Source organism: Pseudomonas gingeri (assembly GCF_013386165.1).
GTDB lineage: Bacteria > Pseudomonadota > Gammaproteobacteria > Pseudomonadales > Pseudomonadaceae > Aquipseudomonas > Aquipseudomonas gingeri_C.
Genome location: NZ_JACAOS010000019.1, coordinates 57672 through 102186 on the forward strand (window position 1 = coordinate 57672; position 44515 = coordinate 102186).

The window sequence follows — 44515 nt, forward strand, 5'->3', positions numbered from 1 at the left end:
CCGTTCGAGACAAGTTGAACGTCAGGCTCGGTACAGCATTAAAGTTTGAAACCTGGGCTTGCGCCGGAACGCTGGCATATTGATGTTCCGTAGTTGCTGCTACGCCGTCTTCCGCCTCGTCGACCGAATGCCCGTCTTGCCCGGACTGCCACGCCACCACCTGCTGTTCGAGTGCGGAAACTTGCTCCTGCGTGCTCAAGTCATCGAAACCATGGACCTCTATCAATGAGTTGTTTTTTCGGTAAAACAGCGTATATCGCGAGGAACCGGAGATACCAAACAACGCGGCGACCTGGCTCTTCGACTGCGCATTCTCATTGTCCATTTTCAGCAAAATGGGCATTTGCTCGGCAAACAGCTGACCGACCTTGGCCTGAGCGTTTTCATCCTGCATAACGGCCGCGATATCCAGATAAGCCAAGGCAATATGTGTTCGTTGCCGCTCTATCTCCTCGGGCTCCAGGGCATCCGCCATCAGGCGTGACCAGGCGTCAAAAGTCTCCGGAAGCGCTTGTGCGGATGGAGGGCCGAACATCAGCAGTTTTTGCGAAGCGATAAGACTTGGGGTATCCGACGAACCCGTCGAACTATAACTGGCGGTTGCGGCATGATGAATCGATAGGGCAAGCAAGCCCACAACCATGGTCTTGAGTGGTTTCAATGCGATCACCTTATTTATTGTTTCCAAACTTATCGGAAACACGGAAATTCCGTGTCAAACAAATAAAACGACTAAGGCCATCCATTGCTTTCCGGCTAAATACTCAATTCACAAATTTCAACCAAGAAACTTGCAACACCCGAAGCCAACAACACCTTCGGGAGCCGGATTAGTTAAAAGCCTACTTGAACAAAAACAACAAGTCTCGGGAAAAGCCGATTCAAAATATGAATGCCCGAGAGCCTGATTGGATCCAGGCAACATAGAAAACCCTGAACTTAAAATTAACGAAACCTCCTACGCAACACACTAAAACCGATGTAATCCGGTTGATGATTGTTAATTGGAAAACTGCCAGCCAGCAGCACCATCGCGCTATACCCACGTTCGACGCGACGACCACCACTGATCGAGATATGCCCAAATTGAAGGTAGAATGCGAAATAAATGCTAAGACGTCCTATACGGACAAGCTAAAATGCGCGCCCGGCTAACCGCTGACCTTTTTCCATTGCGCCCCACAAGGTTCGCTACGTGATCGAGTTTCATAACGTCCATAAAACCTACCGGGTCGCCGGTAAGGATATTCCCGCCCTGCACCCCACCAACCTGCGGGTTGAGAACGGCCAGGTGTTTGGCCTGATCGGCCATTCCGGTGCGGGAAAAAGTACCCTGCTGCGTCTGATCAATCGCCTGGAAGCCCCCAGCGGCGGCCAGATCATCGTCGACGGCGAAGAGGTCACGGCGCTCGACGCCAATGGCCTGCGGCGTTTCCGCCAACAGGTCGGGATGATCTTCCAGCACTTCAACCTGCTGGCATCCAAGACCGTCGCCGACAACGTCGCGCTGCCGCTGACCCTGGCCGGCGAGCTGTCGCGTCGCGAGATCGACCAACGCGTCGCCGAACTCTTGCAGCGCGTCGGCCTGTCCGACCACGCGAAGAAGTACCCGGCCCAGCTGTCCGGTGGGCAAAAGCAGCGCGTCGGCATCGCCCGCGCCCTGGCGACCAAGCCCAAGATCCTGCTGTGCGACGAAGCCACCAGCGCCCTCGACCCGCAAACCACTGCGTCGGTCCTGCAACTGCTGGCCGAGATCAATCGCGAGCTGAAGCTGACCATCGTGCTGATCACCCATGAAATGGACGTGATCCGCCGGGTCTGCGACGTGGTCGGGGTGATGGATGCCGGCGTGATCGTCGAGCAGGGTCCGGTGGCGCAGGTGTTCCTGCACCCCAAGCACCCGACCACCCGCCGCTTCGTCCAGGAAGACGAGCAGGTCAACGAGAGCGAGCAACGCGACGACTTCGCCCATGTACCGGGCCGCATCGTGCGCCTGACCTTCCAGGGCGACGCCACCTACGCGCCGCTGCTGGGCACCGTCGCCCGTGAAACCGGCGTCGACTACAGCATCCTGGCCGGTCGCATCGACCGCATCAAGGACACCCCTTATGGGCAACTGACGCTCGCCATCACCGGCGGCGACATGGACGCGGCCTTCGCGCGCTTCAGCGCCGCGGACGTCCATATGGAGGTACTGCGCTGATGGACCTGTTTCTGAGTTTCTTCGCCAACATCGACTGGTCGGATATCTGGGAAGCCACCGGCGACACCATGCTGATGCTCGGCACCTCGCTGGTGTTCACCATCCTGCTCGGCCTGCCGCTGGGGATCCTGTTGTTCCTCTGCAGCCCGCGCCAGTTGCTGGAGCAGAAGGCGACCTACGCGATCCTGGCCTTCGTGGTGAACGTGGTGCGCTCGCTGCCGTTCATCATCCTGCTGATCGTGATGATTCCGTTCACCGTGCTCCTCACCGGCACCTCCCTGGGCGTCGCCGGGGCCATTCCGCCACTGGTCATCGGCGCCGCGCCGTTCTTTGCGCGGCTGGTGGAAACCGCACTGCGCGAGGTCGACCGGGGCATTATCGAAGCCACCCAGGCGATGGGCGCAACCACCCGCCAGATCATTCTCAATGCGCTGCTGCCGGAAGCCCGCCCGGGTATTCTCGCGGCGGTTACCGTGACCGCGATTACCCTGGTGAGCTATACCGCCATGGCCGGCGTGGTCGGCGCCGGCGGTCTCGGCGACCTGGCGATCCGCTATGGTTACCAGCGCTTCCAGACCGATGTGATGGTGGTCACGGTGATCATGCTGATCGTCCTGGTACAAGTGCTGCAGACCATCGGCGACCGGCTGGTGGTGCATTTTTCCCGCAAGTAAAATCCGCTTTTGCAACTGAATCAGCCGGCCCCAGGCCGGCAGGCGCCGGAATCGGCGCCCTTCACATGGAGTCGTTCGATGAAAAAACTGATCGCTGCCTTTGCCGCCGTTGCGGCCTTCTCGGCCCACGCCGCAGAAACCCTGACCGTGGCCGCTACGCCGGTTCCCCACGCGGAAATCCTCGAGTTCGTCAAACCGGTCCTGGCCAAAGAAGGCGTGGACCTGAAGGTCAAGGTCTTCACCGACTACGTGCAACCGAACGTGCAAGTCTCCGAGAAGCACCTGGACGCCAACTTTTTCCAGCACCAGCCGTACCTGGATGAGTTCAACAAGGCCAAGGGCACTCACCTGGTCGGCGTTGCCGGCGTGCACATCGAACCGCTGGGCGCCTACTCCAGCAAGTACAAGAAACTCGCCGACCTGCCGGGCGGCGCCAACGTGGTGATCCCGAACGACGCCACCAACGGCGGCCGTGCCCTGTTGCTGCTGCAGAAAGCCGGTCTGATCAAGTTGAAGGATGCCACTAACATCCTCTCGACGCCGAAAGACATCGTCGAGAACACCAAGGACCTGAAGATCCGCGAACTGGAAGCCGCCACCCTGCCGCGCGTGCTGACCCAGGTCGACCTGGCCCTGATCAACACCAACTACGCCCTGGAAGCCAAGCTGGACCCGGCCAAGGACGCGTTGATCATCGAAGGCAGCGATTCGCCGTACGTGAACATCCTGGTGGCCCGTCCGGACAACAAGGACTCGGACGCCATGCAGAAGCTGGTTGCGGCGCTGCACAGCCCTGAAGTGAAAGCCTTCATCCTCGAGAAGTACAAGGGCGCGATCGTTCCGGCGTTCTAAGCCACGGGGCGTTACCCGTCAGCGAAGGAAGTTTCAACTTGTGGCGAGCGGGCTTGCCCGCGCTGGGGTGCGAAGCGCCCCTAAAACCGGCGAACGCGGTGTGTCAGGTAGAACACGGTGATCGGTTTTACGACTGCTGCGCAGTCGAACGCGGGCAAGCCCGCTCGCCACAAGACCGCGCTCGGCTTTAAATTTCCTGACTGACTGGCGCTACAGCGGTTGGCGCAAGCACTCCAGCAAACAATCCAGCGCCGGCTGCCGCTGGGCACGCCGCAACACCGCGATCAACTGCCGTTCAAAGGTCAGTTCACCCAACTCGATCACCCGCAACTGATCCGCCCGCTGCAACCACAGTCCCGCCCGGGGCAACAGCGACACCCCCAGCCCGCACTCCACCATCCGCGCAATGGCTTCGAGCTCATCCAGCTCCAACGCATCGCGTACCTGTATCCGTTGCTCGCGCAGAAACTGACTGACCAGGCGCCCACCGAACGACGTCCGGTCATAACGCACGAACGGCTGCTCGGCGAGCAATTGCAGCGGGTCATCCCCCGGCAAATTCAGCGGCGCAATCAGCACGAAGGGCTCGCTGGCCAGGGGAATCTCCAGCAACTCCTTGGGCAGCTCGAACGGCGGCTTGATCAACAGCGCCAGGTCCAGCTCACCGGCGTCCACCTGGCCCAACAGATTTAGGGAGACGCCCGGTACCAGCTTCAACTCCACCCGTGGCGCCGCCTGGCGAAAACGTGGCAAGGCCTGGGGCAACAAGCCGGTCTGCACCGTGGCAATCGCGCCGATACGCAACTCACCCTGCCACTCGGCGGCCGTCGTCGACAGGGCCATCTGCCCGTATAACGCGAGGATCTGCTCAGCCAGGGGCAATGCATGGCGACCCGCCGCATTCAGCACCGCGGCCCGCCCGCTACGGTCGAACAGGCGCACCCCGAGGTTCTGCTCCAGCACGCGCATTTGCGCACTGACCGCCGACTGGGTCAGCCCCACCTGCTGGCCGGCGGCGACAAAGGTGCCTTCGCGGGCAACCCGGATAAAGGTCTTGAGTTCACGGAGCATCAGGCTTATCCAGCAAAAATAGTCGGGCTCGAGAGCAAGAATATGCGCTTTTCAACAAAATAATCATCGCTAAACTGAAAGCACTTTCCCCCAGCCTGGTATCCGACATGGCGCTTTCACCGTTTCACTTGGCAATCCCGGTCCATGACCTGGCTGCGGCCCGACATTTCTATGGTGATGTTTTTGCCTGCCCGGAAGGACGCAGCAGCGATCACTGGGTGGACTTCGACTTTTTCGGTCACCAGTTGGTTATTCACTACCAGGCCAGGACGGCGGCCCAGGAACAGGCGCTGAGCAACCCGGTGGACGGCCACGACGTGCCGGTGCCGCATTTCGGCGTGGTGCTGGAATGGGACACCTGGGAAGCGCTGGCGGAACGCTTGAAGGCGAAGGGCACCGCGTTCGTGATCGAACCCTACGTGCGCTTCAAGGGCCAGGTGGGCGAACAGGCCACCATGTTCCTGTTCGACCCCTGCGGCAATGCCCTGGAGTTCAAGGCATTCAAGGACATCGGGCAGATGTTTGCCAAGTAGCCGCTACTTGCGCTTGAGCAAATCCGGCAACTGCGCCACCAGCTTCTGATTGTTCAACGGCGCACGGATAAAACCGCGCTGGGTGCCGTCCGGCCCGACTATCGCCAGGTTGCCGCTATGGTCGACCGTGTAGTTGGGCTTGCTGGTGTCAGCAGGAATAAACGGAATGCTCAGGGCATTGGCGACCTTCTGCAGATCCTCGATCGAACCCGCCGTCAGCCCGCGGAAATCCGGATCGAAATACCCCAGGTACTGTTTGAGCTGCTGCGGCGTATCGCGGTTCGGGTCGACGCTGACCAGGATCACCTGCATCTGGCCCACCACGTCCTTGGGCAATTCACTCTTGATCTGACGCAACTGGGCGAGGGTGGTCGGGCAGATGTCCGGGCAGAAGGTGTAGCCGAAGAACAGCAGGCTCCACTTGCCCTTGAGCTCGTCGACCTGCACCGGCTGGCCGTTCTGGTCGGTCATCTTCACCCCGGGCAACGAACGGCTCTGGGGCAGCAGGATAATCCCCGCATCGATCATCGCCGTCGGCTCGCCCTGGCGCTGGTTGTTCAACACTTTATTGACCGTCAAGCCCAGGACCAGGGCCACCACGGCGACGAGAATAAAAACGGTTTTCTGAACTCGAGTCATAGATTCAACAATAGGTAGTGATCGACAAGCAGCGCGATAAACAGCAGGAACAAGTAGTAGATAGAGTACTTGAAGGTGTTGATCGCCGCATGCGGCTGACTGCCACGGTACAGCACCCACGCCCAGTGCAGGAAGCGCGCGCCCAGTAACGTGGCACAGACCAGATAGAGTGGCCCACTCATGTGGATCACGAACGGCAGCAGGCTGACCGCCAGCAGGACACAGGTGTAGAGCAGGATATGCACCTTGGTGTAATGCTCGCCATGGGTCACCGGCAGCATCGGGATATCCGCCTTGGCGTACTCTTCCTTGCGATGGATGGCCAAAGCCCAGAAGTGCGGCGGGGTCCAGGCAAAGATGATCAGCACCAGCAACAGCGGTTCGGCGCTGACATGGCCGGTGGCCGCGACCCAGCCGAGCAAGGGCGGTGCCGCCCCGGCCAGCCCGCCAATGACGATGTTCTGCGGCGTCGCGCGCTTGAGAAAGCCGGTGTAGATCACCGCGTAACCGAGCAGCGAGGCCAGGGTCAGCCAGGCCGTCAGCGGGTTGGTGAAGCCCAGCAGCAAGGCCTGCCCGAGCAGCGCGAGGACCAGCGCGAAACCCAGCGCCGCCGCCGGCGATACCCGTCCCTGGGCCAGCGGACGGTTGTGGGTGCGGGCCATCAACGCATCGATGCGCCGATCCACCACATGGTTGACCACCGCCGCGCCGCCGGCACACAGGCCGATGCCCAGGTTGCCGAACACCAGCACGGTCCAGGGCACCCCGGCACGGGTCGCGAGAAACATGCCCACCAGCGAGGTGATCAGCATCAACACCACCACCTTGGGCTTGGTCAGTTCCAGGTAGTCGCGCCACAGGGCCTGGGCCTGACGCTCACCGATTACAGTCGCCACGGCAGTTCTCCCTTGATCGTGATGGGCGCATGGACCGCTTTGATCGGACTCAGGCGCCAGCGTGCCGGTGCTTGCCTGCGCACCCGGACCAGCGCGGTACGCGCGTGGTAGTTGACCAGCACCAGCGTCAGCAGCAACGCTGCGCCGCCGGCGTTGTGTGCCACCGCTACCGGCAGCGGCAGATGAAAGTAGACATTGCTCAAGCCCAGGCTGATCTGCGCCGCCAGCGCCAGCAACAGCAGACCGGCAAGCCGGGTCATGCCCACCGCCCGCAGTTGCCAGGCCAACCCCAGCAACACCAGGGTCACCAACAGCGCGCCGACACGATGGGTCAGATGAACCGCCGTGCGCGCATCACTGTCGAGCTGGCCGCCCAGGTAGTTGGGGCCGATATGCTGGGTCAGGTGAAAACCGTTGGCGAAATCCGCGTTCGGCCACCATTGCCCGTGACAGGTCGGCAGGTCGATACAGGCCACCGCCGCATAATTGGAGCTGACCCAGCCGCCAAGGGCGATCTGCAGGATCACCAGCAGCAGCCCGGCCGTGGCCCAGCGCTGCAAGCGCCGTGGCACCGCCAGCGCCGGTAGCACGCCGGACAGGCGCAAGGTCAGCAGGAACAGCAGGCTCAAGGTGGCAAAGCCGCCGAGCAGATGCGCGGTCACCACCTGGGGCCAGAGTTTGAGGGTCACCGTCCACATGCCGAAGGCCGCCTGGGCGAAGACCACCCCCAGCAGGAACAGCGGCAATTTCAGCGGTTGCCCATCACGCCGACGCTCATGCCAGGAGCGCGCCGCCAGCAACACGATCAGCAAGCCCAGGGTCCCGGCGAAGTAGCGGTGGATCATCTCGTTCCAGCCCTTGTGGGCTTGCACCGGGGTATCGGGAAAATGCAGCTCGGCATGGGCCAGTTGGGCTTCGCTCTTGGGCACGCTGATAAAGCCGTAGCAACCCGGCCAGTCGGGGCAACCCAGGCCGGCGTGGGTCAGGCGGGTGTAGGCGCCCAGCAGGACGACGATCAGCGCCAACACCGTGGCAAACAAAGCAAGGCGAAATCCAGGTTTGGCCATGACGATGCCCTCAGCCGATATTCGACAGTTTCAGCAGTTGCACCAGGTCGTTGAGCAAGTCCTTGCCATTGACCCCGGCGTCATAACGCAGCACCAGGTTGCCGTGGGGATCGACGATCCACAGTTGCGCCGCGCCGTTGCCCTTGGCCTCCCGGTTATAGGCCGCGAGCTCCAGCGGATAGCGCTGCAACCGCGGGTATTCACGCTTGAGCTTGGCGTCGTAGCTCGTCTCCACGGGTTGCGCCGTCGCCAGGGCATGGCTGGCCCGGGACGCCTCGCGACCGAGGGCGATCTGCACCTGCCGCGCCAGATAGACCAGTTGCTGGCAGTCCGCGGTACAGTCTCCTGGCGCCGTCACCAGCATCTGCCAACGTTGCTCGTCGGTCTGCACCCCCAGGTCTGCGCGGCTTTCCCCGTTGCCGATCAGCTCGCCGTGATAACTGCGGCTCTCCGGCACCCAGAACTGCAACTTGTACATCCCGGTGGCGAGGACCATCGGGCCGATCACCACCAGCAGGATCATGATCAGTTGCCAGCGCCCGCGGCCACGCCGTGGCGGGGCTTCAGCTGTGTTCAGTGGATTCATGGCCGCTCCCATGGTGTTTCTCCCTTGCGTTATGCCATCCGAGGTAGAGATAAAGGCCGAACAGCGCCAGTGCCATGGCGAACCACTGCACCGCATAGGCCACATGCTTTTCCGGCCCCATGCCTTCGGAGACCACCGGCCAGCCGGCCTCGTAGGCCGCCGGCCCGGACTCCTGGCGCAGCTCGTAGTTGAAACCCGTGCGCCCCAGTTCCGCCCAGAGCTTGTCCGGTTCGACCACGGTCACCAGCCGTGGCCAGCGCGCATTGGCCGGGTCGGCGCCCAACTGGAACGTCGCGCCAGGCGAGACATACACCCAGGCGCCGATCTCCAGCCGTTGCGTTGGGGTACTGAACACCGGCGGCGTGCGCCGATCCGGCCAGGGCAACCAGCCCCGGTTGACCAGCAACCACAGGCCGCTGGACTCATCGTGGAACGGCTGCAACAGCTCCACGCCGACCCGGTCGTCGCGCATGCGGTTATCCAGCAGATAGCTGTGTTCGGCGTCGAACTGACCACTGAGCCGCACCCGCCGGAACGCCGGATCGGGCATCGCTTTCAATTGCTCGCCGGCCACCGGTTCAGAGGTCCGCCGCTGGGCATGGTTCTCCAGCAGCACGCGCTTCTGCTCGCTGCGGCTCAGCTGCCAGAAACCCAGGCAGACCAGCAACGGCAGCAACACGAGCACCACCAGCGTCGGCGCGATGCCCGGCTGAAAGCGCCTCATGGCCGCACCCCGATGGCCGCTATCCCACTCGCTATACTCAATTGCATGCGCATCTCCCCCGGAGTCTCACCATGTTGAAAGCGGCGATTGTCCTGATGCTGTTGGCCACGGTGGCCAGCCTGTTCAGCGGCCTGTTCTTCCTGGTGAAGGACGACGCGAACTCCAAGCGCCTGGTCCATGCCCTGACGGTTCGGGTCGGGCTTGCCGTGATCACCCTGGCCTTGATCAGTTGGGGCTTTTTCAGCGGCCAACTGGTGTCCTCGGCCCCCTGGTAAAGCCCTGGGGCCGGCAAGGCTCAGAGCACGTAGACGAAAACGAACAGGCCGATCCAGACCACGTCGACGAAGTGCCAATACCAACTGGCCGCTTCGAAGCCGAACTGATGCTCGGCATTGAAGTGCCCGCGCATCACCCGCATCAGCATGACGAACAGGATCAGGGTGCCGATGGTCACGTGGGCACCGTGGAAACCGGTGAGCATGAAGAAGGTCGCGCCGTAGATCCCCGAACCCAGGGTCAGCCCCAGCTCGTGATAGGCATGCATGTATTCCTTGGCCTGAAAGCTCAGGAACGCGATCCCCAACAGCACGGTGATCGCCAGCCAGATTTTCAGGGCACCACGATGGCCGTTCTTCAAGGCATGGTGGGCGATGGTCACGGTGACGCTGGAACTGACCAGCAACACGGTATTGAGCAGCGGCAAGCCCCAGGGACTGATGGTTTCCTTGGGCCCGGGAAAGAGTTTCGGATCGGGGTTGTGCAGCAATGGCCAGGCGTTCTGGAAGTTCGGCCAGAGCAGGTGGGCGATGCCCTTCGCGCCACCGTCACCGGCCAGCCATGGCACCGACAGGTTGCGCACATAGAACAGCGCGCCGAAGAAGGCGATAAAGAACATCACCTCGGAAAAGATGAACCAGCTCATGCCCCAGCGGAACGAACGGTCCATCTGCGGGCTGTAGAGCCCGGCGCGACTTTCCTTGATCACCGTGCCGAACCAGCCAAAGAGCATATAGGCCAGCAGCAGTCCGCCGACGAAGAAAATCAGCGGACCGTGGGATTCCGGGCGCGCCGCCTTCAGGTCGTTGAACCAGGTGCCCAGGCCGAACATGGTGGTCAGCATGCCCGCCGTGGCAATGATCGGCCACTTGCTCTGGGCCGGTACGTAATAGTGCTCATGAATCGCCATTTATTGTTCTCCTTATCGGGCACGCCAAATGTCCTAGCCGCCCGTACCCGCTGCAGGCGGATTGCGGGCGGTGATGTCGAACAGCGTATAAGCCAGCGTCAGGTGCTTCACATCCTTGGGCATGTCGCGGTCAACGATGAAACGTACCGGCATCTCGATCCGCTGCCCGGGCTGCAGCGTCTGCTGGGTAAAGCAGAAGCATTCGGTCTTGTGGAAATACACCGCCGCATTCGCCGGGGCGATGCTCGGGATGGCCTGGGCCTTCATCACATGATCGGTGGGGTTGTAGGCGACGAAGAGCATCTCGTTGACCGCACCGGGGTGCACGCTCAACTGCTCGGCCTCGGGATAGAACTCCCAGACCATGTCGACGGCATTGGTCGAGAGGAACTGCACGCCGATCTTGCGCGACAGGTCGACCACCTGCTCGCCTTCATATTGCCCGGCGGTCTTGCCGTTGATCCCGAAGGCCTTGCACATCACGTCGTAGAGCGGAACCAGGGCAAAACCGAAGGCGAACATCGCTACCACCACCAGCAACAGGCGCGTGACCAGGCGTTTGAGCGAGATCGAGTCGGCCATGACTTATTTGACTTCCGGCGGCGTGGTAAAGGTGTGATACGGCGCCGGCGAGGGAATGCTCCACTCCAGGCCTTCCGCGCCATCCCAGGGTTTGGCCGGGGCCGGCGGACCGCTGCGAATGCACTTGATGACGATGAACAGGAACAGCAACTGCGTGACCCCGAACATGAAGCCGCCGATCGAGGAGACCATGTTGAAGTTGGCGAACTGCAGGTTGTAGTCCGGCACCCGCCGCGGCATCCCCGCCAGGCCGACGAAGTGCATCGGGAAGAAGGTCAGGTTCATGCCGATGAACGACAGCCAGAAGTGCAGCTTGCCGAGGGTTTCGTCGTACATGTGGCCGGTCCACTTCGGCAGCCAGTAGTAGGTCGAGGCGAAGATCCCGAAGATCGCCCCCGGCACCAGCACGTAGTGGAAATGCGCCACCACGAAATAGGTGCCGTGGTACTGGAAGTCCGCCGGCGCCATCGCCAGCATCAGCCCGGAGAACCCGCCGATGCTGAACAGGATGACGAAGGCCACCGCAAACAGCATGGGCGTCTCGAAGGTCAGCGAGCCTTGCCACATGGTGCTGACCCAGTTGAACACCTTCACCCCGGTCGGCACCGCGATGAGCATGGTCGCGTACATGTAGAACAGCTCGCCGACCAGGGGAATGCCAACCACGAACATGTGGTGGCCCCAGACGATGAACGAGAGGAAGGCGATGCTCGCCGTGGCGTAGACCATCGAGGTGTAGCCGAACAGCGGCTTGCGGGAAAACGCCGGGATGATCGCACTGACCGCGCCGAACGCCGGCAGGATCATGATGTACACCTCGGGATGGCCGAAGAACCAGAACACATGCTGGAACAGCACCGGATCACCGCCGCCGGCGGCGCTGAAGAAGCTGGTGCCGAAATGGATGTCCATCAGCATCATGGTCACGCAGCCCGCCAGCACCGGCATCACCGCAATCAGCAGGAACGCGGTGATCAGCCAGGTCCAGACGAACAGCGGCATCTTCATCAGGGTCATGCCCGGTGCACGCAGGTTGAGAATGGTCGAGATCACGTTGATCGCGCCCATGATCGAACTGATGCCCATCATGTGGATGGCGAAGATGAAGAAGGTCACGCTTTCGGGCGCGTAGGTGGTCGACAGCGGCGCATAGAAGGTCCAACCGAAGTTCGGTCCGCCGCCGGGCATGAACAGGGTCGAAACCATCAGCGAGAACGCCGCCGGCAGCAGCCAGAAACTGAAGTTGTTCATCCGCGGCAAGGCCATGTCCGGCGCGCCGATCATCAGCGGGATCATCCAGTTGGCCAGGCCGACGAAGGCCGGCATCACCGCGCCGAAGACCATCACCAGGCCGTGCATGGTGGTCATCTGGTTGAAGAACGCCGGTTCGACAATGTGCAGGCCCGGCTGGAACAGCTCGGCGCGGATCACCATGGCGAAGGAGCCGCCGAGCAGGAACATGGCGAAGCTGAACCACAGGTACAACGTGCCGATATCCTTGTGGTTGGTGGTCAGTACCCAGCGCATCAGGCCCTTGGCGGGACCGTGGGCGGCGTGCTCATCGTGGCCGCCATGGCCATGGTCGTCGATCACTGCACTCATGTCCTGTCTCCTGCAAACGGCTGAACGGCTGGGCGCGGGGCGCGGGGCCCCGGCCGATTCGGCGAACCCGCAACGGACCTGTTCATTTGCCCTCCGTCTGCTTCAGCGCCAGTACTTCCTTGGGCGTGACCATGTCGCCCTTGTTGTTGCCCCAGGCATTGCGTTCGTAGGTCACGACGGCGGCGATATCGACTTCCGACAACTGTTTGCCGAAGGCCGCCATGGCCGTGCCCGGTTTGCCGAAGAACACCCGGTGCAGGTGATCCTCCTTGGGGCCGGTGGCGATCTTCGAGCCCTTGAGTGCCGGGAACATCGGCGGCAGGCCCTGGCCCTCGGCCTGGTGACAGGCCACACAAGTGGTGTGGTAGATCTTGTCGCCGCGTTCCTTGAGTTCCTCGAGGGTCCACTCCTTGCTGGTCAGTTCCTTGAGCTTGGCGGATTCGGCCTTGCGATCGGCCAGCCAGCTGTCGTAGTCGGCCTTGGTGCGGACATCGACCACCACCGGCATGAAGCCGTGGTCCTTGCCGCACAGTTCGGAGCATTGCCCACGGTAGATGCCGGGCTTGTCGACCCGGGTCCAGGCTTCGTTGAAGAACCCCGGGATGGCATCGCGCTTGACGGCGAAGGCCGGCACCCACCAGGAATGGATCACGTCGGCGGAGGTCACCAGGAAACGCACCTTGGCGCCCACCGGCAAGACCAGCGGCTGGTCGACTTCCAACAGGTAGTTTTCGCCCTTGGGCACCTGGTTATGCATCTGTTCGGCGGGGGTGGACAGGTTGCTGAAGAATTCGACATCCTGGCCCAGGTATTTGTAGTGCCACTTCCATTGATAGCCGGTGATCTGGATATCGATGTCCGACTCACTGGTGTCGTACATCTTGATCAAGGTGGCGGTCGCGGGAATCGCCATCACCACCAGGATCAGCAAGGGCACGATGGTCCAGAGGATTTCCACGGTGGTGCTTTCATGGAACTTGGCCGCTACCTGGCCGGTGGAGCGTCGGTGTACGATCATCGACCAGAACATCGCGCCGAACACGATGATGCCGATCACCACACAGATCCAGAAAATGGTCATGTGCAGATCAAAGATCTCGTGACTGACTTCCGTAGCTCCAGGCGTCATATTCACGGTCCAGGCGGCCTGCGCCTGACTGAATATCGACCACAACAGGAGGCCCATCCAGACTCGTGGATGTCGCATCATTGCGGGTTCCCCTTATCGTTCTTGTTATCCCGCCGGCTTTCACCTGCGGCCAAGGGAATGGTCGTACTGCGTAAGCGGACCATTCGGCCTGGCCTGCAACAGCAGCCGGGCGTCATCAGCTAACTCCCTACAAAATCGAGTATAGACAGCGACCGGGACCGCGCCATGCGATGTCGGAAATGAACTGACAGGTGACTTTGAATAAGGCTCAAAGCCTTTATTTACCTGGGCTCGAGCGAAGATGATGGCAAATCGATATAACTCATGCATATAAGCATGAAATAATTATTACAAATGCGTCTGAACATCTTTTATAACCCAGCTACTTTGTATTCTCCCTTTTTCCCTTTGTCTCACCCTCTGGAGTTTTCATGAACACCGCCGCATTGCGCGAGCAGATTCAACGTGCCCATCAACACGAGACCGGTACCGGCCAGTTGACTCGTCAACTTGAAGTTCAATTGCCGCACCTTCATCCCGCTATTCAATTACCGGACGTCGACGCAAAAGGTGTGCTGACGCGATTTGTAAAAGCGTATATCGACCTGGTACCCGACCTGCTGGATGCGGCCAACGAGGTGGCGCGCGAAGCCGGCATCGAGGCGCAGATCAAGCCTGTACTGAAAATTGCCGAGCAGTTTTTCCTGCAACCGCCGGCGATCCTGGACGGCCATGTCGGGCTCGACGAGCTGCTCGACGAAGCCTATCTGGCGCACCGCCTGGTGGAGGAGGTCAACGACCTGTACATCAAGCACTTCGGCCAGCCGTTGATTCCATCGGACATTACCGTGGCCAACCTGATCGCCCACCAGTTGATCGGCGAGACGTTCGCCAACCAGCTGGATGAAGCGGTGCATCACGCGGTTGATGAAATGCTCAACGAAGAGAGCTTTGCCCTGGAATCAGTGGAAGCCTATCGCGAGCGCCTGCACAGCCCGGACACCGAAGCGGCATGGAAGCGCTGGCCCTGCCTGTCGCGCCAACTGGGCGTGGGCTTGGAGCTGGAGCAGCCTGGGGCCTGAACCGGCCAGCCGGTCAAAGCCGAACGCGGCCCCCTGCCAACGCGGTCCCCTGTAGGAGCTGGCTTGCCAGCGATTAGGCCCTCAAGGCTTGCATCGTTTTTACGGTTGCCATCGCCAGCAAGCTGGCTCCTACATTAGGTTTTGCGGCGTTTTCCAGAGCACCATCAGGCGGCGGCAGAGCCGATGCCCGTGGTGGTCCGTAGCCGTCCTTCCAGACGTCGTTTCAAACCATGGGACTCGATCACCAGGCGTGAACCCTTGGCCCGGTTGGCCCGATCCCATTCTTCCAGCAGTTCCAGGCAGGAATGGTCGATGTAACTCAGGTTGCCCAGCGGCACATGCACCACCGTGCCCGATGGAATCGTCGACAGCACCTGGGTCAGTGCCGGCACCTTGAGAAAGGTCGCCGCCCCCAAGAGCCGCAACTCCATCTCGCCCTCGGTGGGCAAGTCCACCAGGCTGATTTTCAAGCGCGAGGCTTTCCAGGCCAGCTTCGCCAGGGTCAGGCCGAAGCCGATCAACACCCCCGTCAGCAAGTCGGTGCAGACAATCGCCAACGCCGTGGCCCCATAGGTCAACATCGGCATCCGTCCGTAGCGCCCCAGGCCGCGAAAGGCCTTGAGGTCCACCAGCTTGATGCCCGTATACACCAGCACACCCGCCAGGCTCGCCACCGGAATGCTTTGCAGCACGCTGGACAGCAACAGCACAAACGCCAGCAGCCACAGGCCATGGAACATGGCCGACAACCGGGTCCGGGCGCCGGCCTGGACATTCGCCGAGCTGCGCACGATCACCCCGGTCATGGGCAACGCCCCGAGCAGGCCACAGAGCATATTGCCGACACCCTGCGCCGACAGTTCGCGGTCGAAGTCCGAACGCTGGCCGTCGTGCATACGGTCCACGGCGGCCGCTGACAACAGGGTTTCAGCGCTGGCGATAAAGGCCACCGCAAAGGCCGCGATCAGCAGCTTGGGATCGGCCAGGTTGAGCAGGTCGGCGGGCCGCAGCCAATCGATGGCTTCAGCCAGATTGGCTGGAACTTCCACGCGCTTGACCGACAGCGCCAGCAACAGGCTCGCCAGGGTCGCCAGGCCGACGCCCAGCAGCGCGCCCGGAACAAAGCGCAGGGCCTGGGGTTTGCGCTTGTCCCATAGCCACATCACCAGCATCGTCCCCAGGCCCAAAGCCCCGGCCTGCAAGCCGCTGCCTTCGCCGGAAAACACCTGACCCAGAGCGGCGGGGAAGCCCAGCAGATTGTCCAACCCCGAGGGCAGGGGCGAACCGTCCAGCATCACATGAACCTGGGACAACACGATCAACACGCCAATACCGGCGAGCATGCCGTAGACCACTGCCGGCGCGGTGACCCGGAACCAGCAGCCCAGGCGCAGGCGTCCGGCCAGCAGTTGCAGCAGGCCGGCCAGCAACAGGATCGGCCCGAGCATGGCCATGCCGTGCTCGCGCACCAGTTCGAACACCAGCACCGCCAGGCCCGCGGCCGGACCGCTGACCTGCAACGGCGACCCCGCTAACCAGCCCACCACCAACCCACCGATGATGCCGGTGATCAGCCCTTTGGACGGCGGCATGCCGGACGCGATAGCGATCCCCATGCACAACGGCAGGGCGACCAGGAATACCACCACCGAAGCCAACAGCTCCCGTGGCAAAACCGCTTTCAGTTGTGCTGCACGCATGATCAATCTCCTGAGGATTTCTTCAGGCATGGCAAAGCCCGACCGCTCGAACGTCGGTCGTGGCTGAACCCAAGGGTTTGAGGAAGCTTCAGGCGCTAGAAGCGGGCTTTGGGCGTCGCACTCGGGATCGGATGAGTACCGTCGAGGGGCAGGAAGCAGGCCCGATCGGCGTCATACGCTTTGATTTCGCTGGTTTCGATGTTGTAGACCCAGCCATGGATAAACAGGTGACCGTTGGCCATGCGCGAGGCCACCGAGGGGTGCGTGCGCAAGTGCTGCAACTGGGCGATGACGTTTTCTTCGGTCAGCACGTGCATGCTTTCGCTTTCGTTGGCGCAGTCGCAGTTCTCATGGACCATGGTCTTCGCCACTTCCGCATGGCGCAGCCAGGCTTTGACCGTAGGCATCTTTTCCAGGCTGTCGGGGTTGAGCACCGCACGCATGGCACCGCAATCCGAATGCCCACAAACGATGATGTGTTGCACGCCCAGGGCCAGCACCGCGTATTCGATGGCGGTCGAGACACCGCCGTTCATCTGCCCATAGGGCGGCACCACGTTACCGACGTTGCGGGTCACGAACAGGTCGCCGGGGGCGCTTTGGGTAATCAGCTCGGGCACGATGCGCGAGTCGGCACAGGCGATGAACATCGCCCGCGGGCTCTGGGCCGTGGCGAGCTTCTTGAACAGTTCTTCCTGTTGCGGAAAGACTTCATGATGAAAATGCAGGAAGCCATCAACGATATGCTGCAGCGCCGCATCGGCACTTTCGGCCCCGGGGAGCCCTGGTACCGACGCAGCCAATGGCTGTTTATCCTTGTCACTCATGATTCATCCTCTTTTCTGACGGATTGAAGGAGATTTTCCTGATTTGGCTTGCTCGCGGCCAGCACTCTCGGATCAATGCGCCTGATTCCTTGAACACCACCTGCACGAAACAGGCAACTTCACCCTAGCTGCGAAAACTTAACTCAAGCTGAATCAGAGGCTCTAGGACGGACGTTCCAGAAGTTCCTTGGGCTAGTGCTCCAAGAGTATAGGCGCAAGCCAAACGCCGCCAAGCGACCTTCGTCCGGGCCATGTCTCAGAGTAGCGACATCTGCCCTCCGGGGGGACAGAACGCCGCGCAATCGAGGTTGAAGCCTTCCCGACGGTTGAGGCCCAGGCGCTTGATGGCCTTGGCAAAGCGTTGCGCCAACAGGTCGGCAAACGGCCCTTCGCCGCGCATCCGTGCACCGAACCGGCTGTCATAGAGTTCCCCGCCGCGGGTCTGGCGGATCAGGCTCAGCACATGGGCCGCCCGTTGCGGGTAATGGGCGGCCAGCCACTCCTCGAACAGCGGCGCGACCTCCAGCGGCAGCCGCAGCATCATGTAGGCGGCGCTCTGGGCGCCGGCGTCACGGGCCTCGGTGAGCAGGCTTTCCAGCTCGCTGTCGTTGATCATCGGAATCATCGGCGAACACAGCACGCCCACCGGGATCCCCGCTTCACGCATCACCCGGATCGCCCGCAAGCGCGCCTTGGGTGCCGCCGCACGAGGTTCGAGGATGCGCTTGAGTTCGTCGTCGAGGCTGGTCAGGCTGATCATCACCGCCACCAGGCGTTGCTGCGCCAGCTCCGTCAGCAGGTCGAGGTCGCGCAGGATCAGCGAGCCCTTGGTGACGATGGTGACCGGATGCCGATAGCGCAGCAACACCTCGAGAATCCGCCGGGTGAGCTTATGCTCGCGCTCGATCGGCTGGTAGGGATCAGTGTTGGAGCCCAGGTTGATCGGCGCAACACGATAGCCCGGCTTGGACAGTTGCTGCTCCAGCACGGCGGCCGCGTTGGTCTTGGCAATCAGCTTGGTTTCGAAATCCAGGCCTGGGGACATATCCCAGTAGGCGTGGCTGGGCCGGGCGTAGCAGTAGATGCAACCGTGCTCGCAGCCGCGATAGGGGTTGATGGTGCGGTCGAAAGGCAGGTCGGGGGAGGTGTTGCGGGTGATGATGGATTTCGCCGTCTCGAGGCGCACCTCGGTGCCCTGGGTCAGCGGAACCTCCTGGTACCAACCGTCGTCCTCGGCCACCGAACGATTGGGTGCGAAGCGGTTGTGCGGGTTGGTCGCGGTGCCACGGCCACGGGGAGGGAGCGGGGTGAACATTGGAAATGCTCCATTACTGTATTTATATACAGTAATGGAGTCGGGCGAATCTGCCTAGCGCCGTCTGGCTGAACGTGCCGCCCCTGTAGGAGCGAGCTTGCTCGCGATGAGGCCCTTGAGTCTTGCATCGACTATTCGGCCGCCATCGCGAGCAAGCTCGCTCCTACATTGATTGGAGTATGCGAGCGTTATCGGGTTGTTCGGGCGTTGAGGATTTTATGGAGTGGCCTGTGCATCCTCCTTGCGCAACGCCGCCACCTCACTGGCCTTCACCTCGCCGCCCTGGTTACCCCAACTGCCGCGAATGAAACCGACCACATCCGCCACTTCCTGATCCGACAACCGCCAGGCATACGCCGGCATGGTGAAGGCCGAAGGCGCGCTGTGGGTCGCTGGCAAGGTGCCGCCCTTGAGCACGATATGGATCAACGATGTCGGGTCCGCCGATTGCACCACCGGGTTGCCGGCCAACGCCGGGAACACCCGGGTGTAACCATGACCGTCGGTACGGTGGCAGGCCGCGCAGTTGTCGATATACACCGACGCCCCCGGCTTGCTGTCATCGCCTTTCCACAGGGCCTGTGCGACTTGTGGCTCATAGGCATGAGGCACGTCCTTCGGATCCGTCGGCGGCAGACTCTTGAGGTAGCGGGCAATGGCCGTCAGGTCGTCATCGCTCATGTACTGCATGCTGTGCACCACCACGTCGCTCATGCCGCCGAATACCGCGCTGCGATCACTGCGACCGGTCTTGAGGAACTGCACCAGTTGCGCTTCGTTCCAGCTGCCGAGGCCATCCTTGTGGTCGCCGCGCAGGCTCTTCGCGATCCAGCCCTCCAGCGGCGCGCTGCCCGCCAGGAAGGCACTGCCATCACTCGCTCCCAAGGCCTTTTCCTGCATGGTCAGGGCCCGTGGCGTATGGCAGGCACCGCAATGGCCGAGGCCTTCCACCAGGTAGGCGCCACGGCTCACCACCGGGTCGGCGCCGCTGCCGGCCTGATATTCGGCGACCTTGGGTGCAAATACCCAGCGCCACCCCGCCAACGGCCAGCGCATGCTCAGCGGCCAGGGGATGTCGACGGCCTTGTTGTCCTGCGCCACCGGCGCCACGCCCTTCATGAAATAGGCGTACAGCGCCTGCATATCGCTGTCGCTGACCCGGGCGTAGGACGGATAGGGCATCGCCGGGTAAAGGGTACTGCCGTTCTTCGCCACACCATGACGGACCGCCTGGTCGAAGTCCTCGAAGCTGTAGGCGCCGATCCCACTTTTGTCCGGGGTGATATTGGTCGAGTAGATCGTGCCGATGGGCGTCTGCATCGGCAGCCCACCGGCGAACGGCTGGCCGCCCTTGGCCGTGTGACAGGCCACGCAGTCCCCGGCCCGCGCCAGGTATTCGCCTTGCTTGATCAGGGCCGACGGATCGGCCTCGGCGGCGCTGACCGCGCCATTGCCCAACAGTGCCAGGGTGGCGATAACCAATGCTTTCATGTTCATCGCTCCTTATGCCTGAACCAGTGGGCCGGGGTTCTTCAGGTACTGCTCGCGGATCGCCCGGGCCGACCAGTAGGTCAGCGCCGCCACCAGCCCGGTGGGGTTGTAGCCCAGCCCCTGGGGGAAGGCCGACGCGCCGGGGACGAAGACGTTATGCACGTCCCAGGATTGCAGGTAGCGGTTCAGCGCGCTGGTTTTCGGGTCGGTGCCCATGATCGCGCCGCCGTTGAGGTGGGTGGTCTGGTAGGACGCGGTGTTGAAGTGTTCCCCCACCTGCTTGCCCAGCAGGGCAATGGCCTTGGGATTCATCGCTTCGGCGACCTTGCTCAATTTGCCCATCATGAAGCGGTTCATCTTGATGTCGTTTTCCTGCCAGTCGAAGGTCATCCGCAGCAAGGGCAAGCCGTAGGCATCGCGGTAAACCGGGTCGAGATCGAGGTAGTTGCCCCGGTAGGATTGGTGCGCACCGTGGGCATCCATCGACACTTGGTGGGTGTAGTAATCCGCCGTGGCGCGTTTCCAGGCACTGCCCCAGGCCGGCGTACCGGGCGGGTTCGAGGTCCCGGCAATCGGCCGGCTGCCGGCCTGGTTGACCCACATCGGCGAGCCACCGACAAAACCGTGTGGCCCGTGGTCGAAGTTGTCGGCATTGAAGTCGTCGATCGCCACGCCGTTGCCACCGGCGCCGATAAAGTTGTTGGTGTACACGTCCTTGTCGAAGAACGCTTTGACGGTGCCCATGTTCTGGTAGGCGAAGTTCTTGCCCACCACGCCTTCGCCAGTGAGCGGGTCGTAGGGTTTGCCGATGCCGGACAACAGCATCAACCGCACGTTATGGAACTGGAAGGCGCCGAGAATCACCAGGTCGGCCTGTTGCTCGACCTCGCGGCCCTGGGCGTCGACATAGGTCACGCCAGTGGCCTTGCGCTTGGTGCTGTCGAGATTGACCCGCAGCACGTGGGAATTGGGCCGCAGTTCGAAGTTCGGCACCTGGCGCAACGCTGGCAGGATGTTCACGTTCGGCGAGGCCTTGGAGTACATGTAGCAGACATAACCGCTACAGAAACCGCAGAAATTGCACGGGCCCATCTGTGCGCCGTAAGGATTGGTGTAAGGCCCTGAGGTATTTGCCGACGGCAGATTGTAGGGCTTGTAGCCGACCTCGCTGGCGGCTTTCTGGAACAGCTGCGCGGAGTAAGTGTTCTTCTGCGCCTCCAGCGGAAAAGGATTGGAACGATCCGGCGCGTAGGGATTGCCGCCTTTGTCCTGGCCGACCACTTGGCCCTTGACGGTCCAGGCCTGGCCCGAGGTGCCGAAGACCTTTTCGGCATAGTCGAAGAACGGCTCCAGCTCTTCGTAGCTGACACCGAAGTCCTGGATGGTCATGTCCTTGGGGATGAAATCCTTGCCGTAGCGCTCTTCATAGTGACTGCGGATGCGCAACTCGATGGGGTCGACCCGAAAGTGCACCCCCGACCAGTGCAGGCCGGCACCGCCCACGCCATTGCCCGGCAGGAACGCGCCGAGCTGGCGGTTCGGCAGGGCGACGTCATTCACGCTATGGCGAATGGTGACAGTTTCCTTGGAGATATCCTGGAAGAGTTTCTTGCGCACGCTGTAGGTGAGTTCGTCGATCACCTGTGGGTAATTGCCGTCGGGGTAGGTGTCCTGCATCGGACCCCGCTCCAGGGCCACGACATTGAGCCCGGCTTCAGTCAGCTCCTTGGCCATGATCGCACCGGTCCAGCCGAAACCGACGATGACCGCGTCGACCTTCTTCATTTGAATCGCCATGCTTACGCCCTCTCGCCGCGAATGGATACAGCCGGGAAGGGGTATTGCTCGTTGCGTTCAACCCAATCCATGAAGTCGGCGCGAGCGCCGGGGAAGCCGATCAGGGTCCAGCCGACCAGGCCCTTATTGCCGCCGTGGATCGGGTCGCAGAAGAAACCTTCCTTGGTGTTTTGCAGCAGAAAGCTGAAGAAAATCTTCGGCGGGACACTGTCGAAGTCGGCGTCGCCAGCCTCCAGTCGCTTGAGCAAAGCATCCTGGGTAGCGCTGTCTTGCGCAGCAAAGGTTGAACCCTGCAGCTTCTTGCACCAGGCCTCCGTGGCAGCGATACCCAGGCGATAGATCTCTCGCGGCACCAGTTTGCTTTGCCAGCCCATCTCCGCTGGAGCCTCGGCGGCGAAGGGCCCCTGCATGAACCACAAGGCGCCACTGGCGTAGGGCGTGTTCATTTGCCGGTCGATAAATTCCGGCACACCGGCTTCCAGGGCGCCCGGCCCCCGCTCATCGGCCGGAATCAGACGGGCCACGGCAGCGTTGAGAAAAGCCCATTCCTCGGCAGTGAAGAAACTCGGTTCATAGGGCCCGTTGTTGACCGATGCCTTCTCGGCGGCCGCTGGCGTCGCTTGCGATGCAGCCTGCAGGACACTGCTACCCAGGGCACTGCTCGCCACAGTGACCACCGGGATCAAGGTCAGGGTTTTGCGCAGGAACTCACGCCGGGGGTTATCTCGATCTTGATCAGACATGGCGCTACCTCACTCATCATGCACGCACGGATTAATCGGCCGCTTCTATTGAGCAACCTGTCATTTTCGGGCCGCGGTTTCCATCGAGGCACTTCCGATAGAGAACACACCGGCAACCGTTAGTTACAAATGATAGCAGCCTAAGTATCAAGATGAATCGTTTCAGCTAACAATCACGGCCTTTTTCGTGGTGTATTGCACCCTACTCACAAATCTTTGACACTCGACTCACAGGCTTTTGATCCGAAAAAATCAATGTTATAGGGCACTGTCGAGTTCTTTCTTTTCGGGCGCCGTCCACATGCCGATCGTTCGTTTTTTTTCCATCCTTGGCCTGATCTTCTTCGCCGGCCTGCTGTTGCCCGCCACCCAGGCCGGCGACAACAAACGCCAACGCCCGGCGCAGTGGGCCACACCGGTGGGCACCCAGTACAACCTCAACCAGATGACCCCGACCCTCTACCGCAGCACCTTGCCGGACAGCAATGCACTGCCGATCCTGACCAGGCTGAACATCACCACGGTGATCAATTTTCTCCCGGAAGCCGACTCCAGCTGGCTGTCGGACCCGGGCATCAAGCAGGTGCAACTGCCTTACCGAATCAGCCATATCGACGATGCCGACGTGCTGACGGTCTTGCGGGCGATCAAGGACGCCGAAGACCGGGGTTCGGTGTTGATCCACGACAAGCAGGGTACCGAGCGCACCGGCCTGATGGCGGCGATGTACCGCGTGGTGGTGCAGGGCTGGAGCAAGGAGGAAGCCCTGAGCGAGATGATGATGGGCGGGTTCGACGGCAGCTCGTACTTCAAGGACAGCATCCGCTACATGATGCAGGCACCGGTCGACAAGCTGCGCGAGGCCCTGGCCAGCGGCGCGTGCAGCACCAGCCCCTACGCCACCTGCAATGTGCAGAACTGGGTCAAGTCAGCCGACAAGCCCTGAGCCCCGTTGCTCCAGGCTGTGCGTGACCAGGTTCCCGGCCAGCACCTTGTCCAGCTCCGCCACCACCGCCTTGAATGCCGGATCGCTGGGTACCTGCATACCGGCTTTCGAAGGCTGACCCAGAAAGGCCTCGACGGACTCGGCTAACGGCCGCGAAGTAGCAGGGGTAAACAGCTCGGCGCGCAGGCGTCGGCCCTGCACGGCATCGAACAACCCCTTGTCCTCGAAGCGGGCAAACACCTCGGTGGCCAGCTCCAACGTCCACAGATAAGTGAAGTAGCGGGCCTCATAGCCGCTGGCCAGGTGCCTGAAGCTGTAGATGAAGCGATCATGCTCGGACCTGGGCAGCAACCAGAGGTCGAGGCACAGCTTGGTCATCAAGCGAATCTGCTCGGTATCGATTTGCTGGAGCAGGTGCAGGAAAAAGTCCAGGCCCGAATACGTCAGTTGCGCGCTTTCGTGCAGCCAGGTCTGGGTCTGCAGGAAGACACGCAAGCGCCGGGCCTGATCGCTGGACAGGCTTTCGCCCGTCTGGTGGTGACGGCTCATGTCGACCAGGAAATCGACGCAGTAACACCAGCGCTCCATCAGCCGGGAAAAGAACTCCCTGACATCCACGCCCGAATGCTCGATACACGACAGTTGCCAGGTTTCCGATCTGTCGAGCAATTGATGCAGGCAATGACCGAACTCATGGAACAAGGTGCGCAGTTGTCCGTGCTTCAACAGCAACGGCTCTGCGTCCTCAGGGATCGGCAGGCCACAGGACAGTACCGCCACCGGCAGCTTCACATCGCGCCCCTCGACCGAAAGCACGCGATGCCCGAGGGAAAACATATGGCCTGACTTGAACGGCTTTTCGTCGCGGCCAAACAGGTCGAGAAACAGGTAGCCGGTCGTTTGCCCGAACTCCCGGACCTCGAAGCCACGGACGCTGGCATGCCAGGTGTCCAGTTCCTGGCGCTCGACGAAGTCGATACCGAACAGACGCCGGGGCAGGTCGAACATCTTTTCGAGCACCTGTTCGAGTTCGAAATAGCCACGAAACTCGTCCTCCTCCAGCGCACCACTGTCCATGCGCAGGCGCTGCGCCAGGAACTCATGGTCCCAGGGCTCAAGGCGTTGTACGCCCGGGTCAGGCGCCGTGGCGACCAATGCCTGCACTTGTCGGCTCCACCCGGGGGCTTTTTGCACGACCTGCTGGTAGAAGAATCCCAGGACATGGGCGATGTCCGGTACCGAGAGGCTCTCCAGCGCCAGTTCGGCGAAGCTGCCAAACCCCAGCATTCGCGCCTGCTCCAGACGCAGCGTGAGCAACTGTTCGAGCAGGGCGCTGTTGTCGAACGCCTCACACGACTTCAAGCCGCGGTCGGACGCCAGTGTGCTGCCAAGCCGGTAGACCTGCTCGCGCAGGTCGCGCGCGCGAACATCGGCCATGATCGTTCTGAAGAGCTGGGGGTCGCCCATGTCGATCCACCAACCGAGCAGTTCCTCCCCCTGGTAAAGGGCCATGGACGCCTTGTCCCGAACGGACAAGCCCTCCAGTTGCGCTTCCTGCTCCACACCGATCAGCAGGCTGGTGCAACGGGCGGCCTGGACCACGTTGCCGAGAAACCGCAGGCGAAGCTCATCGATCGCCTGCCCCAGCACCTTGAACCGCTGACGCTGGTCGGCGGGCAAGTCCATGCCCGCCATCCGGAACTGCCGCAGAACCCTGTCGAGCAAGGTTCGCCGCGAGCGATCGAACTGCTGTGCCAGCGGGCTATCGGCGAGCTTCTGGTACAGGGCATGCAATTGGCTATCGGACCAGAACATCCGCTCGAACTGCGCCCCGATCCTGGCGCAGCGCTTGAACGCCTTGCCCCAGTCCTCCCCGGAACGAGCGCTGGACAACACCTGGATCACGCCCTGGCACCAGGACATGCGGGCATTGAGCGCATCGAGCGGCACGACGAAGTCGTCCCAGGTCGGAGATTCGCCTTGGCTGGCGATGATCGCATCAATGGCGCCATGGGCCTCATCGCGAATCTGCGCCATGGCGGCTTTCAGATGACGGGGCTGCACGGACGAATAGGGCAGCAGTTTGCCGCAGTGGTGCAACAACGGGTTGTAGGTATCCACGATTCGCTCCTTGAACAACAGGGCGCCCAAAACGGGGCCTCTCAAGGAACAGAGCCTATGCGGCGCGGCCTTTCAAAGGGCCTACATAGATAGGTAGAGGCACCGCCTCCCGGCCCGAAAGCTCGGAAGGCGATGAAGGGTCGCTATTGCTCGCCCGGTTTTTTCAGCTTGGGGTTGGGGAAAAACTGTACGGTCTGGACAGTTTTGTCGGCGACTTTCACCACCGGGGCATTGACCCGCGTCCCCAACTCCTTGGGCACCGACAAGCCCTGTTCATTCAGGGTGTCGGCATAGCCACAGGACACGCACTCACGGTGCGGAACGTCGTCTTCGCTCCACATCATCAGCTTGTCCTGCTCGCTGCACGCCGGGCAGACCGCCCCGGCGATAAAGCGTTTTTTGGTCTTGATCACGACTGCCTCACTCATGCCGCGGCATCCTCGCTCAGGCCGCTGTGACGCAAGAGTGCGTCAATCGACGGCTCGCGGCCACGGAAGTCGACGAACAGCACCATCGGAGCCTGGGAACCACCGCGCGCCAGGATCGCTTCACGGAAGGCGCGCCCGGTCTGGGCGTTCAGCACACCGTCTTCCTCGAACTTGGAGAAGGCGTCGGCCGACAGCACTTCCGCCCATTTGTAGCTGTAGTAGCCCGCCGCGTAACCGCCGGCGAAAATGTGCGCAAAGCTGTTGGGGAAGCGGTTGTAGGCCGGCGGACGCATCACCGAGACCTCGTTGCGCACGCCTTCGAGGACCTGCGCCACACTGCGGCCATCGCCATGGGTGGCATGCAGTTCGAAGTCGAACAGCGAGAACTCCAGCTGACGCACCATCATCAGGCCGGACTGGAAGTTCTTCGCCGCCAGCATTTTTTCCAGCAGGTCCTGGGGCAGCGGCTCGCCGCTTTCGTAGTGACCGGAGATCAGCGCCAGGCCTTCGGGTTCCCAGCACCAGTTTTCCATGAACTGGCTCGGCAGCTCCACGGCATCCCAGGCCACGCCGTTGATGCCGGACACGCCGGCATGTTCGACGCGGGTCAGCAGGTGATGCAGGCCATGGCCGAATTCGTGGAACAGGGTGGTGACTTCGTCATGGGTCAGCAGGGCAGGCTTGCCGCTGTCGGCCGGGGCGAAGTTGCACACCAGGTTGGCCACCGGGCTTTGCAGCACGCCCTCGACGGTGCGCCGACGGTCACGGGCGCCGTCCATCCAAGCCCCGCCACGCTTGTTGGCACGGGCATAGAGGTCAAAGAAGAAGCGCCCAACGTGCTGGCCGTTCTCCTTGATTTCGAACAGGCGGACATCCGGGTGCCAGGTGTCGAAACCGCTCTGTTCGGCAATCTCGATGCCGTACAGGCGCTGGACAATGGCGAACAGGCCGCCGAGTACCTTGTCGATCGGGAAGTAGGCGCGCAGGGCTTCCTGGGAAACGCTGTAGCGCTGTTCACGCAGCTTCTCGCCGTAGTAACCGCTGTCCCAGCTTTGCAGCTCGGCACAGCCTTGCTCGGCGGCGTAGGCCTTGAGCTGCTGCAGGTCCTGGGCGGCAAACGGCTTGCTGCGCTTGGCCAGGTCGCGCAGGAAGGTCAGCACCTGATCGCTGGAGTCAGCCATCTTGGTCGCCAGGCTCAATTCGGAGAAGCTGGCGAAACCCAGTAATTGGGCAAGTTCCTGGCGCAGGTCGAGGATCTCTTCCATCACCGGGCCGTTGTCGTTCTGGCCGGCATTCGGACCCTGGTCCGAGGCACGGGTGCAGTAGGCGGCGTAGACCTCTTCGCGCAGGGCGCGGTCCTGGGCGTAGGTCATCACCGCGTAGTAGCTCGGGAATTCCAGGGTGATCAACCAGCCGTCCAGGCCCTTGGCCTGGGCCGCGGCGGCCATTTGCGCCTTGGAGGAATCGCTCAGCCCGGCCAGGCCGGTCTCGTCGGTGACGTGCCGGGTCCAGGCCTGGGTCGCGTCGAGCAGCTGGTTGGAGAAGCGGCTGCCCAGTTCGGACAACTTGCTCTGCACCTCGGCGTAGCGCTGCTGCTGCTCGGCCGGCAGGTCGATACCCGACAGGCGGAAGTCGCGCAGGGAGTGTTCGAGGATGGTTTTCTGGCCAACGTCGAAACCGCTAGCCTGCGGGCTGTTCGCCAGGGCTTCGAAGGCCTGGAACAGTTCGCGGTTCTGGCCCAGTTCCGTGGAGTAGGCGCTCAAGGCCGGCAGGCAGGCCTCATAGGCTTCGCGCAATTCGGCGCTGTTGCACACCGCATTGAGGTGACTGACCGGACTCCAGGCAGCGCCCAGGCGATCATTCAGTTCATCCATCGCCAGGACCAGCCCGGCCCAGGTAGGCTGTTGGCCCTGGGTTGTCAGAATTTCAGCAATGGCCGCGCGGTTGTCCGCCAGGATCTGTTCGATGGCCGGCAGCACGTGTTCGGCGCGGATGGCCGAGAACGGCGGCAGGTCGTAGGACTGCAGAAGAGGGTTGTTCACGCTCACGGTTGGCACCTTGGCTGGAAGAAACATGCCCCCATCTTAATTACAATCGACGTCGACCGCAGCTATCAACCACAGAGAGAGTGTCTATCGTGTCCCTTCGCACCTATCAGAACCTCACGCCGACGCTCGCTGAACGGGCCTTTGTCGACCGCTCGGCGGTGGTGATCGGCGATGTCGAAATCGGCGCCGACAGCTCCATCTGGCCGCTGACCGTGATCCGCGGCGACATGCACCGCATCCGTATCGGCCAACGCACCAGCGTGCAGGACGGCTGCGTGCTGCACATCACCCACGCCGGGCCATTCAACCCCGAGGGCTTCCCGCTGCTGATCGGCGACGACGTGACCATCGCCCACAAGGTCATGCTGCATGGCTGCACGGTGGGCAGCCGGATTCTGATCGGCATGGGTAGCATCGTCATGGACGGCGCGGTGATCGAGGACGAGGTGATCGTCGGCGCCGGCAGCCTGGTACCACCGGGCAAGCGCCTGGAAAGCGGTTTCCTCTACGTCGGCAGCCCGGTCAAACAGGCCCGGGCGTTGACGGACAAGGAGCGGGCCTTTTTCACCTATAGCGCGGCGAACTACGTGAAACTCAAGGACCTGCACATGGCCGAAGGTTATCATCAGGCCGTTTGATTATTTTTTGTACAGCCAGGACACAGCATGCATTACCAGACGATTCTCTTCGACCTCGACGGCACCCTGACCGATCCGCGCGAGGGCATCACCCGTTCGATCCAGTATGCGCTGGGCAAACTGGGGATCGACGAGCCGGACCTCGGCAAGCTCGAACACTTTATCGGCCCGCCCTTGTTGCAGGCGTTCATGCAGTTCTACGGTTTTGACGAGGCCAAGGCCTGGGAAGCGGTGAACTTCTACCGGGAGCGCTTCAAGGTCACCGGGCTGTATGAAAACCGGGTGTTCGAGGGGGTTACGCCGTTGCTGGAGCTGTTGGGCGGGCAGGGGCGCACGTTGTATATCGCCACGTCCAAGCCCTGGGTGTTTGCCCGGGAGATTGCCCGGCATTTCGATTTTGCCCGGCACTTCAAGGTGATCTACGGCAGCGAGCTGGATGGGGCGCGCAGCGACAAGGTCGAGTTGATTGCCCACCTGATGGCCGAAGAAGGACTGGAGCCGAGCGAGACGCTGATGATCGGCGACCGCAAGCACGACCTGATCGGCGCGCAACGCAATGGCCTGGATGCGGCGGCGGTGGGGTATGGGTTTGGCAGTTTCGAGGAGCTGAGTGCGCAGCAGCCGGCTTATCATTTTGAGACGTTGGCGGAGCTGCATCGGGCGTTTGTGTAGGGCGTTGGACCGAGTCGCCTGCATCGCGAGCAAGCTTGCTCCTACAGGGGGCGATGTCGTGCACAAGGCTGCGGCACGACACAATTCCTGTAGGAGCGAGCTTGCTCGCGATGGCGTCCTTCAGCCGGGCATCAATTTGCGCAACGCCGCCTTGCGTTCGTCAACCGGTAGGCCCCCGAGCTTTTCCACCGCCGTGAAGAACGCCGGCCAATCCCCGTTCACCTGCCGAAACAACGCGGCAAACGCCGGCACCCACTGGTCGTACAGCCCGAAGGGCAGCAGCTTGGCGTTATTCAGCGGCCCGTTGACCCACCCGTCATAACGCTTGTCGCCACCCCACTGGCTCGCCTGCATCCGCTGGTATTCGTCACGCAAGCGCTGGAATTCCTGCGCCTTGCGCTCACGCATCTGCTCGACCGGCAAGGTCTGCGCATACAACTGCTGCAAGCGCTCGCGGGTCTGCAGCACCAACTCGATAAACTGGTCCTTCTGCGCCACATCGTTGACCTTGGCCGGTGGCAAGCCCCGCGCCGCCCGCCATTGCCGCGTGCCTTCCTGCTCGACGAAATTGGCATAGGACTCGTTGAACTCGGTGTCGTCCTTCACATAAAAGCGCTGGTGCGCCAGTTCGTGAAAGATCAACGTCGCCAGGCGCTCGTCACCCCAGGTCATCATCGAACTGATAATCGGATCGTCGAACCAGCCCAGCGTCGAATAGGCCTCGACCCCACCGATATACACATCCATGCCCTGCTGTTTTTGCAGCGCCGCCTCACCCCGCGCCGCGCCCTGGTTGTAATAGCCGCGATAGGCCACGCAGCCGGCAATGGGAAAACAATGCTGCTGCGGGGTCAGGGAAAATTCCGGCGTGGCGAAGACATTCCAGACCACATAGGGCCGTTTGATGTCCGCGTACAACCGGTAACTGCGGTTGTCCGGCAGATGCAGATGCTCACTGGCAAAGGCCCGGGCCTGCTGGGATTGCGCCAGGTGTTCACGCAGCTTCGGGTCGCGGGACGGGTCGGCCATCACCTCGGCCACCGGCTCCCGGGCGCGCAGCAGGCTCAACTGCCCACCGGCCAACTGGCTATAATAATTGATACTGCTGCACGCACTGAGCAACAGCAGCAGCACGGCGCCTATCGAACCGCGGACCACGGGACTTACCATCATCGGAGTTACCTGCAAGGAGCAGACACAAGACTAGCGCGCGGACGGAACACCTTTCCATGAATGATTATTGAGACTGAGGTGTTCACTGAATGCAGCCCCACTCCCACAAGGTTGACGCCCCGGGCGTCCCGATACCCCTGAACACGGGTATGCTGATCCTCTGAATAGAGTGAAAATCACCATGCGCAAAATACTCCCCGTACTCTTCGCCCTGGCCAGCCTGGGCGGCTGTATCAGTCCGTTACCGCCAGTGGACCCGCAAATGGCCTGGGTCGACCTGGAAACCCACACCGGCACCCTGGTCATGGCCGAAAGCCTGGACAAGCAACGTCTGCGCGACGGACGCTTTTTCCAGGTCACACCGGGCAGCCATGACCTCCTGGCGCGGTTCGACTTCGAGGTCTATCTCGGTGGCATGGCGATGAACACCGATCCGCCGGATCGCCTGTGCTACCTGAGCGTGCACTACGAGCACTTCGAAGCCGGCCGGCGCTACCGCCTGGAGGGCATCGCCCTGGGCTTCAACGCCAGCGCACGGCTGTACGACGACAAGGGTGCAGTGGTAGCCGAGCAGAACAACGTGTTCTGCATTCCCTAAACCTCAGCGGTCGTTCTTCTGGTAGATGATTTTCTTGCTGCCGCCTTCGCAACTGCCCACGACCATGTTCTGATCGTGGACGTCGTGCCTGGCGACGATCTCCAAGGTGTAGGAACTGACGCCGGCGGCCTGGATCTTGGTTTCGATCTCGGTCTTGAGTTCCTCACACGGCTTGGTCGCAGCCAGGGCCGAGGTGGCCAGCGCGCAGCAGAAAATCCCCAGGGCAATACGTTTCATGGTCGAACTCCTTGACTACGGCAGCGCGCCGTAAGAGCGGGCGCAGAAGCTGCCACACCTTATTCGACCACAATGGCGCCGGCCAAGTTCTGATGCACCTCACATCCCCGGCGCTTGCCGCCGCCCGGTCAGTGCACCAGGGTCCCTTCCAGGCTGATCCTGGCGTTCAACACCTTGGACACCGGGCAACCTTCCTTGGCCTTTTTGCTCAGCTCATCGAACTGCTGCTGGCTGGCACCGGGGATTTTCGCCTTGAGAATCAGGTGCACGGCGGTAATCGCAAAACCCCCGTCGACCTGATCCAGGGTCACTTCGGCCTGGGTGTCGATACTGTCGGCCTTGAGACCGGCATCGCCGAGGATCATCGAAAAGGCCATGGAGAAACACCCCGCGTGGGCGGCGCCGATCAGCTCTTCCGGGTTGGTGCCCTTGCCGCCTTCGAAACGCGCCTTGAAGCCGTAAGGCGCTTCGCGCAACACCCCGGTTTCCGTGGAGATGGAACCGATACCGGTTTTCAGGTCGCCTGCCCAATGAGCCGATGCTTTCTTTTTGATACTCATAGCTGCCTCCTCAAAAGCCGGCGCGAAGGGTTCACGCCGGGGTCAAGGTTCTGAGGATAGTGGATGGCTCAAAGTTCACCTTGTAAGACTCATCTGAAAAAAATGCAGGTTAAAAAACAGGTCTGCCCTTGAAACTCGGGTATATGCCCACATTCCCTGGAGACCGGCAGGTTTTTCGGCACAAGACGAAGCCTGCGTACCCCCACATGGAGTAGCAGGCTTATGAAGCGACTGTCCGATACCAAGTTTTCCACCCTCGACCTGGTGCCCGTACGCCAGGACGGCAGCCCGGGGCAATCGCTGCGTAACTCGCTGGACCTGGCCCGCCATGTGGAGAAGTTCGGCTACCACCGCTTCTGGGTCGCTGAGCACCACAACATGGACGGTATCGCCAGTTCGGCCACGTCCGTGCTGTTGGGTTACCTGGCGGGCGGCACCTCGACCATTCGTGTCGGTTCCGGCGGCGTGATGCTGCCCAACCATGCGCCACTGGTGATCGCCGAACAGTTCGGCACCCTGGCAAGCCTCTACCCCGGCCGGATCGACCTGGGCCTGGGCCGCGCCCCGGGTTCCGACCAGATGACCGCCCGGGCCTTGCGCCGCGAGCGTTCGGGCAGCGCCGACGACTTCCCCGAGGATGTTGCCGAACTGATGGCCTACCTGGGCCCCCGCACTCCTGATCAGCGGGTGATCGCCATGCCGGGCACCGGTACCCAGGTGCCGGTCTGGTTGCTCGGTTCGAGCCTGTTCAGTGCACAGCTTGCCGGCGAGCGGGGCTTGCCCTACGCCTTCGCCTCACATTTCGCACCGCGCTACATGCATGAGGCTATTCGCGTCTATCGCAATCACTTCAAGCCTTCGGCGGTGCTCGACAAACCCTATGTGATGCTCGGCGTGCCGCTGGTGGCCGCGGATACCGATGACAAAGCCGACTACCTGGCGACCTCGGTGTACCAGCGCATCCTCGCGCTGATGCGTGGCCAGAGCCTGGTGCAACGGCCTCCGGTGCAGACCATGGATGGCCTGTGGCTGCCCCACGAGAAAGAAGCGGTGGCAAGTTTCCTCGGCCTGGCGATGGTCGGCAGCCCCGAGAAAATCCGCGCCAAGCTGGAAGTGCTGATCGAGCAGACCCAGGCCGATGAGCTGATCTTCACCTGTGACCTGTATGAACATGCCGATCGGCTGCATTCCTACGAGTTGCTGGCACAGGTCATGAAGGGCTGAGCGCCAGAAACAGAAAAGCCGGCGCCCGGCGCCGGCTTTGATGCCCACTCACGCTTACTTGCGCTTGTAGACGATTTCCTTCCTGCCCGCATCGCAGCTGCCGATGGTCTTGCCATCGGTGCCGGAATTGCTGGCTTTATCGACGATCTGCAGCGAATAACCATGAACGCCCTTGGCTTCAAGCTTGTCCTTGATTTCCTTCTCCACCACATCACATGGCTTGCCCGCCGCAAGGGCGGTTCCCGCCACACTCAACAACGCTACCGCCAGCACAAGCTTCTTCATCGATCATATTCCCTGGTCAGATCAAAAAAAGTGCGTCGGCTTTTGGGCGACGCACCTGGGGGGCTATTCAGCGCCCTCTGTATAGCAATCAATATGGCAGTCGGCCAGCCTATAAGTTCAAAAGGCCAGTATTTGTTCAGCTATTGGCGATTCTGAAGCCGACTTTCAGGGTGACCTGAAAATGCGCGGCCTTGTTGTCCTTGATATGCCCACGGGTGTCGAGCACCTCGAACCATTCCAGGTGCTTGATGCTTTTTCCGGCTTCGGCCAAGGCATTGTTGATGGCGTCTTCGATGCTGGTGGGGGAAGAACCTACCAGTTCGATTTTCTTGTAGGTGTGGTGGTCGCTCATGCTGTTCTCCTAAGTCCCGAGGGCTGTCCAGAGAGCCTAGCAGTGATTTTTCCCACAGCTTGCGTTCAGTGATTCCAGAGCTCGGCGCAGATTTTTTGCACTTTCACACAGCGCTGAAGTCCCAACCTGCACACGCCACTCAACTGCGGGAGAACGCCGATATGGCCAGCAACTCACTACGCAAAGCCTCACTGCAAAGCATGGAAGCCGAAATCGAGAGCCTGCTCAAGTCCCTCGAAAGCCTCAAGGACGACGCCTCGGACGAGTCGCGCAAAACCCTCAAGGCCCTCAGGAGCAATGCCGAGAACGCCCTCAAACATTCCCGTCATCTGCTCAGCGATGCCTATGAAGAGGTCAAGGTCAGAACCCGCGAAACAGGGCTTGCGACCCGCGATTATGCCCAGGAGCATCCGTGGACAACCGCTGGGGTCGCGGTGGGTGCGTTGGGGCTGTTGGCCGCCTACCTGCTGTGCAAACGCGGGGATTAATCAAGGGTAAACGCGGCCCCCTGCTCCAACTCGGTCTTGAGCCATTGCGCCAACTGCTGGGCGCGTCCATCCGCGGCGCGCCGAGGTAGCCACAAGGCCAGGCGCGCCGGGGTTTCGCCGAAGCCCCAGGGCGCGACCAAGCGACCGGCGCGCAGGTCGTCCGCCACCAGCGGCTGCGGCGCGATTGCCACCCCCAGCCCCGTCACCGCCGCTTCAAGCAGGTAGTACAGGTGCTCGAAACCCTGCCCGTATTTCAACTCCGTCGCCTCGATACCGTTCTGCCGCGCCCAACTGGGCCAGGCCTGCGGCCGCGAGGTGGTGTGCAATAGCGCCTCACCCACCAGTCCACGGGCCGGTGCCCGCAGCAATGACTGGTAGCGGGCAAAGTGCGGGCTCATGACCGGCCCGATACGCTCGCTCGCCAGTTCAATGACCTGCATATCCGCCGGCCATGGCGGCTCGGCGAACAACAGCAGGGCATCAAGCCCCGGCTTGCGCGGATCAAGATCGCCTTCACCCGCCGAGAGGTGCAGGCGCAAGTCGGGCAAGTCGGCATTCAGCCGTCCCAGTCGCGGAATAAACCAGCGCGCCAGCAGGCTCCCGGAACACCCCAGCACAAAGGGTGCATCCGCCGTGCTCTGGGCCAACTCGGCACAGACGCTGCGCAAGCGCTCGAACGCCTCGGCACTGGCGTCCCGCAGACGTATTCCCGCATCTGTGAGTTTCAGGCCGCGCCCTTCCTTGACGAACAGGCTCAGGCCCAGGTGCTCTTCCAGCACTTTCAATTGCCGGCTGACCGCCCCGTGGGTCACATGCAGCTGTTCGGCAGCCTGACTGACGCTGTTCAGGCGGGCGGTGGCCTCGAAGGCGCGCAAGGCGTTGAGGGGAGGAAGGTCGCGGCTCATGGTATCTGTGAGTTTTCCTGACAGGTTGCGGCGATCTTATCGGTTTTCATCCGCGCCTGTCATGATTAGAGTAAACCCCATCGCACCTTCAATCGACCACCTGGAGCCTCCCATGACCCAGTCCAACCTGCGCAACGGACCCGACGCCAACGGCCTGTTCGGCGCATTCGGCGGCCGCTACGTGGCCGAAACCCTGATGCCGTTGATCCTCGACCTGAACCGCGAGTACGAAGCCGCCAAGATCGATCCGGCATTCATCGAGGAACTGGCCTACTTCCAGCGCGACTACGTCGGCCGTCCGAGCCCGCTGTATTTCGCCGAACGCCTGACCGAGCACTGCGGCGGCGCGAAGATCTACCTCAAGCGCGAAGAGCTGAACCACACCGGCGCCCACAAGATCAACAACTGCATCGGCCAGATCCTGCTGGCGCGGCGCATGGGCAAGAAACGCATCATCGCCGAGACCGGTGCCGGCATGCACGGCGTGGCCACCGCCACCGTGGCTGCGCGCTTTGGCCTCGAGTGCGTGATCTACATGGGTACCACCGACATCGAGCGCCAGCAGGCCAACGTGTTCCGCATGAAGCTGCTGGGTGCCGAAGTGATTCCGGTGGTCGCCGGGACCGGCACCCTGAAGGACGCCATGAACGAAGCCTTGCGCGACTGGGTGACCAACGTCGACAGCACCTTCTACCTGATCGGTACCGTTGCCGGCCCACACCCGTACCCGGCCATGGTCCGCGACTTCCAGGCGGTGATCGGCAAGGAAACCCGCACCCAACTGCAAGCCCAGGAAGGGCGCCTGCCCGACAGCCTGGTGGCCTGCATCGGCGGCGGCTCCAATGCCATGGGCCTGTTCCACCCGTTCCTGGATGACACCAGCGTTGAAATCATCGGCGTCGAAGCGGCCGGCCACGGCATCGAAACCGGCAAGCACGCCGCCAGCCTGAACGGCGGCGTCCCGGGCGTACTGCACGGCAACCGGACTTTCCTGCTGCAGGACGACGACGGCCAGATCATCGACGCACACTCGATTTCCGCCGGCCTCGACTACCCCGGCATCGGCCCGGAACACGCCTGGTTGCACGATATCGGCCGCGTCCAGTACACCTCGATCACCGATGACGAAGCCCTGGCCGCGTTCCACCAGTGCTGCCGCCTCGAAGGCATTATCCCGGCCCTGGAAAGCGCCCATGCCCTGGCCGAAGTGTTCAAGCGTGCACCGACCCTGCCCAAGGATCACCTGATGGTGGTCAACCTGTCCGGTCGCGGTGACAAGGACATGCAAACCGTTATGCACCACATGCAACTGTCCCAGCAGGAGAAACACTGATGAGCCGCCTGCAAACCCGCTTTGCCGAGCTGAAACAACAGAACCGCGCCGCCCTGGTGACCTTTGTCACCGCCGGCGACCCGGGTTATGACACCTCCCTGGCGATCCTCAAGGGCTTGCCCAAGGCCGGTGCCGACGTGATCGAGCTGGGCATGCCCTTCACCGATCCGATGGCCGACGGCCCGGCGATCCAGTTGGCGAATATCCGCGCCCTGGCCGCCCGGCAGAACCTGGCAAAAACCCTGCAGATGGTTCGCGAGTTCCGGGTCGAGAACAACGACACCCCACTGGTGCTGATGGGTTACTTCAACCCGATCCACCACTACGGTGTGCCGCGCTTTATTGCCGACGCCAAGGCGGCCGGTGTCGACGGCCTGATCGTGGTCGACCTGCCGCCGGAACATAACGGCGAGCTGTGCGACCCGGCCCAGGCCGCCGGCCTGGACTTTATCCGCCTGACCACCCCGACCACCGACGACGCTCGCCTGCCTACCGTGCTCAACGGCAGCTCCGGTTTCGTCTACTACGTGTCGGTGGCCGGTGTAACCGGTGCCGGTTCGGCGACCCTGGAACACGTCGAAGAAGCGGTGGCCCGCCTGCGTCGTCACACCGACCTGCCGATCAGCATCGGTTTCGGTATCCGCACCCCGGAGCAGGCCGCGGCGATCGCCCGGTTGGCGGACGGCGTGGTGGTCGGCTCGGCGCTGATCGATCACATCGCCAACGCCAGCAGCGATGAGCAGGCTATCGATGGCGTGCTGAGCCTCTGCGCAGCCCTTGCCGAAGGCGTGCGTACCGCGCGCTAAGCCAGGCAGCACAACAAGAGGGACCCACGGCCAGCGCCTTGGGTCCCTTTTTCATGGACGCCTGCCCTGAGCGTTTATTGACAGAACTGCGCTGTCAAAGGAGTAACCATTACATGCTCTTTCCGGAAAATACCGGCAAGAGACGGCCGCGCAGGAGCGCTGGATCGTTACCTATGAAATGGATGCCCCCCATGACATTCGCTGTCGCCCTTACCTTCCTCGATCACCTGTCCGTCACTGAAATCTCTCGGCCAAAGCGGCTCAGGTCGGTCACCGCCCTTCCACGCCAAACGCCGCCACCGCGACCCAACCTGTCCAGCCTGTTCGCGTTCGAAGCCCTGGCGCCAAGCGCCACGAGCCTGACGTCCGATACCCGTGCCCTGGTAAAAACAGCGGGCGAACCAGCAAACGACGCTCCCTTGCGCGAACACCTCGAAGCCCTGCGGCACGGCTTGGGCGAACAGCATGATCGCTGGCGGTAGCACCAGCATCGGCCCAAGGTAAAGTTCCTGATACAAAGGAATCTAAACGCCACCATGCGGACTAACAAGGCATGACCCGGGGGTTTGAAGCCAAGCCTTCGCCCCTATTCGATGTATTGCCTGTGTGGTGAGGAATGCCCCCGATGAAAATGCCCAAACACCTGATGGCCGGTCTTGGCCTGTTGGTACTGAGCGCCAGCCCGCTGCTGCATGCCGAGGACCAATGGCACGGCGAAGACCATGATCACGGCGGCTACGACCAACGGGGCGGCCCGGAAAGAGGCCCGGACCCGCGCAATATGCACCGGCCACCCCAGGACTTTGGCCCGATCCGGCAGATCATTCATGGTGACCGCGAACATTTCAGCCGCGGCGCGCCACCGCCACCGGGCTACCACCTGGTACGCGGCCAACCGTTGCCACGGGGCTACGAAGGCGAACGCCTGGACGGCCGGGCACTGGCCCGTCTGCCGGTGTATGAGGGTTACGAGTGGCGCCGCATGGGTAATGATGTGGTCCTGGTCACCATCGGTACCGGGATCGTCTACGAGATTCTCGACGGCGTGCTGAACTGACCGCCTAAAAGATCGACAGATCCAATGGCCTGATTGCCCCCATCCAGATCGCATGATCGCGGTGGTCGGCCAGGTCATCGCCGGTCAAGGGATGGATAAACACCACCAGCCCCTTGCGGTTCAGCGCCAGCCACGGCAAGACCACGCCGATATATTGCGCTTCGAAGGCCAGTTGGCAGCTCCAGTCCGGGTGCGGTCCCACCGGACGCTGGTGCACCCGTCCCATCCTCAGTGGAAACGTCGTCGCCGCCAGCTCACACAGCCCACGGGCCTGCTCCAGGGTCGAAGCATCGAAATAGATGTGGGCGTGGTAGCCCTTGATACGTTGCATGCCGCTCTCGTTCGTTCAGCGTCAGAAGATGGCTTAACGCTACACCGCAATCGAGGGTAAGCCCAGCCCCACCAGCGATTGCGCACTGTTGGCCTGCTCGGCCATCAGCCAGTCGAAGAAGCGCTGGATCAGTGCACCGCGCCGTTTGCGCTGGGGCAGCACCACGTAGTAGCCAAAGGTGGAAATCACCGTCTGGCTGATCGGCCGGCATAACAACCCTTGCTCCAGCAAGTTATCCACCAGGTGACGCCAACCGATGCCGACACCCTGACCGCCGATTGCCGCCTGGATCAGCAAGGTGTAGTTATCGAAGCGTAATTGCCCCGGTGCCGGCGCCGCAGTGAGCCCCAACTCGCGAAAAACCCCGCTCCAGTCAAACCAGTGGCTGCTGTTTTCACCCTTCAGGTGCAGCAACGGAAACTCCTGCAAAGCCTCCGTCGACAGCGGCAGTTGGCGGCCCTTGAGCAATTGCGGGCTGCACACCGGAAACACTTCCTCGCTGAACAGCCAATGGCTCTCGCCTTGCTTGAAACGGCCCTTGCCGAACAACACCGCCACATCGATATCGGTGCGCAGCATGTTGTGACTGCGCTCGCTGGTCACCAGGCTGACATCGACCTGCGGATTGGCCGCGTGAAAGCGATGCAGGCGCGGCATCAGCCAATAGGCGGCAAAGGCAAAGTCGGTGGCGACCTGCAACACCTCGTGCTGACGCTGGGCAGTCACCGCGCTCAAACCGCTGTCGATGCTCTGCAAACCGGCCTGCACCTGCTCGAACAGAATCGAGCCGGCTTCGGTCAACTCGATACCCCGGTAGATGCGGTCGAACAGGCGGGTGGTCAGTTGGTCTTCCAGGCGCTTGATCTGCTGGCTGATGGCCGGTTGTGTGGTGCCCAACTCTACCGCCGCAGCGGTAAAACTGTGATGACGGGCCGCCGCTTCGAAGGCCCGGAGCAGATCGAGGGACAGGTCACCCAGCGCTTCATACATAAGCTGTACTTATCCTAGTCATTATTGAGCAGGGGCTTTACCACAGATTCCGTGGGCCACATGCTGGATCTAAGCACTATCGCATAACAATTCACTATGGAATGCCGCGATTACATGAAGCGCAAGAACATTCTCTTCATCATGGCCGATCAAATGGCCGCGCCCCTGTTGCCGCTCTACGGCGCATCGCCCATCAAGCTTCCCAACCTGAGCCGCCTGGCCGCCGAAGGCGTGGTCTTCGATGCCGCCTACTGCAACAGCCCACTCTGTGCGCCTTCACGGTTTACCCTGGTCAGCGGCCAACTCCCGAGCAAGATCGGCGCCTACGACAATGCCGCCGATTTCCCCGCCGACGTACCGACCTATGCCCACTACCTGCGCAGCCTCGGCTATCGCACCGCGCTATCGGGCAAGATGCACTTCTGCGGGCCGGACCAGTTGCACGGTTATGAAGAACGTCTGACCAGCGACATCTACCCGGCGGACTACGGCTGGGCGGTGAACTGGGACGAGCCCGACGTGCGGCCCAGCTGGTACCACAACATGTCCTCGGTGCTGCAGGCCGGTCCTTGCGTGCGCACCAACCAGCTGGACTTCGATGAAGAGGTGGTCTTCAAGGCACAGCAATACCTCTTCGATCATGTCCGTGAAGACGGCGACCAGCCGTTCTGCCTGACCGTGTCCATGACCCATCCCCACGATCCCTACACCATTCCCAAGGCCTTCTGGGACCTGTATCGCGACGAAGACATTCCGTTGCCGCAGACCCCGGCCCAGGACAGCCTCGATCCGCATTCCCAGCGTTTGCTCAAGGTCTACGACCTGTGGGACAAGCCGCTGCCTGTGGATAAGATCCGCGACGCCCGCCGCGCCTACTTCGGCGCGTGCAGCTATATCGACAGCAACGTCGGCAAACTCCTGCAAACCCTGGAGGAAACCGGGCTGGCCGAGGACACGGTGATCGTGTTCTCCGGCGACCACGGCGACATGCTCGGCGAGCGCGGCCTCTGGTACAAAATGCACTGGTTCGAGATGTCCGCGCGGGTGCCGCTGCTGATCAGCGCGCCGGGGCAGTTCGCCGCCGGACGCGTCAGCTCGGCGGTCTCCACCGCCGACCTGCTGCCGACCCTGGTGGAACTGGCCGGCGGCACGCTGCATGCCGAGCTGCCGCTGGACGGGCGCTCGCTGGTCCCACACCTGAAAGGCGAGGGCGGCCACGACGAAGTGTTCGGCGAATACATGGCCGAAGGCACCATCAGCCCACTGATGATGATTCGCCGCGGGGCCTACAAATTCATCTACAGCGAAGACGACCCGTGTCTGCTCTTCGATGTCCACAACGACCCACGGGAGGAGGAAGAACTCAGCCAGTCAGCGCCGCATCAAGCACTCTTCAACGACTTCCTGGCCGAAGCCCGGGCGAAATGGAACATCCCGGCGATCCACCAACAGGTGCTCGCCAGTCAACGGCGTCGGCGTTTTGTCGCCGGCGCACTGACCCAAGGGAAGCTGAAGAGCTGGGATCACCAGCCACTGGTGGACGCCAGTCAGCAATACATGCGAAACCATATCGACCTCGACGATCTGGAACGCAGAGCGCGTTATCCACAACCCTGCCAAAACCAATAACGAACGTAAGGGGAAGCCGATGAAGAAGTTATCCACAGCACTGACGGCCGGTTTGCTGGCCATGACCTGCCTGAGTGCTTATGCCGAGCAGAGCTGCGACACGGTGAAAATGGCCGATCCGGGCTGGAGCGATATCGCGGCGACCAACGCCATCACCAGCCTGCTGCTCGATGGCCTGGGCTACAAGGCCAAGGTCGACACCCTGGCGGTGCCGATCACCTATGGCGGTCTCAAGGACGGCCAGGTGGATGTGTTCCTCGGTAACTGGATGCCGGCGCAACAGGGTTTCTACGACAAGTTCGTGGCCAACGGCGATGTCACGCAACTGGCGAAGAACCTCGACGGCACCGAATTCACCCTGGCGGTCCCGGATTATGTCTGGGACGCGGGTGTGCATAACTTTGCCGACCTGAGCAAGTTCGCCGACAAGTTCGACAAGAAGCTCTACGGCATCGGCTCCGGGGCACCAGCCAATGCCTCACTGGCGGAGATCATCAAGAAGAACGAGTTCGACCTGGGCCAGTGGAAACTGGTGGAGTCCAGCGAACAGGCGATGTTGGCCGAGGTGGCCCGGTCGGTGAAGAAGCAGAAGTTCGTGGTCTTCCTCGGCTGGACCCCGCACCCGATGAACGTGCAGATGAAGATGCATTACCTCAAGGGCGGCGAGAAGTACTTCGGTGATACCGGTAGCGTCTATACCGTGACCCGCAAGGGTTATGCACAGGCCTGCCCGAACGTTGGCAAGTTGCTGAGCAACCTGAGCTTCACCCAGGACATGGAAAACAGCATCATGGCCGAGGTGACGAACAAGAAGCTGAGCAATACCGATGCGGCCAAGGCCTGGATCAAGGCCAATCCGGCGGTGCTGGATAAATGGCTGGACGGTGTGAAAACCGTGGATGGCCAGGATGCGTTGGTGGCGGTGAAGGCCAAGCTCTAGCCACACCCAACCAACCTGTGGCGAGCGGGCTTGCCCGCGCTGGGGTGCGAAGCGCCCCTAAAACCAGGGAACTCGTTGTGCCTGACACAACGAAATGCTCGGTTTTACGACTGCTGCGCAGCCGAGCGCGGGCAAGCCCGCTCGCCACAACCACAAGTGTCCAGACGCCTGCTTTTGTTCCTGTCATAACAAAACTTCACCCTGACGCCGACTCCCCCAACCGAGAAACCCATGGGCTGGACCAACCGCCACAAACTCCTGCCATTTCTCAGCTGGTTGCCGCGACAAACCCGCGCCAGCGTCAGTCGTGACCTGATCGTCGGCCTGAGCGGTGCCATCCTGGCCTTGCCGCAGTCGGTCGCCTACGCGCTGATCGCCGGCCTGCCACCTGAATACGGCCTCTACGCGGCCATCGTCCCGGTACTGATCGCCTGCCTCTGGGGCTCGTCCTGGCACCTGATCTGCGGACCCACGGCCGCCATCTCGATTGTTCTGTTCGCCAGTGTCAGCCCGCTGGCGGTGCCCGGCAGCCAGGACTACGTCACCCTGATCCTGTTGCTGACCTGCATCGCCGGGATCTTCCAGTGGTTGCTCGGCATGCTGCGCTTCGGTGCCCTGGTGAATTTCGTCTCGCATTCAGTGGTGCTGGGGTTCACCCTCGGCGCCGCCGTGGTCATCGCCCTCGGCCAACTGCCGAACCTGCTGGGGCTCGATATCCCCAACCAGGCGACGGCCCTGAACAGCCTGCTGCAACTGAGCCAGCACCTTGGCGAACTGGACAAACCCTCGCTGCTGCTGGGGTTGGGCACGCTGATCCTCGGCTTCACCCTCAAGTCCCTGCTGCCACGCTGGCCGACCCTGCTGATCACCCTGGTCCTGGCCAGCCTGCTGGTCTGGCTGTGCCCGGGCCTGTTCGGGCATGTGCAACTGGTCAAGGGTTTCATCGGTCGGCTGCCACCGTTCAGCGCCTTGCCCCTGGACCTGGAAACCATCCTGCGCCTGCTGCCCAGCGCCGTCGCGGTGGGCATGCTCGGGCTGGTGACCAGCCTGTCGATTGCCCGCTCGCTGTCGGCGCGTTCGCAGCAATTGCTCGACGCCAACCAGGAAGTTCGCGCCCAGGGCCTGTCGAACATGATCGGCAGCCTGTTTTCCGGCTACCTGTCGGCCGGCTCGTTCACCCGCGCCGCGCTGAGTTATGAGGCTGGGGCCTGTTCGCCGCTGGCCGGGGTGTTTTCCGCGCTCTGGGTAGCGTTATTTGCCGTGACCGGTTCGGCGTTGATCGCGCATATCCCGATCCCGGCGATGGCCGGCAGCATCCTGCTGATCAGTTGGGGATTGGTGGACCGGCGGGGTATTCGGGCGTTGTTCCGGGTCAGCCATGCCGAGTTCGCGGTGATGGCGCTGACCTGCGTGGCGACCTTGCTGCTGGAGTTGCAGACGGCGATTTATGCCGGGGTGCTAGCCTCGCTGTTTTTCTACCTCAAGCGCACCTCGCAGCCGCGAGTCCAGCATTGGCGCGAAGGCGACGAGGATGTGTTGCGGGTCGGTGGGTCGATCTTTTTCGGCGCCAGCCATTACCTGCAAGTGCGGCTGCAACGGCTGCACGGGCACAAGGTGGTGATCGAGGCGCAGCAGATCAACTTCATCGATTACTCGGGGGTCGAAATGCTGCACCAGGAGGCCCGGCGCCTGATACGCGAGGGCCGCAGCCTGACCTTGCGCAAGGCCCGGGCGCCGGTAGTCGATGAACTGGTCAAGCTGGAGGGTGTGGATAAGTGCCCGATCCGCTTTGAGGATTGACCGCCCATTGCAGGCCCTTGTAGGAGCCCGGCTTGCCGGCGATGGCGGCCGGATAATCACCGCAGGGCTTCAGGGCCCCATCGCTGGCAAGCCAGCTCCTACAAGGGTTTCGGCAACACGATACTTTTGTGGTGAAACACGAACCTGTAGGAGCCGGCTTGCCGGCGATGGCGGCCGGATAATCACCGCAGGGCTTCAGGGCCCCATCGCTGGCAAGCCAGCTCCTACAAGGGT

General features: G+C 61.9%; 47 protein-coding genes (1 of these 47 running past the window's edge). 19 read left to right on the forward strand and 28 right to left on the reverse strand.

From position 1 onward, the window contains the following. Positions 1 to 661 carry the 5' end (the start) of an RICIN domain-containing protein gene (locus HX866_RS24725; RefSeq protein WP_177140577.1) on the reverse strand. 1310 nt of this gene lie to the left of the window's left edge, so the window shows 661 of its 1971 coding nt (coding positions 1-661); the start codon lies at positions 659 to 661; its stop codon lies beyond the left edge, outside the window. A 534-nt stretch (positions 662 to 1195) separates the two neighbouring features. Here HX866_RS24725 and HX866_RS24730 point away from each other — a divergent pair. The 3 genes from HX866_RS24730 to HX866_RS24740 all read left to right on the forward strand — a co-directional run bounded on the left by HX866_RS24730 (position 1196) and on the right by HX866_RS24740 (position 3729). Further along, complete coding sequence (locus HX866_RS24730) at positions 1196 to 2203, forward strand: methionine ABC transporter ATP-binding protein (RefSeq protein WP_177140578.1); 1008 nt, start codon at positions 1196 to 1198, stop codon at positions 2201 to 2203. Beyond that, complete coding sequence (locus tag HX866_RS24735; protein ID WP_177093784.1) at positions 2203 to 2877, forward strand: methionine ABC transporter permease; 675 nt, start codon at positions 2203 to 2205, stop codon at positions 2875 to 2877. The genes HX866_RS24730 and HX866_RS24735 overlap by 1 nt, the downstream gene beginning before the upstream one ends. 78 nt (positions 2878 to 2955) lie before the next feature. Beyond that, entirely contained in the window at positions 2956 to 3729 is a 774-nt protein-coding gene (locus tag HX866_RS24740; protein ID WP_177093785.1) for a MetQ/NlpA family ABC transporter substrate-binding protein, read from the forward strand. A gap of 210 nt (positions 3730 to 3939) precedes the next feature. Here the strand turns inward: HX866_RS24740 and HX866_RS24745 are convergent, their stop codons facing one another. Next, positions 3940 to 4800: a LysR family transcriptional regulator gene (locus HX866_RS24745; protein WP_177101207.1), complete on the reverse strand. Its 861-nt coding sequence runs from the start codon at positions 4798 to 4800 to the stop codon at positions 3940 to 3942. Positions 4801 to 4907: 107 nt separating this feature from the next. On the opposite strand from HX866_RS24745, the gene HX866_RS24750 reads away from it, so the two are divergent. Next, complete coding sequence (locus HX866_RS24750; protein ID WP_177093787.1) at positions 4908 to 5333, forward strand: VOC family protein; 426 nt, start codon at positions 4908 to 4910, stop codon at positions 5331 to 5333. Between the two features lie 3 nt (positions 5334 to 5336). Here HX866_RS24750 and HX866_RS24755 read toward each other — a convergent pair whose 3' ends face one another. From HX866_RS24755 to HX866_RS24775, 5 genes are read right to left on the reverse strand one after another with little or no spacing between them, the layout of a single operon-like run. Next, positions 5337 to 5972: an SCO family protein gene (locus tag HX866_RS24755; RefSeq protein ID WP_177140579.1), complete on the reverse strand. Its 636-nt coding sequence runs from the start codon at positions 5970 to 5972 to the stop codon at positions 5337 to 5339. Then, the gene (gene cyoE / locus HX866_RS24760; RefSeq protein WP_177093789.1) at positions 5969 to 6868 is read right to left on the reverse strand and encodes a heme o synthase; all 900 of its coding nucleotides are present in this window, start codon (positions 6866 to 6868) and stop codon (positions 5969 to 5971) included. Before cyoE ends, HX866_RS24755 begins: the two co-directional genes overlap by 4 nt. After that, positions 6856 to 7935 (reverse strand): COX15/CtaA family protein, encoded by a 1080-nt coding sequence (locus tag HX866_RS24765; protein ID WP_177140580.1) that lies wholly within the window; start codon positions 7933 to 7935, stop codon positions 6856 to 6858. Before HX866_RS24765 ends, cyoE begins: the two co-directional genes overlap by 13 nt. Positions 7936 to 7945: 10 nt before the next feature. Next, positions 7946 to 8533 carry a hypothetical protein gene (locus tag HX866_RS24770; protein ID WP_177140581.1) on the reverse strand — a complete coding sequence of 196 codons (588 nt, stop codon included), beginning with the start codon at positions 8531 to 8533 and terminating at the stop codon, positions 7946 to 7948. Further along, on the reverse strand, positions 8499 to 9245 hold the full coding sequence (locus HX866_RS24775) for an SURF1 family protein (RefSeq protein ID WP_177093792.1): 747 nt from the start codon (positions 9243 to 9245) through the stop codon (positions 8499 to 8501). Before HX866_RS24775 ends, HX866_RS24770 begins: the two co-directional genes overlap by 35 nt. Before the next feature lie 71 nt (positions 9246 to 9316). Here HX866_RS24775 and HX866_RS24780 point away from each other — a divergent pair, with 71 nt between their 5' ends. Beyond that, the gene (locus HX866_RS24780) at positions 9317 to 9520 is read left to right on the forward strand and encodes a twin transmembrane helix small protein (RefSeq protein WP_177093793.1); all 204 of its coding nucleotides are present in this window, start codon (positions 9317 to 9319) and stop codon (positions 9518 to 9520) included. A gap of 20 nt (positions 9521 to 9540) precedes the next feature. On the opposite strand, the gene HX866_RS24785 is transcribed toward HX866_RS24780, so the two are convergent. From HX866_RS24785 to coxB, 4 genes are all read right to left on the reverse strand, one after another. Next, a complete protein-coding gene (locus HX866_RS24785; protein ID WP_177125414.1) occupies positions 9541 to 10431 on the reverse strand; it encodes a cytochrome c oxidase subunit 3 in 891 nt (296 codons plus the stop codon). A gap of 33 nt (positions 10432 to 10464) precedes the next feature. Then, positions 10465 to 11013, reverse strand: coding sequence for a cytochrome c oxidase assembly protein (locus tag HX866_RS24790; protein ID WP_177125415.1), 549 nt, complete (start codon positions 11011 to 11013; stop codon positions 10465 to 10467). Between the two features lie 3 nt (positions 11014 to 11016). Next, on the reverse strand, positions 11017 to 12615 hold the full coding sequence (gene ctaD, locus HX866_RS24795) for a cytochrome c oxidase subunit I (RefSeq protein WP_177093796.1): 1599 nt from the start codon (positions 12613 to 12615) through the stop codon (positions 11017 to 11019). A gap of 82 nt (positions 12616 to 12697) precedes the next feature. Next, positions 12698 to 13825 carry a cytochrome c oxidase subunit II gene (coxB, locus tag HX866_RS24800; protein ID WP_177093797.1) on the reverse strand — a complete coding sequence of 376 codons (1128 nt, stop codon included), beginning with the start codon at positions 13823 to 13825 and terminating at the stop codon, positions 12698 to 12700. A gap of 371 nt (positions 13826 to 14196) precedes the next feature. On the opposite strand from coxB, the gene HX866_RS24805 reads away from it, so the two are divergent. Next, positions 14197 to 14847, forward strand: coding sequence for a hypothetical protein (locus HX866_RS24805; RefSeq protein WP_177140582.1), 651 nt, complete (start codon positions 14197 to 14199; stop codon positions 14845 to 14847). A 164-nt stretch (positions 14848 to 15011) separates the two neighbouring features. On the opposite strand, the gene HX866_RS24810 is transcribed toward HX866_RS24805, so the two are convergent. The 6 genes from HX866_RS24810 to HX866_RS24835 form a co-directional block, all read right to left on the reverse strand. Further along, the gene (locus tag HX866_RS24810) at positions 15012 to 16547 is read right to left on the reverse strand and encodes a SulP family inorganic anion transporter (RefSeq protein ID WP_177140583.1); all 1536 of its coding nucleotides are present in this window, start codon (positions 16545 to 16547) and stop codon (positions 15012 to 15014) included. Positions 16548 to 16642: 95 nt separating this feature from the next. Further along, positions 16643 to 17374, reverse strand: coding sequence for a carbonic anhydrase (locus HX866_RS24815; protein WP_177125417.1), 732 nt, complete (start codon positions 17372 to 17374; stop codon positions 16643 to 16645). Between the two features lie 256 nt (positions 17375 to 17630). Next, positions 17631 to 18689 (reverse strand): PA0069 family radical SAM protein, encoded by a 1059-nt coding sequence (locus HX866_RS24820; protein ID WP_177140584.1) that lies wholly within the window; start codon positions 18687 to 18689, stop codon positions 17631 to 17633. Between the two features lie 216 nt (positions 18690 to 18905). After that, a complete protein-coding gene (locus HX866_RS24825; protein ID WP_177140585.1) occupies positions 18906 to 20180 on the reverse strand; it encodes a cytochrome c in 1275 nt (424 codons plus the stop codon). 12 nt (positions 20181 to 20192) lie between these two features. Further along, a complete protein-coding gene (locus HX866_RS24830; protein ID WP_177140586.1) occupies positions 20193 to 21977 on the reverse strand; it encodes a GMC family oxidoreductase in 1785 nt (594 codons plus the stop codon). A gap of 2 nt (positions 21978 to 21979) precedes the next feature. Then, entirely contained in the window at positions 21980 to 22720 is a 741-nt protein-coding gene (locus tag HX866_RS24835; protein WP_177093804.1) for a gluconate 2-dehydrogenase subunit 3 family protein, read from the reverse strand. A 301-nt stretch (positions 22721 to 23021) separates the two neighbouring features. On the opposite strand from HX866_RS24835, the gene HX866_RS24840 reads away from it, so the two are divergent. Further along, the gene (locus tag HX866_RS24840; protein WP_177093805.1) at positions 23022 to 23666 is read left to right on the forward strand and encodes a phosphatase domain-containing protein; all 645 of its coding nucleotides are present in this window, start codon (positions 23022 to 23024) and stop codon (positions 23664 to 23666) included. On the opposite strand, the gene HX866_RS24845 is transcribed toward HX866_RS24840, so the two are convergent. From HX866_RS24845 to prlC, 3 genes are all read right to left on the reverse strand, one after another. Next, entirely contained in the window at positions 23649 to 25787 is a 2139-nt protein-coding gene (locus HX866_RS24845) for a M3 family metallopeptidase (protein WP_177140587.1), read from the reverse strand. The two genes, HX866_RS24840 and HX866_RS24845, sit on opposite strands and share 18 nt — an antisense overlap. Before the next feature lie 143 nt (positions 25788 to 25930). After that, complete coding sequence (locus tag HX866_RS24850) at positions 25931 to 26215, reverse strand: YheV family putative zinc ribbon protein (protein WP_177093807.1); 285 nt, start codon at positions 26213 to 26215, stop codon at positions 25931 to 25933. Next, positions 26212 to 28263 carry an oligopeptidase A gene (prlC, locus tag HX866_RS24855; RefSeq protein ID WP_371316696.1) on the reverse strand — a complete coding sequence of 684 codons (2052 nt, stop codon included), beginning with the start codon at positions 28261 to 28263 and terminating at the stop codon, positions 26212 to 26214. Before prlC ends, HX866_RS24850 begins: the two co-directional genes overlap by 4 nt. 89 nt (positions 28264 to 28352) lie before the next feature. On the opposite strand from prlC, the gene HX866_RS24860 reads away from it, so the two are divergent. Together HX866_RS24860 and HX866_RS24865 are read left to right on the forward strand one after the other, a co-directional pair. Beyond that, a complete protein-coding gene (locus HX866_RS24860; RefSeq protein WP_177093809.1) occupies positions 28353 to 28901 on the forward strand; it encodes a gamma carbonic anhydrase family protein in 549 nt (182 codons plus the stop codon). Positions 28902 to 28928: 27 nt separating this feature from the next. Further along, positions 28929 to 29573, forward strand: coding sequence for an HAD family hydrolase (locus HX866_RS24865; protein WP_177125422.1), 645 nt, complete (start codon positions 28929 to 28931; stop codon positions 29571 to 29573). Positions 29574 to 29693: 120 nt separating this feature from the next. Here the strand turns inward: HX866_RS24865 and HX866_RS24870 are convergent, their stop codons facing one another. Beyond that, positions 29694 to 30746 carry an aminopeptidase gene (locus tag HX866_RS24870; RefSeq protein WP_371319285.1) on the reverse strand — a complete coding sequence of 351 codons (1053 nt, stop codon included), beginning with the start codon at positions 30744 to 30746 and terminating at the stop codon, positions 29694 to 29696. A gap of 181 nt (positions 30747 to 30927) precedes the next feature. Between HX866_RS24870 and HX866_RS24875 the strand changes: the two genes are divergently transcribed. Next, positions 30928 to 31344 carry a PA0061/PA0062 family lipoprotein gene (locus tag HX866_RS24875; RefSeq protein WP_177093811.1) on the forward strand — a complete coding sequence of 139 codons (417 nt, stop codon included), beginning with the start codon at positions 30928 to 30930 and terminating at the stop codon, positions 31342 to 31344. Between the two features lie 3 nt (positions 31345 to 31347). Here HX866_RS24875 and HX866_RS24880 read toward each other — a convergent pair whose 3' ends face one another. Beyond that, complete coding sequence (locus tag HX866_RS24880) at positions 31348 to 31581, reverse strand: DUF1161 domain-containing protein (RefSeq protein ID WP_177093812.1); 234 nt, start codon at positions 31579 to 31581, stop codon at positions 31348 to 31350. Positions 31582 to 31709: 128 nt separating this feature from the next. Then, positions 31710 to 32141 (reverse strand): OsmC family protein, encoded by a 432-nt coding sequence (locus HX866_RS24885; protein ID WP_177093813.1) that lies wholly within the window; start codon positions 32139 to 32141, stop codon positions 31710 to 31712. Between the two features lie 222 nt (positions 32142 to 32363). Here HX866_RS24885 and HX866_RS24890 point away from each other — a divergent pair, with 222 nt between their 5' ends. Further along, complete coding sequence (locus HX866_RS24890) at positions 32364 to 33365, forward strand: LLM class flavin-dependent oxidoreductase (RefSeq protein WP_177093814.1); 1002 nt, start codon at positions 32364 to 32366, stop codon at positions 33363 to 33365. A gap of 54 nt (positions 33366 to 33419) precedes the next feature. Here HX866_RS24890 and HX866_RS24895 read toward each other — a convergent pair whose 3' ends face one another. Continuing rightward, a complete protein-coding gene (locus HX866_RS24895; protein ID WP_177093815.1) occupies positions 33420 to 33650 on the reverse strand; it encodes a DUF1161 domain-containing protein in 231 nt (76 codons plus the stop codon). A 136-nt stretch (positions 33651 to 33786) separates the two neighbouring features. After that, positions 33787 to 34002 carry a dodecin gene (locus HX866_RS24900; RefSeq protein WP_100939968.1) on the reverse strand — a complete coding sequence of 72 codons (216 nt, stop codon included), beginning with the start codon at positions 34000 to 34002 and terminating at the stop codon, positions 33787 to 33789. Between the two features lie 161 nt (positions 34003 to 34163). On the opposite strand from HX866_RS24900, the gene HX866_RS24905 reads away from it, so the two are divergent. Beyond that, on the forward strand, positions 34164 to 34490 hold the full coding sequence (locus HX866_RS24905; protein ID WP_177093816.1) for a DUF883 family protein: 327 nt from the start codon (positions 34164 to 34166) through the stop codon (positions 34488 to 34490). Here HX866_RS24905 and HX866_RS24910 read toward each other — a convergent pair. Beyond that, positions 34487 to 35395: a LysR family transcriptional regulator gene (locus tag HX866_RS24910; RefSeq protein ID WP_177140588.1), complete on the reverse strand. Its 909-nt coding sequence runs from the start codon at positions 35393 to 35395 to the stop codon at positions 34487 to 34489. The genes HX866_RS24905 and HX866_RS24910 overlap by 4 nt on opposite strands. Positions 35396 to 35507: 112 nt before the next feature. Here HX866_RS24910 and trpB point away from each other — a divergent pair, with 112 nt between their 5' ends. From trpB to HX866_RS24930, 4 genes are all read left to right on the forward strand, one after another. After that, positions 35508 to 36728, forward strand: coding sequence for a tryptophan synthase subunit beta (gene trpB / locus HX866_RS24915; protein ID WP_177101232.1), 1221 nt, complete (start codon positions 35508 to 35510; stop codon positions 36726 to 36728). Further along, entirely contained in the window at positions 36728 to 37534 is an 807-nt protein-coding gene (gene trpA / locus HX866_RS24920) for a tryptophan synthase subunit alpha (RefSeq protein ID WP_177140589.1), read from the forward strand. Before trpB ends, trpA begins: the two co-directional genes overlap by 1 nt. Positions 37535 to 37725: 191 nt before the next feature. Further along, entirely contained in the window at positions 37726 to 38016 is a 291-nt protein-coding gene (locus HX866_RS24925) for a hypothetical protein (protein ID WP_177140590.1), read from the forward strand. A 143-nt stretch (positions 38017 to 38159) separates the two neighbouring features. Continuing rightward, positions 38160 to 38591, forward strand: coding sequence for an anti-virulence regulator CigR family protein (locus HX866_RS24930; protein ID WP_177093821.1), 432 nt, complete (start codon positions 38160 to 38162; stop codon positions 38589 to 38591). Positions 38592 to 38595: 4 nt separating this feature from the next. Here HX866_RS24930 and HX866_RS24935 read toward each other — a convergent pair whose 3' ends face one another. Both HX866_RS24935 and HX866_RS24940 read right to left on the reverse strand, forming a co-directional pair. Next, on the reverse strand, positions 38596 to 38922 hold the full coding sequence (locus tag HX866_RS24935) for a DOPA 4,5-dioxygenase family protein (protein ID WP_177093822.1): 327 nt from the start codon (positions 38920 to 38922) through the stop codon (positions 38596 to 38598). A gap of 39 nt (positions 38923 to 38961) precedes the next feature. Continuing rightward, on the reverse strand, positions 38962 to 39912 hold the full coding sequence (locus tag HX866_RS24940) for a choline sulfate utilization transcriptional regulator (protein WP_177101233.1): 951 nt from the start codon (positions 39910 to 39912) through the stop codon (positions 38962 to 38964). 114 nt (positions 39913 to 40026) lie between these two features. Between HX866_RS24940 and betC the strand changes: the two genes are divergently transcribed. From betC to HX866_RS24955, 3 genes are all read left to right on the forward strand, one after another. Further along, on the forward strand, positions 40027 to 41541 hold the full coding sequence (gene betC, locus HX866_RS24945; RefSeq protein WP_177093824.1) for a choline-sulfatase: 1515 nt from the start codon (positions 40027 to 40029) through the stop codon (positions 41539 to 41541). Positions 41542 to 41560: 19 nt separating this feature from the next. Further along, the gene (gene choX, locus HX866_RS24950) at positions 41561 to 42481 is read left to right on the forward strand and encodes a choline ABC transporter substrate-binding protein (RefSeq protein ID WP_177093825.1); all 921 of its coding nucleotides are present in this window, start codon (positions 41561 to 41563) and stop codon (positions 42479 to 42481) included. Positions 42482 to 42712: 231 nt separating this feature from the next. Further along, positions 42713 to 44281: a SulP family inorganic anion transporter gene (locus HX866_RS24955; protein WP_177101234.1), complete on the forward strand. Its 1569-nt coding sequence runs from the start codon at positions 42713 to 42715 to the stop codon at positions 44279 to 44281. Positions 44282 to 44515: the final 234 nt, after the last annotated feature.

What these genes read in the sequence shown, in the direction of transcription:
- HX866_RS24735 (WP_177093784.1), top strand. Translation starts at nt 2,203, where the DNA reads ATGGACCTGTTTCTGAGTTTCTTCGCCAACATCGACTGGTCGGATATC.
- HX866_RS24740 (WP_177093785.1), top strand. Translation starts at nt 2,956, where the DNA reads ATGAAAAAACTGATCGCTGCCTTTGCCGCCGTTGCGGCCTTCTCGGCC.
- HX866_RS24745 (WP_177101207.1), bottom strand. Translation starts at nt 4,800, where the DNA reads ATGCTCCGTGAACTCAAGACCTTTATCCGGGTTGCCCGCGAAGGCACC.
- HX866_RS24750 (WP_177093787.1), top strand. Translation starts at nt 4,908, where the DNA reads ATGGCGCTTTCACCGTTTCACTTGGCAATCCCGGTCCATGACCTGGCT.
- HX866_RS24755 (WP_177140579.1), bottom strand. Translation starts at nt 5,972, where the DNA reads ATGACTCGAGTTCAGAAAACCGTTTTTATTCTCGTCGCCGTGGTGGCC.
- HX866_RS24765 (WP_177140580.1), bottom strand. Translation starts at nt 7,935, where the DNA reads ATGGCCAAACCTGGATTTCGCCTTGCTTTGTTTGCCACGGTGTTGGCG.
- HX866_RS24770 (WP_177140581.1), bottom strand. Translation starts at nt 8,533, where the DNA reads ATGGGAGCGGCCATGAATCCACTGAACACAGCTGAAGCCCCGCCACGG.
- HX866_RS24775 (WP_177093792.1), bottom strand. Translation starts at nt 9,245, where the DNA reads ATGAGGCGCTTTCAGCCGGGCATCGCGCCGACGCTGGTGGTGCTCGTG.
- HX866_RS24780 (WP_177093793.1), top strand. Translation starts at nt 9,317, where the DNA reads ATGTTGAAAGCGGCGATTGTCCTGATGCTGTTGGCCACGGTGGCCAGC.
- HX866_RS24785 (WP_177125414.1), bottom strand. Translation starts at nt 10,431, where the DNA reads ATGGCGATTCATGAGCACTATTACGTACCGGCCCAGAGCAAGTGGCCG.
- HX866_RS24790 (WP_177125415.1), bottom strand. Translation starts at nt 11,013, where the DNA reads ATGGCCGACTCGATCTCGCTCAAACGCCTGGTCACGCGCCTGTTGCTG.
- ctaD (WP_177093796.1), bottom strand. Translation starts at nt 12,615, where the DNA reads ATGAGTGCAGTGATCGACGACCATGGCCATGGCGGCCACGATGAGCAC.
- coxB (WP_177093797.1), bottom strand. Translation starts at nt 13,825, where the DNA reads ATGATGCGACATCCACGAGTCTGGATGGGCCTCCTGTTGTGGTCGATA.
- HX866_RS24805 (WP_177140582.1), top strand. Translation starts at nt 14,197, where the DNA reads ATGAACACCGCCGCATTGCGCGAGCAGATTCAACGTGCCCATCAACAC.
- HX866_RS24810 (WP_177140583.1), bottom strand. Translation starts at nt 16,547, where the DNA reads ATGCGTGCAGCACAACTGAAAGCGGTTTTGCCACGGGAGCTGTTGGCT.
- HX866_RS24815 (WP_177125417.1), bottom strand. Translation starts at nt 17,374, where the DNA reads ATGAGTGACAAGGATAAACAGCCATTGGCTGCGTCGGTACCAGGGCTC.
- HX866_RS24820 (WP_177140584.1), bottom strand. Translation starts at nt 18,689, where the DNA reads ATGTTCACCCCGCTCCCTCCCCGTGGCCGTGGCACCGCGACCAACCCG.
- HX866_RS24825 (WP_177140585.1), bottom strand. Translation starts at nt 20,180, where the DNA reads ATGAAAGCATTGGTTATCGCCACCCTGGCACTGTTGGGCAATGGCGCG.
- HX866_RS24830 (WP_177140586.1), bottom strand. Translation starts at nt 21,977, where the DNA reads ATGGCGATTCAAATGAAGAAGGTCGACGCGGTCATCGTCGGTTTCGGC.
- HX866_RS24835 (WP_177093804.1), bottom strand. Translation starts at nt 22,720, where the DNA reads ATGTCTGATCAAGATCGAGATAACCCCCGGCGTGAGTTCCTGCGCAAA.
- HX866_RS24840 (WP_177093805.1), top strand. Translation starts at nt 23,022, where the DNA reads ATGCCGATCGTTCGTTTTTTTTCCATCCTTGGCCTGATCTTCTTCGCC.
- HX866_RS24850 (WP_177093807.1), bottom strand. Translation starts at nt 26,215, where the DNA reads ATGAGTGAGGCAGTCGTGATCAAGACCAAAAAACGCTTTATCGCCGGG.
- HX866_RS24865 (WP_177125422.1), top strand. Translation starts at nt 28,929, where the DNA reads ATGCATTACCAGACGATTCTCTTCGACCTCGACGGCACCCTGACCGAT.
- HX866_RS24870 (WP_371319285.1), bottom strand. Translation starts at nt 30,746, where the DNA reads ATGATGGTAAGTCCCGTGGTCCGCGGTTCGATAGGCGCCGTGCTGCTG.
- HX866_RS24875 (WP_177093811.1), top strand. Translation starts at nt 30,928, where the DNA reads ATGCGCAAAATACTCCCCGTACTCTTCGCCCTGGCCAGCCTGGGCGGC.
- HX866_RS24880 (WP_177093812.1), bottom strand. Translation starts at nt 31,581, where the DNA reads ATGAAACGTATTGCCCTGGGGATTTTCTGCTGCGCGCTGGCCACCTCG.
- HX866_RS24885 (WP_177093813.1), bottom strand. Translation starts at nt 32,141, where the DNA reads ATGAGTATCAAAAAGAAAGCATCGGCTCATTGGGCAGGCGACCTGAAA.
- HX866_RS24890 (WP_177093814.1), top strand. Translation starts at nt 32,364, where the DNA reads ATGAAGCGACTGTCCGATACCAAGTTTTCCACCCTCGACCTGGTGCCC.
- HX866_RS24895 (WP_177093815.1), bottom strand. Translation starts at nt 33,650, where the DNA reads ATGAAGAAGCTTGTGCTGGCGGTAGCGTTGTTGAGTGTGGCGGGAACC.
- HX866_RS24900 (WP_100939968.1), bottom strand. Translation starts at nt 34,002, where the DNA reads ATGAGCGACCACCACACCTACAAGAAAATCGAACTGGTAGGTTCTTCC.
- HX866_RS24905 (WP_177093816.1), top strand. Translation starts at nt 34,164, where the DNA reads ATGGCCAGCAACTCACTACGCAAAGCCTCACTGCAAAGCATGGAAGCC.
- HX866_RS24910 (WP_177140588.1), bottom strand. Translation starts at nt 35,395, where the DNA reads ATGAGCCGCGACCTTCCTCCCCTCAACGCCTTGCGCGCCTTCGAGGCC.
- trpB (WP_177101232.1), top strand. Translation starts at nt 35,508, where the DNA reads ATGACCCAGTCCAACCTGCGCAACGGACCCGACGCCAACGGCCTGTTC.
- trpA (WP_177140589.1), top strand. Translation starts at nt 36,728, where the DNA reads ATGAGCCGCCTGCAAACCCGCTTTGCCGAGCTGAAACAACAGAACCGC.
- HX866_RS24925 (WP_177140590.1), top strand. Translation starts at nt 37,726, where the DNA reads ATGACATTCGCTGTCGCCCTTACCTTCCTCGATCACCTGTCCGTCACT.
- HX866_RS24930 (WP_177093821.1), top strand. Translation starts at nt 38,160, where the DNA reads ATGAAAATGCCCAAACACCTGATGGCCGGTCTTGGCCTGTTGGTACTG.
- HX866_RS24935 (WP_177093822.1), bottom strand. Translation starts at nt 38,922, where the DNA reads ATGCAACGTATCAAGGGCTACCACGCCCACATCTATTTCGATGCTTCG.
- HX866_RS24940 (WP_177101233.1), bottom strand. Translation starts at nt 39,912, where the DNA reads ATGTATGAAGCGCTGGGTGACCTGTCCCTCGATCTGCTCCGGGCCTTC.
- betC (WP_177093824.1), top strand. Translation starts at nt 40,027, where the DNA reads ATGAAGCGCAAGAACATTCTCTTCATCATGGCCGATCAAATGGCCGCG.
- choX (WP_177093825.1), top strand. Translation starts at nt 41,561, where the DNA reads ATGAAGAAGTTATCCACAGCACTGACGGCCGGTTTGCTGGCCATGACC.
- HX866_RS24955 (WP_177101234.1), top strand. Translation starts at nt 42,713, where the DNA reads ATGGGCTGGACCAACCGCCACAAACTCCTGCCATTTCTCAGCTGGTTG.